Source organism: Vibrio sp. Vb1729 (assembly GCF_033338655.1).
Taxonomy (GTDB): domain Bacteria; phylum Pseudomonadota; class Gammaproteobacteria; order Enterobacterales; family Vibrionaceae; genus Vibrio; species Vibrio alginolyticus.
Genome location: NZ_JAWOTB010000009.1, coordinates 1 through 56,432, shown reverse-complemented (window position 1 = coordinate 56,432; position 56,432 = coordinate 1). Strand labels below are relative to the sequence as shown.

At 46.6% G+C, this 56,432-nt stretch carries 60 protein-coding genes (1 of these 60 running past the window's edge); 37 read left to right on the top strand and 23 right to left on the bottom strand.

Going from position 1 to position 56,432, the window contains the following annotated elements; translation table 11 throughout:
• Window positions 1-305, bottom strand: partial view of a chromosomal replication initiator protein DnaA gene (gene dnaA, locus R7E29_RS04395; RefSeq protein ID WP_005378835.1) — the 5' end (the start) only. It extends 1,102 nt beyond the left edge of the window; 305 of the gene's 1,407 nt are visible here — the first part of the coding sequence; its start codon is at window positions 303-305; its stop codon lies off the left edge, out of view.
• A 412-nt stretch (window positions 306-717) separates the two neighbouring features.
• On the opposite strand from dnaA, the gene R7E29_RS04390 reads away from it, so the two are divergent.
• From R7E29_RS04390 to glmU, 23 genes are all read left to right on the top strand, one after another.
• Window positions 718-1,464: an amino acid ABC transporter substrate-binding protein gene (locus R7E29_RS04390; RefSeq protein WP_005378831.1), complete on the top strand. Its 747-nt coding sequence runs from the start codon at window positions 718-720 to the stop codon at window positions 1,462-1,464.
• Window positions 1,465-1,578: 114 nt separating this feature from the next.
• Window positions 1,579-2,250, top strand: coding sequence for an amino acid ABC transporter permease (locus R7E29_RS04385; protein WP_005378829.1), 672 nt, complete (start codon window positions 1,579-1,581; stop codon window positions 2,248-2,250).
• Window positions 2,247-2,984, top strand: a complete 738-nt coding sequence (locus R7E29_RS04380) for an amino acid ABC transporter ATP-binding protein (protein ID WP_005378827.1) — start codon at window positions 2,247-2,249, stop codon at window positions 2,982-2,984. The genes R7E29_RS04385 and R7E29_RS04380 overlap by 4 nt, the downstream gene beginning before the upstream one ends.
• Before the next feature lie 242 nt (window positions 2,985-3,226).
• Window positions 3,227-3,361: a 50S ribosomal protein L34 gene (gene rpmH / locus R7E29_RS04375; RefSeq protein WP_005378825.1), complete on the top strand. Its 135-nt coding sequence runs from the start codon at window positions 3,227-3,229 to the stop codon at window positions 3,359-3,361.
• A 46-nt stretch (window positions 3,362-3,407) separates the two neighbouring features.
• The gene (gene rnpA, locus R7E29_RS04370; RefSeq protein ID WP_230856649.1) at window positions 3,408-3,731 is read left to right on the top strand and encodes a ribonuclease P protein component; all 324 of its coding nucleotides are present in this window, start codon (window positions 3,408-3,410) and stop codon (window positions 3,729-3,731) included.
• A complete protein-coding gene (gene yidD / locus R7E29_RS04365) occupies window positions 3,698-3,955 on the top strand; it encodes a membrane protein insertion efficiency factor YidD (protein ID WP_005378822.1) in 258 nt (85 codons plus the stop codon). Before rnpA ends, yidD begins: the two co-directional genes overlap by 34 nt.
• A 2-nt stretch (window positions 3,956-3,957) precedes the next feature.
• Window positions 3,958-5,580: a membrane protein insertase YidC gene (gene yidC / locus R7E29_RS04360; protein WP_005383834.1), complete on the top strand. Its 1,623-nt coding sequence runs from the start codon at window positions 3,958-3,960 to the stop codon at window positions 5,578-5,580.
• 130 nt (window positions 5,581-5,710) lie between these two features.
• Window positions 5,711-7,072 (top strand): tRNA uridine-5-carboxymethylaminomethyl(34) synthesis GTPase MnmE, encoded by a 1,362-nt coding sequence (gene mnmE / locus R7E29_RS04355; RefSeq protein WP_005383836.1) that lies wholly within the window; start codon window positions 5,711-5,713, stop codon window positions 7,070-7,072.
• Between the two features lie 100 nt (window positions 7,073-7,172).
• Complete coding sequence (gene mioC / locus R7E29_RS04350; RefSeq protein WP_053304046.1) at window positions 7,173-7,607, top strand: FMN-binding protein MioC; 435 nt, start codon at window positions 7,173-7,175, stop codon at window positions 7,605-7,607.
• A gap of 477 nt (window positions 7,608-8,084) precedes the next feature.
• A complete protein-coding gene (mnmG, locus tag R7E29_RS04345; RefSeq protein ID WP_005378901.1) occupies window positions 8,085-9,980 on the top strand; it encodes a tRNA uridine-5-carboxymethylaminomethyl(34) synthesis enzyme MnmG in 1,896 nt (631 codons plus the stop codon).
• A complete protein-coding gene (rsmG, locus tag R7E29_RS04340) occupies window positions 9,980-10,615 on the top strand; it encodes a 16S rRNA (guanine(527)-N(7))-methyltransferase RsmG (RefSeq protein ID WP_054577153.1) in 636 nt (211 codons plus the stop codon). Before mnmG ends, rsmG begins: the two co-directional genes overlap by 1 nt.
• Before the next feature lie 10 nt (window positions 10,616-10,625).
• The gene (locus R7E29_RS04335) at window positions 10,626-11,399 is read left to right on the top strand and encodes a ParA family protein (RefSeq protein ID WP_005383838.1); all 774 of its coding nucleotides are present in this window, start codon (window positions 10,626-10,628) and stop codon (window positions 11,397-11,399) included.
• Window positions 11,400-11,423: 24 nt separating this feature from the next.
• A complete protein-coding gene (locus R7E29_RS04330; protein WP_054577154.1) occupies window positions 11,424-12,305 on the top strand; it encodes a ParB/RepB/Spo0J family partition protein in 882 nt (293 codons plus the stop codon).
• A 189-nt stretch (window positions 12,306-12,494) separates the two neighbouring features.
• Window positions 12,495-12,884, top strand: coding sequence for a F0F1 ATP synthase subunit I (locus R7E29_RS04325; protein ID WP_005378921.1), 390 nt, complete (start codon window positions 12,495-12,497; stop codon window positions 12,882-12,884).
• A gap of 8 nt (window positions 12,885-12,892) precedes the next feature.
• A complete protein-coding gene (atpB, locus tag R7E29_RS04320; RefSeq protein WP_005378922.1) occupies window positions 12,893-13,705 on the top strand; it encodes a F0F1 ATP synthase subunit A in 813 nt (270 codons plus the stop codon).
• 57 nt (window positions 13,706-13,762) lie between these two features.
• On the top strand, window positions 13,763-14,017 hold the full coding sequence (atpE, locus tag R7E29_RS04315; RefSeq protein WP_002540812.1) for a F0F1 ATP synthase subunit C: 255 nt from the start codon (window positions 13,763-13,765) through the stop codon (window positions 14,015-14,017).
• A gap of 74 nt (window positions 14,018-14,091) precedes the next feature.
• On the top strand, window positions 14,092-14,562 hold the full coding sequence (gene atpF / locus R7E29_RS04310; RefSeq protein WP_005378929.1) for a F0F1 ATP synthase subunit B: 471 nt from the start codon (window positions 14,092-14,094) through the stop codon (window positions 14,560-14,562).
• Between the two features lie 14 nt (window positions 14,563-14,576).
• The gene (gene atpH, locus R7E29_RS04305) at window positions 14,577-15,110 is read left to right on the top strand and encodes a F0F1 ATP synthase subunit delta (protein WP_005378930.1); all 534 of its coding nucleotides are present in this window, start codon (window positions 14,577-14,579) and stop codon (window positions 15,108-15,110) included.
• Between the two features lie 13 nt (window positions 15,111-15,123).
• Window positions 15,124-16,665: a F0F1 ATP synthase subunit alpha gene (gene atpA / locus R7E29_RS04300; protein ID WP_005378931.1), complete on the top strand. Its 1,542-nt coding sequence runs from the start codon at window positions 15,124-15,126 to the stop codon at window positions 16,663-16,665.
• A gap of 44 nt (window positions 16,666-16,709) precedes the next feature.
• Window positions 16,710-17,576, top strand: a complete 867-nt coding sequence (gene atpG, locus R7E29_RS04295) for a F0F1 ATP synthase subunit gamma (protein WP_005378932.1) — start codon at window positions 16,710-16,712, stop codon at window positions 17,574-17,576.
• Between the two features lie 35 nt (window positions 17,577-17,611).
• Window positions 17,612-19,015, top strand: coding sequence for a F0F1 ATP synthase subunit beta (gene atpD / locus R7E29_RS04290; RefSeq protein WP_005383849.1), 1,404 nt, complete (start codon window positions 17,612-17,614; stop codon window positions 19,013-19,015).
• Between the two features lie 18 nt (window positions 19,016-19,033).
• Window positions 19,034-19,456: a F0F1 ATP synthase subunit epsilon gene (locus R7E29_RS04285; RefSeq protein WP_005378937.1), complete on the top strand. Its 423-nt coding sequence runs from the start codon at window positions 19,034-19,036 to the stop codon at window positions 19,454-19,456.
• A 149-nt stretch (window positions 19,457-19,605) separates the two neighbouring features.
• A complete protein-coding gene (glmU, locus tag R7E29_RS04280; protein WP_053304044.1) occupies window positions 19,606-20,967 on the top strand; it encodes a bifunctional UDP-N-acetylglucosamine diphosphorylase/glucosamine-1-phosphate N-acetyltransferase GlmU in 1,362 nt (453 codons plus the stop codon).
• 80 nt (window positions 20,968-21,047) lie between these two features.
• Here glmU and R7E29_RS04275 read toward each other — a convergent pair whose 3' ends face one another.
• On the bottom strand, window positions 21,048-21,788 hold the full coding sequence (locus R7E29_RS04275) for an amino acid ABC transporter permease (protein WP_053304043.1): 741 nt from the start codon (window positions 21,786-21,788) through the stop codon (window positions 21,048-21,050).
• 115 nt (window positions 21,789-21,903) lie between these two features.
• On the opposite strand from R7E29_RS04275, the gene R7E29_RS04270 reads away from it, so the two are divergent.
• Entirely contained in the window at window positions 21,904-22,680 is a 777-nt protein-coding gene (locus tag R7E29_RS04270; RefSeq protein WP_005378944.1) for a transporter substrate-binding domain-containing protein, read from the top strand.
• 44 nt (window positions 22,681-22,724) lie between these two features.
• On the opposite strand, the gene punC is transcribed toward R7E29_RS04270, so the two are convergent.
• A complete protein-coding gene (gene punC / locus R7E29_RS04265; protein ID WP_005378946.1) occupies window positions 22,725-23,930 on the bottom strand; it encodes a purine nucleoside transporter PunC in 1,206 nt (401 codons plus the stop codon).
• A gap of 152 nt (window positions 23,931-24,082) precedes the next feature.
• On the opposite strand from punC, the gene punR reads away from it, so the two are divergent.
• Window positions 24,083-24,985, top strand: coding sequence for a DNA-binding transcriptional activator PunR (gene punR / locus R7E29_RS04260; protein ID WP_005378948.1), 903 nt, complete (start codon window positions 24,083-24,085; stop codon window positions 24,983-24,985).
• A 54-nt stretch (window positions 24,986-25,039) separates the two neighbouring features.
• Here the strand turns inward: punR and ilvA are convergent, their stop codons facing one another.
• The 5 genes from ilvA to ilvG are packed head-to-tail and all read right to left on the bottom strand — an operon-like array spanning window position 25,040 to window position 31,338.
• Window positions 25,040-26,587, bottom strand: coding sequence for a threonine ammonia-lyase, biosynthetic (ilvA, locus tag R7E29_RS04255; RefSeq protein ID WP_053304042.1), 1,548 nt, complete (start codon window positions 26,585-26,587; stop codon window positions 25,040-25,042).
• Between the two features lie 2 nt (window positions 26,588-26,589).
• Complete coding sequence (gene ilvD / locus R7E29_RS04250) at window positions 26,590-28,431, bottom strand: dihydroxy-acid dehydratase (RefSeq protein ID WP_005383859.1); 1,842 nt, start codon at window positions 28,429-28,431, stop codon at window positions 26,590-26,592.
• Between the two features lie 13 nt (window positions 28,432-28,444).
• Window positions 28,445-29,383, bottom strand: coding sequence for a branched-chain-amino-acid transaminase (ilvE, locus tag R7E29_RS04245; protein ID WP_005378953.1), 939 nt, complete (start codon window positions 29,381-29,383; stop codon window positions 28,445-28,447).
• 12 nt (window positions 29,384-29,395) lie between these two features.
• Window positions 29,396-29,680 (bottom strand): acetolactate synthase 2 small subunit, encoded by a 285-nt coding sequence (gene ilvM, locus R7E29_RS04240; RefSeq protein WP_005378958.1) that lies wholly within the window; start codon window positions 29,678-29,680, stop codon window positions 29,396-29,398.
• Window positions 29,681-29,691: 11 nt separating this feature from the next.
• Window positions 29,692-31,338, bottom strand: a complete 1,647-nt coding sequence (ilvG, locus tag R7E29_RS04235) for an acetolactate synthase 2 catalytic subunit (protein WP_005378960.1) — start codon at window positions 31,336-31,338, stop codon at window positions 29,692-29,694.
• 464 nt (window positions 31,339-31,802) lie between these two features.
• Here ilvG and R7E29_RS04230 point away from each other — a divergent pair, with 464 nt between their 5' ends.
• Window positions 31,803-33,326 (top strand): YifB family Mg chelatase-like AAA ATPase, encoded by a 1,524-nt coding sequence (locus R7E29_RS04230; RefSeq protein ID WP_005383862.1) that lies wholly within the window; start codon window positions 31,803-31,805, stop codon window positions 33,324-33,326.
• Between the two features lie 58 nt (window positions 33,327-33,384).
• Here R7E29_RS04230 and R7E29_RS04225 read toward each other — a convergent pair whose 3' ends face one another.
• Entirely contained in the window at window positions 33,385-34,341 is a 957-nt protein-coding gene (locus R7E29_RS04225; RefSeq protein ID WP_005379034.1) for a DUF2860 domain-containing protein, read from the bottom strand.
• A 149-nt stretch (window positions 34,342-34,490) separates the two neighbouring features.
• Here R7E29_RS04225 and R7E29_RS04220 point away from each other — a divergent pair, with 149 nt between their 5' ends.
• On the top strand, window positions 34,491-35,369 hold the full coding sequence (locus R7E29_RS04220) for an acyltransferase (RefSeq protein ID WP_054577156.1): 879 nt from the start codon (window positions 34,491-34,493) through the stop codon (window positions 35,367-35,369).
• Between the two features lie 46 nt (window positions 35,370-35,415).
• Here the strand turns inward: R7E29_RS04220 and R7E29_RS04215 are convergent, their stop codons facing one another.
• The 5 genes from R7E29_RS04215 to R7E29_RS04195 all read right to left on the bottom strand — a co-directional run bounded on the left by R7E29_RS04215 (window position 35,416) and on the right by R7E29_RS04195 (window position 39,417).
• Entirely contained in the window at window positions 35,416-36,018 is a 603-nt protein-coding gene (locus R7E29_RS04215; RefSeq protein ID WP_005379036.1) for a thiol:disulfide interchange protein DsbA/DsbL, read from the bottom strand.
• 34 nt (window positions 36,019-36,052) lie between these two features.
• Complete coding sequence (locus R7E29_RS04210; RefSeq protein ID WP_054577159.1) at window positions 36,053-37,039, bottom strand: serine/threonine protein kinase; 987 nt, start codon at window positions 37,037-37,039, stop codon at window positions 36,053-36,055.
• A 48-nt stretch (window positions 37,040-37,087) separates the two neighbouring features.
• Window positions 37,088-38,509, bottom strand: coding sequence for a cytochrome c oxidase accessory protein CcoG (gene ccoG / locus R7E29_RS04205; RefSeq protein WP_005379038.1), 1,422 nt, complete (start codon window positions 38,507-38,509; stop codon window positions 37,088-37,090).
• Between the two features lie 307 nt (window positions 38,510-38,816).
• Entirely contained in the window at window positions 38,817-39,083 is a 267-nt protein-coding gene (locus R7E29_RS04200; protein WP_005379040.1) for a YihD family protein, read from the bottom strand.
• 166 nt (window positions 39,084-39,249) lie between these two features.
• Entirely contained in the window at window positions 39,250-39,417 is a 168-nt protein-coding gene (locus R7E29_RS04195; RefSeq protein ID WP_005379043.1) for a hypothetical protein, read from the bottom strand.
• Between the two features lie 296 nt (window positions 39,418-39,713).
• Between R7E29_RS04195 and R7E29_RS04190 the strand changes: the two genes are divergently transcribed.
• On the top strand, window positions 39,714-40,520 hold the full coding sequence (locus R7E29_RS04190; RefSeq protein WP_005379045.1) for a sporulation protein: 807 nt from the start codon (window positions 39,714-39,716) through the stop codon (window positions 40,518-40,520).
• Between the two features lie 70 nt (window positions 40,521-40,590).
• Window positions 40,591-41,244, top strand: a complete 654-nt coding sequence (trhA, locus tag R7E29_RS04185) for a PAQR family membrane homeostasis protein TrhA (protein WP_005379047.1) — start codon at window positions 40,591-40,593, stop codon at window positions 41,242-41,244.
• Between the two features lie 33 nt (window positions 41,245-41,277).
• Here the strand turns inward: trhA and R7E29_RS04180 are convergent, their stop codons facing one another.
• From R7E29_RS04180 to def, 6 genes are all read right to left on the bottom strand, one after another.
• A complete protein-coding gene (locus R7E29_RS04180; protein ID WP_054575337.1) occupies window positions 41,278-41,862 on the bottom strand; it encodes a DUF3157 family protein in 585 nt (194 codons plus the stop codon).
• Window positions 41,863-41,888: 26 nt separating this feature from the next.
• Window positions 41,889-43,334, bottom strand: a complete 1,446-nt coding sequence (locus R7E29_RS04175) for a TrkH family potassium uptake protein (protein WP_005386656.1) — start codon at window positions 43,332-43,334, stop codon at window positions 41,889-41,891.
• Between the two features lie 9 nt (window positions 43,335-43,343).
• The gene (gene trkA / locus R7E29_RS04170) at window positions 43,344-44,720 is read right to left on the bottom strand and encodes a Trk system potassium transporter TrkA (protein ID WP_005379062.1); all 1,377 of its coding nucleotides are present in this window, start codon (window positions 44,718-44,720) and stop codon (window positions 43,344-43,346) included.
• A gap of 63 nt (window positions 44,721-44,783) precedes the next feature.
• Window positions 44,784-46,067 carry a 16S rRNA (cytosine(967)-C(5))-methyltransferase RsmB gene (gene rsmB, locus R7E29_RS04165; RefSeq protein ID WP_025628789.1) on the bottom strand — a complete coding sequence of 428 codons (1,284 nt, stop codon included), beginning with the start codon at window positions 46,065-46,067 and terminating at the stop codon, window positions 44,784-44,786.
• A gap of 80 nt (window positions 46,068-46,147) precedes the next feature.
• The gene (gene fmt, locus R7E29_RS04160; protein WP_005379066.1) at window positions 46,148-47,095 is read right to left on the bottom strand and encodes a methionyl-tRNA formyltransferase; all 948 of its coding nucleotides are present in this window, start codon (window positions 47,093-47,095) and stop codon (window positions 46,148-46,150) included.
• A gap of 33 nt (window positions 47,096-47,128) precedes the next feature.
• Entirely contained in the window at window positions 47,129-47,647 is a 519-nt protein-coding gene (gene def, locus R7E29_RS04155; protein WP_005379068.1) for a peptide deformylase, read from the bottom strand.
• A gap of 138 nt (window positions 47,648-47,785) precedes the next feature.
• On the opposite strand from def, the gene R7E29_RS04150 reads away from it, so the two are divergent.
• From R7E29_RS04150 to R7E29_RS04135, 4 genes are all read left to right on the top strand, one after another.
• A complete protein-coding gene (locus tag R7E29_RS04150; protein WP_213906781.1) occupies window positions 47,786-48,880 on the top strand; it encodes a LysM peptidoglycan-binding domain-containing protein in 1,095 nt (364 codons plus the stop codon).
• Complete coding sequence (dprA, locus tag R7E29_RS04145; protein ID WP_213906780.1) at window positions 48,864-49,973, top strand: DNA-processing protein DprA; 1,110 nt, start codon at window positions 48,864-48,866, stop codon at window positions 49,971-49,973. The genes R7E29_RS04150 and dprA overlap by 17 nt, the downstream gene beginning before the upstream one ends.
• Window positions 49,974-49,975: 2 nt before the next feature.
• Window positions 49,976-50,455, top strand: a complete 480-nt coding sequence (locus R7E29_RS04140) for a DUF494 family protein (protein ID WP_005379074.1) — start codon at window positions 49,976-49,978, stop codon at window positions 50,453-50,455.
• Between the two features lie 76 nt (window positions 50,456-50,531).
• Window positions 50,532-51,101: a type I DNA topoisomerase gene (locus tag R7E29_RS04135; protein ID WP_213906779.1), complete on the top strand. Its 570-nt coding sequence runs from the start codon at window positions 50,532-50,534 to the stop codon at window positions 51,099-51,101.
• A gap of 66 nt (window positions 51,102-51,167) precedes the next feature.
• On the opposite strand, the gene R7E29_RS04130 is transcribed toward R7E29_RS04135, so the two are convergent.
• Both R7E29_RS04130 and purE read right to left on the bottom strand, forming a co-directional pair.
• Window positions 51,168-52,301, bottom strand: coding sequence for a 5-(carboxyamino)imidazole ribonucleotide synthase (locus R7E29_RS04130; protein ID WP_104975714.1), 1,134 nt, complete (start codon window positions 52,299-52,301; stop codon window positions 51,168-51,170).
• A gap of 4 nt (window positions 52,302-52,305) precedes the next feature.
• The gene (purE, locus tag R7E29_RS04125) at window positions 52,306-52,791 is read right to left on the bottom strand and encodes a 5-(carboxyamino)imidazole ribonucleotide mutase (protein ID WP_005379082.1); all 486 of its coding nucleotides are present in this window, start codon (window positions 52,789-52,791) and stop codon (window positions 52,306-52,308) included.
• 199 nt (window positions 52,792-52,990) lie between these two features.
• Between purE and R7E29_RS04120 the strand changes: the two genes are divergently transcribed.
• The 4 genes from R7E29_RS04120 to R7E29_RS04105 all read left to right on the top strand — a co-directional run bounded on the left by R7E29_RS04120 (window position 52,991) and on the right by R7E29_RS04105 (window position 55,715).
• Window positions 52,991-53,548, top strand: coding sequence for an L-threonylcarbamoyladenylate synthase (locus tag R7E29_RS04120; RefSeq protein WP_005379084.1), 558 nt, complete (start codon window positions 52,991-52,993; stop codon window positions 53,546-53,548).
• A 47-nt stretch (window positions 53,549-53,595) separates the two neighbouring features.
• The gene (gene hemF / locus R7E29_RS04115; RefSeq protein WP_047104448.1) at window positions 53,596-54,513 is read left to right on the top strand and encodes an oxygen-dependent coproporphyrinogen oxidase; all 918 of its coding nucleotides are present in this window, start codon (window positions 53,596-53,598) and stop codon (window positions 54,511-54,513) included.
• A 101-nt stretch (window positions 54,514-54,614) separates the two neighbouring features.
• Window positions 54,615-55,448 carry a shikimate dehydrogenase gene (aroE, locus tag R7E29_RS04110; protein ID WP_171345092.1) on the top strand — a complete coding sequence of 278 codons (834 nt, stop codon included), beginning with the start codon at window positions 54,615-54,617 and terminating at the stop codon, window positions 55,446-55,448.
• A 3-nt stretch (window positions 55,449-55,451) separates the two neighbouring features.
• Complete coding sequence (locus tag R7E29_RS04105; protein WP_005379090.1) at window positions 55,452-55,715, top strand: DUF1488 domain-containing protein; 264 nt, start codon at window positions 55,452-55,454, stop codon at window positions 55,713-55,715.
• 7 nt (window positions 55,716-55,722) lie between these two features.
• Here R7E29_RS04105 and R7E29_RS04100 read toward each other — a convergent pair whose 3' ends face one another.
• Window positions 55,723-56,271, bottom strand: a complete 549-nt coding sequence (locus R7E29_RS04100) for a gamma carbonic anhydrase family protein (protein WP_213904091.1) — start codon at window positions 56,269-56,271, stop codon at window positions 55,723-55,725.
• Between the last annotated feature and the right edge of the window lie 161 nt (window positions 56,272-56,432).

The following is a 56,432-nucleotide window of genomic DNA, read 5'->3' as shown; positions in this document are numbered from 1 at the left end:
GATGACTCGGCAGCCACATCTGCAGGCGTACGTGTCGGCGCTGGTTTTGGTGCAGAGACAGGTCGGCTCCCCACTTCAAAACGTAAGTTAGGAATATCGCCACCGCAGTATTCCTGCAGTAAGCGAGTAATATTGTTCAGATACTTATCACGCACCCAGTCCAACACAAAGCGGTTTGGCGCGAATAGAGTGAGAGTATTGTCATTGAGCTCCGCTTGTAGCGGACGAACCCACATGCTGAATTCTGTAGCTGGTAGCTCTTCTTGAAGCTGCTGCAAACATTGCAGCCAAAGCGAAGATGACACGGTGCCCCCACTGAGTAATTGAATTATCGGAAAAGACTGGCAATTTTACCTGTTGATAACCAAGATCGCCAGCGATTGATCGACGATCCAGTGAATAAGATCCAAGTTATTCACAATTATTTCTGCAAACTTGATGAGATCAACACACCTTGCCCCAAATTTGCCCACACAACGATCCACAATTGGGCAAAATTCACAAGATCGAGCGATTGGTGATAAGTCTGTGTATTATTTTATTCCCAATGCTGATTTTGTCGATCATTTCGCTAGGTTCAGTTCGCATTTTCGTCACATTTAACATTCTTCTTCTATTATCTAATAACTCACAGGTCTAGGTTATTGCTCTTGGTTATTTATTTAATTGAGCTAACTAACAGTAGTATTTCCAACCATAAAATTATGGAGATGTATTATGAAAAACTGGATTAAGGTTGCCGTTGCAGCCATTGCACTGTCGGCAGCAACCGTACAAGCCGCTACTGAAGTCAAAGTTGGTATGTCAGGTCGCTACTTCCCGTTTACTTTTGTAAAGCAAGACAAGCTACAAGGCTTTGAAGTCGACATGTGGGATGAAATCGGTAAACGTAACGATTACAAAATCGAATACGTAACAGCCAACTTCTCTGGTTTATTTGGTCTTTTAGAAACTGGTCGTATCGATACGATCTCCAACCAAATCACCATGACTGATGAGCGTAAAGCTAAATACCTATTTGCTGACCCTTACGTTGTAGATGGCGCACAAATTACCGTGCGTAAAGGCAACGACAGCATCAAAGGTGTTGACGATCTTGCGGGCAAAACCGTTGCGGTGAACCTAGGCTCTAACTTTGAGCAACTGCTGCGTCAATACGACAAAGACGGCAAGATCAACATTAAAACGTACGACACAGGTATCGAACATGACGTGGCGCTCGGTCGTGCAGACGCGTTTGTAATGGATCGTCTTTCTGCGTTAGAGCTGATTAAGAAAACTGGCCTTCCTCTGGAATTGGCAGGCGAACCGTTTGAGACCATTCAAAACGCATGGCCTTTCGTTGACAACGAGAAAGGTCGTAAGCTGCAAGAAGAAGTAAACAAAGCACTGGCTGAGATGCGCGCAGATGGTACAGTAGAGAAAATTTCCGTGAAGTGGTTTGGCGCTGACATCACGAAATAAGAACTCTTTGTACTTTAGGCCGCAAAGTGGTATCACTCTCGGACTAAAATAAACTTACGTAAAGGTGGAACTTGTTTTCCACCTTTTCTTTTCTCTAGCCTTTAGGTAAGCCTTATGGGATTTGACTTTAATTACATGTTGGAACTGCTGCCGATATTGCTGAAATATCTTGGCACAACCATGGAAATGGCGACATGGGGATTGGTGTTTTCGCTGATTTTATCCGTCATTTTAGCCAATATTCGCGTATTTAAACTGCCAGTTCTGGATCAATTAAGCCAACTGTACATCAGCTTCTTCCGTGGCACCCCACTGTTGGTTCAGCTTTTCCTGCTTTATTACGGCTTACCGCAAATTTTTCCATTGATGGTCGGTATCGACGCCTTTTCAGCAGCGGTTATCGGTTTAACGCTGCACTTTGCCGCTTATATGGCGGAAAGTATTCGTGCCGCCATTATTGGCATTGATCGCAGCCAAATGGAAGCGAGCTTATCGGTCGGTATGACGACATCCCAAGCAATGCGCCGAGTGATTTTACCTCAAGCAACGCGTGTCGCACTGCCTTCATTGATGAACTACTTCATCGATATGATCAAGTCAACGTCTCTCGCTTTCACGCTTGGTGTGGCCGAAATCATGGCGAAAGCACAGATGGAAGCCTCATCAAGTTTCCGTTTCTTTGAAGCTTTCCTTGCGGTTGCTCTTATTTACTGGGGCGTGGTGGTGATTCTGACTCGCGTACAAATCTGGGCAGAAGCAAAACTGAATAAGGCGTACGTACGATGATTAAGTTAGAAAATATTCACAAACGTTTTGGTGAGACTGAAGTGCTGAAAGGCATCGACCTCGATATTAAGCAAGGTGAGATCATCGTGATTATCGGCTCAAGTGGTACGGGTAAATCAACCTTGCTGCGTACGGTGAACTTTCTAGAACAAGCAGATGAAGGTCGTATCACGATAGATGACATCTCCGTTGATACTCAAAAACACACTAAAGCCGAAGTATTAGCGCTGCGTCGTCGAACTGGCTTTGTGTTCCAAAACTATGCCCTGTTTGCCCACATGAATGCGCGCCAGAACATTGCCGAAGGTCTAGTGACCGTTCGAGGTTGGAAAAAAGCCGATGCTCTCAAACGAGCGCAACAAATTCTGGATGACATCGGCCTTGGGGATAAAGGCGATAGTTATCCAGCGGCATTATCTGGCGGCCAACAACAACGTGTGGGTATCGGCCGAGCGATGGCGCTGCAACCAGAACTGCTGTTGTTTGACGAACCAACTTCTGCGCTGGATCCTGAATGGGTCGGTGAAGTTCTCTCATTAATGAAGAAGTTAGCTAATCAGCATCAAACCATGCTGGTGGTGACGCACGAGATGCAATTCGCGAAAGAAGTCGCTGATAGAGTGATCTTCATGGCGGAAGGCAATATCGTTGAGCAAGGTTCTCCACAGGATATCTTCGATAATCCACAAGATCCTCGTTTGAAAAAATTCCTTAACCAAGTAGGAATAGAGTAACGATCAAGCATCAGGATCGATTGATCCTTGAGATTTTACTCACACTACGTATAATCGCCCGGCCGGAATTTCGTACTCATTGAGTCATTGACACATTATGTGAGTGTGATTACAATTCCGCCTCTTTGTTGAGAGGCGTCGGTTGTTCTTCTCTATATAAAGAGCTTCTTTATATAAGAAAGCAAATACCCACGCCGGGTTTAACAAGAACCTAAAACTACTGATCAGTAAAGGTAATTATCATGAAACGCACTTTTCAACCTACAGTTCTAAAGCGCAAGCGTACTCACGGCTTCCGTGCTCGCATGGCAACTAAGAACGGTCGTAAAGTTATCAACGCACGTCGTGCAAAAGGCCGTGCGCGCCTATCAAAATAATCGCTAGTTTATTTTGAACACGTACGCGTTTAATCGGGAGTTACGTTTGTTAACTCCCGAGCATTATCAAAACGTCTTCCAGCAAGCTCATCGAGCTGGCTCGCCTCATTTCACCATCATTGCTCGCAATAACAAACTTTCTCACCCACGATTAGGTTTAGCGGTTCCCAAAAAGCAAATCAAAACGGCTGTCGGTCGTAACCGATTTAAGCGTTTGGCTCGTGAAAGCTTTCGTAACAATCAACATCAGCTTCCAAACAAAGATTTTGTTGTGATTGCAAAGAAAAGCGCGCAAGATTTAAGCAATGAGCAAATTTTTAAGTTGTTTGATAAGCTATGGCAACGCCTGTCTCGCCCTTCACGTGGATAGCCATTGGGCTCGTTTATCTGTATCGCTGGTTTATCAGCCCTTTGATTGGTCCTCGTTGCCGGTTCACACCAACCTGTTCCACTTACGCGCTAGAAGCTTTGAGAGCTCACGGTTTTGTAAAAGGATGTTGGTTATCAGGCAAACGTCTATTAAAATGCCACCCTTTGAATGAAGGGGGGTATGACCCCGTTCCACCAGTCCAAAAACAAGACAGAGATAACTAACGATGGATTCTCAACGTAATATCCTGCTCATCGGTTTGGCCCTGGTTTCTTTTTTGCTGTTTCAACAATGGCAAGTTGCAAAGAATCCAGAACCTCAAGCAGTTGAACAGGCTCAATCAAGCAGCACTCTACCTGCACCATCTTTTGCTGATGAACTTGACCCAGTTCCTGGTCAACAGCAAGCTTCTGCAAAAACTATCACAGTAACGACTGATGTTTTAACTCTGTCGATCGACACCGTTGGTGGCGATGTGGTACATGCCAACCTTAACGAATACTCTGCTGAGTTAGATTCATCAGATTCCTTTGTTCTGCTTAAAGACGCTCAAGGTCACCAATTTATCGCTCAAAGCGGTCTAGTGGGTCCTCAAGGTATCGACTTGAGCAGCACAAATCGCCCTCACTACAACGTAAGTGCAGACAGCTTCACAATGGCTGACGGTCAAGATGAACTTCGCGTTCCGATGACATTCACTGCAAACGGCATCGAATACACCAAAACTTACATCTTTAAACGCGGCAGCTACGCGCTTAATGTTGAATACGATGTAGTGAACAACTCAGGCAACAACGCAACATTTGGTATGTACGCTCACCTACGTCAAAACCTAATGGACGATGGTGGTAGCATCACAATGCCTACTTACCGTGGTGGCGCATACTCAACAGAAGATACGCGTTACAAGAAGTACAGCTTTGATGATATGCAGGATCGCAACCTGTCTCTTAACCTAGCCGATGGCCAAGGTTGGGCAGCAATGATTCAGCACTACTTTGCCGCAGCTTGGATCCCACGTAACGAACCAGGTACTAACCTATACACTCGTGTAATTGGCAACCTAGGCGACATCGGCGTTCGTATGCCAAACAAAACTATCGCAACAGGCGATCAGGCTAAGTTTGAAGCAACACTTTGGGTTGGTCCAAAACTGCAAGATGAAATGGCAGAAGTGGCACCTAACCTAGACCTAGTAGTGGACTACGGCTGGTTATGGTTCATTGCGAAGCCTCTTCATATGTTGCTTTCATTCATCCAGAGCTTTGTTGGTAACTGGGGTGTGGCAATCATCTGTCTGACCTTCATCGTTCGTGGTGCAATGTACCCACTAACAAAAGCGCAATACACGTCTATGGCGAAAATGCGCATGCTACAGCCTAAGCTGCAAGCAATGCGTGAGCGTATCGGTGATGACCGTCAGCGCATGAGCCAAGAAATGATGGAACTGTACAAGAAAGAGAAAGTGAACCCACTAGGTGGTTGTCTACCTCTTATCCTACAGATGCCTATTTTCATCGCACTATACTGGGCGCTAATGGAATCGGTAGAGCTACGTCACTCACCATTCTTCGGTTGGATTCATGACCTTTCAGCGCAGGACCCTTACTACATCCTGCCGCTATTGATGGGTGCGTCTATGTTCCTAATCCAGAAGATGAGCCCGACAACGGTAACGGATCCAATGCAGCAGAAGATCATGACCTTTATGCCGGTTATGTTTACCTTCTTCTTCTTGTTCTTCCCATCAGGTCTCGTTCTGTACTGGTTGGTGTCGAACATCGTAACGCTTATCCAGCAAACTCTGATCTACAAAGGATTAGAGAAAAAAGGCTTACACAGCAAGTAACCTTTTAGGAAATGATTGAGAAAGGCGGCCAAAAGGTCGCCTTTTTGTTTTTGGCTGATTACAATTCAGCTAATTAATTGTGATGGCTCCCTAGGTATCTTCCCTATAGCCCAGCTCAAAAGGCAAAATTATGACTACAGATACGATTGTCGCTCAAGCGACCGCGCCTGGTCGTGGCGGTGTCGGTATTATTCGAGTTTCTGGCCCTAAAGCCAACCAAGTGGCGTTAGAAGTCACTGGCAAAACACTAAAGCCCCGCTACGCAGAGTACCTGCCGTTTAAGTCAGAAGATGGCACTGTGCTTGATCAGGGCATCGCACTGTACTTCCCTAACCCACACTCATTTACCGGTGAAGACGTACTTGAGCTACAAGGCCATGGCGGCCCTGTCGTGATGGATATGCTGATAAAACGCATTCTAGGTATAGATGGTATTCGAGCTGCTCGCCCTGGTGAGTTCTCTGAACGCGCATTTCTGAACGATAAACTCGACCTCGCTCAAGCCGAGGCGATCGCAGACCTCATTGATGCCAGTTCTGAAGAAGCAGCAAAATCGGCACTGCAATCCTTACAGGGCGCATTTTCAGGCCGCATTAATACCTTAGTTGAGTCGCTGATTCATTTGCGTATCTATGTTGAAGCAGCCATCGACTTCCCTGAAGAAGAGATCGACTTTTTGGCCGACGGTAAAGTGGCTGGTGACCTACAAGCCATCATCGACAACCTAGATGCGGTGCGCAAAGAAGCTAACCAAGGCGCTATTATGCGTGAAGGGATGAAAGTCGTGATTGCGGGTCGTCCAAATGCGGGCAAATCAAGCCTACTGAACGCGCTATCGGGTAAAGAATCTGCAATCGTAACCGACATCGCAGGAACCACGCGTGATGTACTGCGTGAGCATATCCATATTGATGGCATGCCACTACACATCATTGATACAGCAGGTTTGCGTGATGCTTCCGATGAAGTAGAGAAAATCGGTATCGAACGCGCGTGGGATGAAATAGCCCAAGCAGACCGCGTATTGTTCATGGTGGATGGCACGACAACCGATGCCACCGATCCGAAAGATATCTGGCCAGATTTTGTGGATCGCCTACCAGACAACATTGGCATAACTGTGATCCGTAATAAAGCGGATCAAACGGGTGAAGATATGGGGATCTGCCACGTCAATAACCCTACTCTTATCCGTTTGTCAGCGAAGACTGGTGCAGGGGTTGAAGCTCTGCGCGATCATCTCAAGGAGTGTATGGGCTTCTCTGGCAACAGTGAAGGTGGGTTTATGGCTCGTCGTCGTCATCTCGATGCATTAGAACGTGCCGCACAGCACCTTCAAATAGGCCAGGAGCAGCTTGAAGGCTATATGGCAGGTGAAATATTGGCTGAAGAGCTACGCATCACCCAACAACATCTCAATGAGATTACCGGTGAGTTCAGTTCTGACGACTTACTGGGACGAATCTTCTCTTCATTCTGTATCGGGAAGTAAATAATCGAACGCGCGGTGCTGAGCTTAACTCACACCGCTTTTCTTTTTGTACGGCAAGCCATCCATGAGCTTTAGCCGTCGCATTCAATAAGGAAGAAGTATGATCCACATTATTACAGGCAGCACGTTAGGTGGCGCAGAATACGTAGGGGATCACCTGAGTGATCTACTCAACGAGAATGGATTTGAAACAACGATCCACAACCAGCCTTCCCTCAATGATATCGAAAATCAAGGTACGTGGTTGGTGATCACCTCTACACATGGAGCTGGTGAGTATCCTGATAATATCCAACCTTTTATCGCAGCATTACAAAATACACCGCCAAAAATGACTGATGTAAAATTTGCGGTGATTGCGATTGGTGACTCTAGCTACGATACGTTCTGTGCCGCTGGTCAACACGCTTATGATTTATTAGAGGATATTGGTGCAACCCCTCTCGCAGATTGCTTTAAAATCGATGTACTGAGCCATGATGTGCCAGAAGACGCCGCAGAGATGTGGTTAAAAGAGAATATCGAACGTTTTTAAACTCACGACTTTCCCTTCAACAGAGTCGAAATTCGGCTCTGTTTTCTCCCATGTGAATAACTCCCACCAAATTATTTTGTTTAACCGCTCAAAAACCAACCAAACAGACTGTGGATAACTACAATAAGATCCAGTGATTTTCCTTTAGTTATCCCAATAACAACTTTGATCAATTTCACCCCCTGTGTATAACCACCACTTTTGATCCCAGGTAATCCTCGATCTGATCCAATCATGATCACAAGATATGATCCAAAGAAGATCCATGATCTTGTTGATCATTTTTAGGTTATCCACAGAAACGGTCGATCCTAATAGTAGATCTAATAAAAGATCATATATATAGATCTTATATATATTTATCTTGAAGCTTAAAACGGATAAAACGAGAAAACGTTTTTCTCTCTGGCATAAAGCAGGTAAAATACTGCTCCTTTATCTGTCCATTAAATCCCTTTGAATACCTGAGGTCAGTTCATGCTTTATCACGAAAACTTTGACGTCATTGTTGTCGGTGGCGGACACGCAGGAACGGAAGCCGCGCTCGCATCTGCACGCACAGGACAAAAAACGCTTCTCCTTACCCATAACATCGATACATTAGGCCAGATGTCTTGTAATCCGGCGATCGGTGGTATTGGTAAAGGTCACTTAGTAAAAGAAGTAGATGCTATGGGCGGTTTGATGGCTGAAGCCATCGACCATGCAGGTATTCAGTTTCGTACACTAAATGCCTCCAAAGGTCCTGCAGTACGAGCAACTCGAGCTCAAGCCGATCGCGCTCTGTACAAAGCGTACGTTCGTAATGCATTAGAAAATGCGCCTAACTTAACGTTGTTCCAGCAATCAGTTGATGATCTGATTGTTGAACAAGATCGCGCAGTTGGTGTGGTAACTCAAATGGGACTTCGCTTCCATGCGAAAGCCGTTGTGCTAACCGTGGGTACCTTCCTTGGTGGTAAGATCCACATAGGTATGGAAAGCTCGTCTGGTGGTCGTGCCGGGGATCCACCATCGATCGCATTAGCGGATCGACTGCGTGAACTGCCGTTCCGTGTGGATCGTTTAAAAACAGGTACTCCACCGCGCATTGATGCTCGTACTGTTGATTTTTCAGTGCTAGAAGCTCAGCACGGTGATAACCCAACGCCTGTATTCTCGTTCATGGGCAAACGTGAACAGCATCCGCGTCAGATTCCATGTTTCATCACCCACACCAATGAACAAACTCACGATGTGATCCGCAGTAACTTGGATCGCAGTCCAATGTACGCAGGTGTGATTGAAGGTATTGGTCCTCGTTACTGTCCGTCTATTGAAGACAAAGTGATGCGTTTCGCTGACAAAAACAGCCACCAAATCTTCATTGAGCCAGAAGGCCTAACCACGCACGAGTTATACCCTAATGGTATCTCGACCAGCTTGCCATTTGATGTGCAAGTACAAATCGTGCGCTCAATGAAAGGGTTTGAAAATGCACACATCGTTCGCCCAGGTTATGCGATTGAATATGATTTCTTCGATCCACGTGATTTGAAGCAAACGTACGAGACGAAGTTCATCCATGGTTTGTTCTTTGCTGGCCAGATTAATGGTACGACTGGCTACGAAGAAGCCGCAGCGCAAGGCTTGATGGCGGGCCTAAACGCAAGCTTGTTTAGCCAAGACAAAGAAGGCTGGAGCCCACGTCGTGACCAAGCTTACATGGGCGTGTTGATTGATGACTTATCGACCATGGGTACCAAAGAGCCGTACCGCATGTTCACTTCTCGTGCGGAATACCGCCTGCTACTTCGTGAAGATAACGCCGATTTACGTTTAACGGAAAAAGCGCGCGAGCTAGGCTTGATTGATGATGTTCGTTGGGCTCGCTTTAACGAGAAAATCAACAATATGGAAACGGAGCGTCAGCGTTTGAAAGCAACGTGGATGAATCCGAAGTCAGAGGGTGTTGATGAGCTGAACAAGCTGCTGAAAACCCCAATGGCCCGTGAAGCGAGTGGTGAGGATCTTCTGCGTCGTCCAGAGATCACTTATTCGCAACTGACGCAACTTGAAGCGTTTGCTCCTGCTCTTGAAGATCAGCAAGCGGCTGAGCAAGTTGAAATTCAAGTGAAATACGATGGTTACATCAAGCGTCAGCAGGAAGAGATCGAAAAATCACTGCGTCACGAAAATACCAAGTTACCTGCTGATTTGGATTACCGCGATGTAAAAGGTTTATCAAACGAAGTCGTTGCTAAACTGAGCGAGGCCAAACCAGAGAGCATCGGTATTGCATCACGCATTTCTGGTATTACGCCTGCTGCAATTTCTATTCTACTTGTTCACTTGAAAAAGCATGGTTTGCTGAAGAAAGGTGAGGAAGAATAATGAGCGCATTGCGAACAAAGCTGGATTCACTGATCGCGAAAACCGATTTGGAAGTGTCAGAACAGCAACGAGAGCAGTTAGTTGGTTATGTCGAACTGCTCGATAAATGGAACAAAGCGTACAATTTAACATCGGTGCGTGATCCGCTTGATATGTTAGTGAAACATATTCTTGATAGTATCGTTGTAAGCGCACACCTGCCCGGTGAGCGCTTCATTGATGTTGGTACTGGTCCGGGGTTACCGGGCATCCCTTTGGCAATAATGAACCCTGAGAAAACCTTCTTTTTGCTCGACAGTCTTGGCAAACGCATCCGTTTTATCAAGCAAGTCGTGCACACATTAGGGCTGAAAAACGTGACACCAATTCAAAGTCGCGTCGAAGAATTCCAACCTGAAGAAAAATTTGATGGCGTTTTGAGTCGAGCTTTTGCTTCAATGACAGACATGGTGGAATGGTGCCACCATTTGCCGAAACAAGAGCACGGGGTGTTTCTAGCGCTGAAAGGACAGCACCCTAAAGATGAAATGGATCTGCTTCCTGAATGGTGCAGTGTGACAGAGATCATATCTTTGGCTGTTCCTGAGTTGGAAGGTGATCGTCATCTAGTAATCTTATCGCGCAAGGAAAATTAGCGAGGTAATCGTGGGTAAAATTGTAGCAATCGCCAACCAGAAAGGTGGGGTCGGCAAAACAACAACGTGCATTAACTTAGCGGCTTCGATGGCGGCAACAAAGCGCAAGGTTTTGGTGATCGATCTCGACCCGCAAGGCAATGCTACGATGGCCAGTGGCGTGGATAAGTATATGGTCGACGCCACCGCATACGATCTTTTGGTTGAAGATACACCGTTCGATCAAGTCGTTTGTACCCAAACAACAGGGAAGTATGATTTGATCGCGGCGAACGGAGACGTGACCGCGGCAGAAATCAAATTGATGGAAGTTTTCGCTCGTGAAGTGCGTCTAAAAAATGCATTGTCGTCAGTTCGCGATAACTATGATTTCATCTTTATTGATTGTCCTCCTTCTCTAAACCTTCTTACAATCAATGCGATGGCGGCAGCTGACTCTGTGCTGGTGCCGATGCAATGTGAATACTTTGCGTTAGAAGGTTTAACTGCTCTTATGGATACAATCAGCAAGTTAGCGGCTGTCGTGAATGAAAACCTCAAAATCGAAGGTTTATTGCGTACCATGTACGACCCACGCAACCGCTTATCGAATGAAGTATCCGATCAACTTAAAAAACACTTTGGGAATAAAGTTTACCGTACTGTCATTCCGCGTAATGTTCGTTTGGCTGAAGCGCCAAGTCACGGTAAGCCAGCAATGTACTACGATAAGTACTCCGCAGGTGCCAAAGCGTATCTTGCTCTAGCGGGCGAAATGCTCCGCCGCGAAGAAATCCCAGTTTAACTCTAACCTAAGGAATTCAATCCCATGTCTAAGCGTGGTCTCGGAAAAGGACTGGATGCGTTATTGTCGACCAGTTCGTTTGCTCGTGAAAAACAGCATATTGCATCGCATAGCCAAGATTTATCGGCAGACGGTGAGTTAACCGATTTAGCGATTGGTCAATTGCAGCCGGGCGTATACCAACCGCGTAAAGATATGGCGCCTGAAGCGCTAGAAGAACTAGCGGCTTCGATTCAATCACAAGGCATTATTCAACCAATCGTGGTTCGCCAGGTCGAAAATGGTCAGTTTGAGATCATCGCAGGTGAGCGCCGCTGGCGTGCTGCAAGGCAGGCGGGTTTAAAACGCGTGCCGTGTTTGGTGAAAAAAGTTGAAGATCGTGCCGCCATCGCCATGGCGTTGATTGAAAACATTCAACGTGAAGACTTGAATGTGATTGAGGAAGCCCAAGCGCTTGAACGTCTACAAGATGAATTCACGCTGACACATCAGCAAGTGGCCGATGTGATTGGTAAATCAAGAACGACGGTGAGTAACCTATTACGTCTGAATCAGTTGGAAGTTGATGTAAAAGGTCTGGTTGCAGATAAAAAATTGGAAATGGGTCATGCTCGAGCTCTGTTAGCGTTAGAAGGCGAACAGCAAGTCGAAGTAGCTCAACAAGTGGCTAAGAAGCAAATGACTGTTCGCCAAACCGAACAGTTAGTAAAAAAGTGCTTAGCCCCACAAAATGAGCAAAAAGGGCAACAAGAGGATACCGAAGCCGAGCAAATGTCGCATAAATTGAGTCAGCTGCTTGATGCAAAAGTTTCTCTTACCCGTTCTGCAAACGGAAAAGCGAAATTGACGATAAGTCTTGATGAGCCTCACAAATTGGACCAACTAATTGCCAAGCTTGAGGCCTAGATGAGATAATTGATTTAGGTCAATTAATCGAATTAATCGAATTTTGTGCGAAAGTTGTCGTTTTGTAAACAAAACTGTAAGTTTTTGATGCAATCGAATTGCTTTACGTTGAACTGAACGTATAATTTTCGCCAATTTCCCAGCACAGAGAGTTAAGTGCGAAGTGGATATTACTAGAGGTACGAATACATGGTAGCTGCGTTAGCTAGACCAGGACGAGAGCTCGCAAGGCAATTGTTAATGATCCAGTCTGGCGCGGTTATTTTTGTGGCAGCAGGAATGGCGGTAGCCATAAATCCTGACTGGGGATTTTCAGCGCTGATTGGCGGAGGCATTTTTGTTGTTGCCAATGCAGTATTCGCGCTGTGTGCTTTCATGTTTAGTGGAGCTCGCGCTGCCAAGCGCATCGCTGCTTCCTTCTATACGGGTGAAGTACTGAAAATTCTCATCACGGTTGCACTGTTCTATGTTGCCTACATGTATATGCAGGTGGAACTTGTTCCCCTCAAACTAACCTATTTGCTGGTACTAGGTATTAATATCTGTGCACCAGTGCTATTCATTAACAACAAAAAATAGGATGAGTTATGGCTGCGCCAGGTGAAGCGCTAACATCGTCCGGTTACATTGCCCACCACCTTTCTAACCTATCGCTATACAAGTTGGGTTTAGTAGGGTCGGAGACAAGTTTCTGGAACGTACATATCGATAGCCTGTTTTTTTCTTGGTTTACTGGTTTAATTTTCCTCGGAATTTTTTACAAAGTAGCAAAGAGAACAACAGCGGGTGTACCGGGTAAGCTTCAGTGTGCTGTAGAAATGATCGTTGAATTTGTCGCCGATAACGTCAAAGACACGTTCCATGGACGCAACCCACTGATCGCGCCTTTAGCACTGACTATCTTTTGTTGGGTATTTTTGATGAACGTGATGGACTTAGTTCCTATCGACTTCTTACCATACCCAGCAGAGCATTGGCTAGGTATTCCTTACCTTAAGGTTGTACCGTCTGCTGATGTGAATATCACCATGGCTATGGCTCTAGGCGTTTTTGCATTGATGATTTACTACAGCATCAAAGTAAAAGGTCTAGGTGGATTCGCAAAAGAACTTGCACTACATCCATTCAATCACCCACTGATGATTCCGTTTAACCTACTAATTGAAGTGGTATCGCTATTAGCGAAACCTCTATCACTTGGTATGCGTCTATTCGGTAACATGTTCGCGGGTGAGGTTGTATTCATTCTTTGTGCGGCAATGCTACCATGGTACTTACAATGGATGGGTTCACTACCGTGGGCAATCTTCCATATCTTGGTTATTACGATTCAAGCCTTCGTATTCATGATGTTGACAATTGTTTACCTGTCAATGGCACACGAAGATCCTGATCATTAATTTTTTTAAAGCTTTTTATTTGGGCACTAAGCCAACAACTATAAATTGGAGATAGTAATGGAAACTTTACTGAGCTTTTCTGCAATCGCCGTAGGTATTATCGTCGGTCTTGCTTCTCTTGGTACAGCGATTGGTTTCGCACTGCTAGGTGGTAAATTCCTAGAAGGTGCTGCACGTCAACCAGAAATGGCTCCTATGCTACAAGTTAAGATGTTCATCATCGCGGGTCTACTTGATGCGGTTCCAATGATCGGTATCGTAATCGCGCTACTATTCACTTTCGCAAACCCATTCGTTGGTCAACTAGGTTAATCACCTTTAACTCGGGACGGGCGATTATCGCTTGTCACTGATTAACACTAAGTCCAAATAGAGGGGTAGCTGTTGTGAACATAAACGCAACTCTGCTAGGTCAAGCAATATCGTTCGCACTATTTGTGTGGTTCTGCATGAAGTATGTATGGCCACCATTGATGCAAGCGATCGAAGAGCGTCAGAAGAAAATTGCTGATGGTCTTCAAGCAGCAGAACGTGCTGCGAAAGACTTGGATCTAGCACAAGCCAACGCTTCTGATCAATTGAAAGAAGCGAAGCGCACAGCAACTGAGATCATCGAACAAGCGAACAAACGTAAGTCTCAAATTCTTGATGAAGCTCGCGAGGAAGCTCAGGCAGAACGCCAGAAAATCCTAGCGCAAGCAGAAGCAGAACTTGAAGCTGAACGCAATCGTGCACGCGATGAGCTGCGCAAACAAGTTGCTACTCTGGCTGTAGCTGGTGCTGAGAAAATCCTTGAGCGTTCTATCGATAAAGATGCGCAAAAAGATATTCTCGACAACATTACTGCAAAACTTTAAGTCTGGGGGCGCATATGTCTGATTTGACTACTATCGCACGCCCCTATGCTAAAGCAGCCTTCGACTTTGCTTTAGAGAAAGACCAGTTGGACCAATGGGGCCAAATGTTATCTTTTGCTGCTGAAGTGGCCAAAAACGAACAAATGAACGAACTACTAACGGGTTCGGTTTCTGCTGACAAAATGGCAGAAATTTTTGTTGCAGTTTGCGGCGAACAAGTTGATGCGCACGGTCAAAACCTTTTGAAGGTAATGGCTGAGAATGGTCGTTTAGCGGCCCTTCCTGATGTTTGTAAAGAGTTTTTTACTCTGAAAAAAGAACATGAGAAAGAAATTGATGTTGAAGTAATTTCAGCAACAGAGCTTTCTGATGAACAACTTGCAAACATTGGCAGCAAACTTGAAAAGCGTCTTGAACGCAAAGTGAAGCTGAATTGCAGTGTAGATGAGACCCTACTTGGTGGGGTTATTATTCGAGCCGGAGACCTAGTCATCGATGACTCAGCGCGTGGTCGTTTGAACCGCCTGAGCGATGCATTGCAGTCTTAATGGGGATTGGAGCATGCAACTTAATTCCACGGAAATTAGCGATCTGATCAAACAACGTATCGAATCTTTCGAAGTTGTTAGTGAAGCTCGCAACGAGGGTACTATCGTATCGGTAAGCGATGGTATCATCCGCATCCACGGCCTAGCGGACGTGATGCAAGGTGAAATGATTGAATTACCGGGTGGCCGTTATGCACTGGCACTTAACCTTGAGCGTGACTCGGTTGGTGCGGTTGTAATGGGCCCATATGCTGACCTTAAGGAAGGCATGAAAGTTACAGGTACTGGCCGCATTCTTGAAGTGCCAGTTGGTCCAGAACTACTAGGCCGCGTAGTAAACACGCTGGGTGAGCCTATCGATGGTAAAGGTCCAATCGAAGCGAAAATGACTTCGCCTGTAGAAGTGATCGCACCAGGTGTAATCGACCGTAAATCGGTAGACCAACCTGTGCAAACTGGTTATAAGTCAGTTGACTCAATGATCCCAATCGGTCGTGGTCAGCGTGAGCTTATCATCGGTGACCGTCAGATTGGTAAAACAGCACTGGCGATCGACGCGATCATCAACCAGAAAGACTCTGGTATTTTCTCTATCTACGTAGCAATCGGTCAGAAAGCATCGACTATCGCTAACGTTGTTCGCAAACTAGAAGAGCACGGCGCACTACAAAATACTATCGTTGTAGTTGCATCAGCTTCTGAATCTGCAGCGCTTCAATACCTAGCGCCTTACGCAGGTTGTGCGATGGGTGAATACTTCCGCGATCGCGGTGAAGACGCACTGATTGTTTACGATGATCTATCTAAGCAAGCGGTAGCTTACCGTCAGATCTCTCTACTACTTAAACGTCCACCAGGCCGTGAGGCATTCCCAGGTGACGTATTCTACTTACACTCGCGTCTACTAGAGCGTGCAGCTCGTGTAAACGAAGAGTACGTAGAGCGTTTCACTAACGGTGAAGTGAAAGGTAAGACTGGTTCTTTGACTGCTCTTCCTATCATCGAAACTCAAGCAGGTGACGTTTCAGCATTCGTACCGACTAACGTAATCTCGATTACCGATGGTCAGATCTTCCTACAAACTGAGCTATTCAACGCTGGTGTTCGTCCTGCTGTTGACCCTGGTATCTCAGTATCTCGTGTAGGTGGTTCAGCTCAGACGAAAATCATCAAGAAACTATCAGGTGGTATCCGTACAGCACTAGCTGCATACCGTGAACTAGCGGCATTTGCTCAGTTCTCTTCTGACCTTGATGACGCAACGAAGAAACAGCTAGACCATGGTCAAAAAGTTACAGAACTAATGAAGCAGAAGCAGTACGCTCCAATGTCTGTATTTGACCAAGCTCTAACTATCTTCGCGGCAGAGCGCGGTTACCTTGATGATGTAGAACTTAACAAAGTTCTAGATTTCGAGGCGGCTCTACTATCGTACGCTCGCGGTCAATACGCTGAACTAGCAGCTGAGATCGACAAGTCTGGCGCTTACAACGATGAAATCGAAGCTCAGTTGAAGAAACTGACTGACGACTTCAAAGCAACCCAAACTTGGTAATTAGGTCGGTGGCAGTTTCTGCCACCAACTAACGGAGAGTAACGATGGCCGGCGCAAAAGAGATACGTAATAAAATCGGTAGTGTTAAAAGCACTCAGAAAATTACGAAAGCGATGGAAATGGTAGCAGCTTCAAAAATGCGTCGTTCTCAAGATGCAATGGAAGCTTCTCGTCCATACGCTGAAACAATGCGTAAAGTGATCGGTCATGTGGCTAACGCAAACCTAGAGTACCGTCATCCGTACCTAGAAGAGCGTGAAGCTAAACGTGTTGGTTACATCATCGTTTCGACAGACCGTGGTCTGTGTGGTGGTTTGAATATTAACGTGTTCAAAAAAGCCGTTACAGACATGCAAGCATGGAGAGAGAAAGGTGCTGAGATTGAGCTAGCCGTTGTTGGCTCAAAAGCAACAGCTTTCTTTAAACATGGTGGCGCAAAAGTTGCGGCACAGGTTTCTGGTCTTGGAGATAATCCAAGCCTACAAGACCTAATCGGCTCTGTTGGCGTAATGCTGAAGAAATACGATGAAGGTGAACTGGACCGTCTATATGTAGTATTCAACAAGTTTGTAAATACTATGGTTCAGCAACCAACGATCGATCAATTGCTACCTTTGCCTAAATCGGACAGCGAAGAGATGCAGCGTGAGCATTCATGGGACTACATCTATGAGCCTGAACCAAAACCTCTACTGGATACGCTATTAGTGCGTTACGTAGAGTCTCAGGTATACCAAGGTGTGGTTGAGAACCTTGCTTGTGAGCAAGCGGCTCGAATGATTGCGATGAAGGCTGCAACGGATAACGCAACCAGTTTGATTGACGATTTGGAACTTGTGTACAACAAAGCCCGTCAGGCTGCGATTACACAAGAACTATCAGAAATCGTTGGTGGTGCAGCTGCGGTTTAAGCTTAGGTAAAACGAAATAGTTTAGAGGATTAACGATGGCTACAGGTAAGATCGTACAGATCATCGGTGCGGTAGTCGACGTAGAGTTCCCACAGAGCAATGTACCTAGTGTATATGACGCTCTAAACGTAACGGACTCAAAAGAGCGTCTAGTTCTTGAAGTTCAACAACAGCTAGGCGGTGGCGTAGTTCGTTGTATCGTAATGGGTAGCTCTGATGGTTTACGTCGTGGAGTAGAAGTGGTTAACACTGGCGCTCCAATTTCAGTACCAGTAGGTACTAAAACTCTAGGTCGTATCATGAACGTCCTAGGTGACGCGATTGACGAGCGTGGTGAAGTGGGTGCGGAAGAGGTTTACTCTATCCACCGTAGTGCACCAAGCTACGAAGAGCAATCAAACGAAATTGCACTTCTAGAAACGGGCGTTAAAGTAATCGACCTAATTTGTCCATTCGCTAAGGGTGGTAAAATCGGTCTATTCGGTGGTGCAGGTGTAGGTAAGACCGTTAACATGATGGAACTTATCAACAACATCGCACTACAGCACTCAGGTCTATCAGTATTTGCTGGTGTTGGTGAGCGTACTCGTGAAGGTAACGATTTCTACTACGAGATGCAGGAAGCGGGCGTTGTAAACGTTGAGAAGCCTGAAGAATCAAAAGTAGCGATGGTTTACGGTCAGATGAACGAGCCACCAGGTAACCGTCTACGTGTTGCACTGACTGGTCTAACAATGGCAGAGCGTTTCCGTGACGAAGGTCGTGACGTACTACTGTTCATTGATAACATCTACCGTTACACACTTGCAGGTACAGAGGTATCAGCACTACTAGGTCGTATGCCTTCTGCGGTAGGTTACCAGCCAACTCTTGCAGAAGAGATGGGTGTACTTCAGGAGCGTATCACGTCAACGAAATCAGGTTCTATCACGTCTGTACAGGCGGTATACGTACCAGCGGATGACTTGACTGACCCGTCTCCAGCAACAACGTTCGCGCACTTGGATGCAACGGTTGTACTTAACCGTAACATCGCTGCAATGGGTCTATACCCTGCGATCGACCCGCTAGATTCAACATCTCGTATGCTTGATCCACTAGTCGTTGGTCAAGATCACTACGAAGTTGCTCGTGGTGTTCAGCAGACTCTTCAGCGCTACAAAGAGCTGAAAGATATCATTGCTATCCTAGGTATGGACGAGCTATCTGAAGAAGATAAGCAAGTTGTATCTCGTGCACGTAAGATTGAGCGTTTCCTAACTCAGCCTTACCACGTAGCAGAAGTATTTACAGGTGACCCTGGTATTTACGTACCTCTAAAAGAGACTCTACGTGGCTTTAAAGGTCTACTAGCTGGTGAATACGACGACATTCCTGAGCAGGCATTTATGTACTGCGGTAGCATCGACGATGCTATTGAGAATGCGAAGAAGCTATAAGGCTAACTAGGAGGCGATATGGCAGCAATAACCTTTCACCTAGACGTAGTAAGCGCTGAGAAGAAAATCTTCTCTGGTCGTGTTGAAACGTTTCAGGTGACCGGTAGCGAAGGTGAACTTGGTATTTTCCATGGTCACACACCGCTGCTGACCGCTATCAAGCCTGGTATGGTGCGTATTGTGAAACAGCACGGCCACGAAGAAATTATTTATGTTTCTGGTGGTATGGTAGAGATTCAGCCTGGTACAGCGACTGTACTAGCTGATACAGCTATCCGTGGTGAAGAGCTAGACGCAGCGAAGGCAGAAGAAGCCAAACGCCGCGCTGAGGAGCAAATCCAGAATCAGCATGGTGACATGGACTTCGCACAAGCGGCCAGTGAACTGGCTAAAGCCATTGCTCAGCTACGAGTTATCGAGCTGACAAAAAAGCGTCGCTAAGCTCAATTAGCAACGTTGCATGAAAAAAGGCGGCCAATTGGTCGCCTTTTTGATTAATTTTAGTTGGAAATTTACCTTACTCCATTAACTATTTTAAAAGAGCTGTTTAAAATAACGGCCAATTAACATAAAACGTCAATAGGTTATCAATGAAATTCAGTGCTGTGATTCTTGCAGCGGGTAAAGGTACCCGTATGCATTCGAACATGCCTAAGGTGCTACACACTTTGGCAGGTAAGCCAATGGCAAAACATGTGATTGATACATGTACAGGTCTAGGTGCACAAAATATCCACTTGGTCTTTGGCCACGGTGGTGATCAAATGCAAACCACTCTTGCAGAAGAGCCTGTAAATTGGGTGCTTCAAGCGGAGCAGTTAGGGACAGGTCATGCGGTTGATCAAGCGTCTCCGAAGTTTGAAGACGATGAAAAAGTACTGGTGCTTTACGGTGATGTTCCACTGATTTCAGCTGAAACGATTGAAAACCTATTAGATGCACAGCCAACAGGCGGTATTGCACTACTAACAGTGATTCTAGATAACCCGACAGGCTACGGTCGTATTATCCGTAAGAATGGTCCTGTTGTGGCGATCGTTGAGCAAAAAGATGCAACAGAAGAACAAAAACAAATTAAAGAGATCAATACTGGTGTGATGGTTGCGACTGGTGGGGATCTTAAGCGTTGGTTGTCTGGCTTAAACAACAACAACGCACAAGGCGAATACTACCTAACTGACGTTATTGCAGCTGCACACGATGAAGGTCGTGCCGTTGAGGCTGTACACCCAGTCAATGCCATTGAGGTGGAAGGGGTCAATGACCGCGCACAGCTTGCTCGTCTAGAGCGTGCTTTCCAGTCAATGCAAGCTCAGAAGCTGCTAGAGCAAGGTGTCATGCTACGCGATCCAGCACGCTTTGATTTGCGTGGTGAGTTACAGTGCGGTATGGACTGTGAAATCGACGTGAATGTTATCATCGAAGGTAAAGTTTCACTGGGTGATAACGTGGTTATCGGTGCGGGTTGTGTACTGAAAGATTGTGAAATCGACGACAACACCATCGTTCGCCCTTACAGTGTGATTGAAGGTGCAACGGTTGGTGAAGAATGTACGGTTGGTCCATTTACTCGCCTTCGTCCTGGTGCTGAAATGCGTAACGATTCCCATGTGGGTAACTTCGTTGAAGTGAAAAATGCGCGCATCGGAGAAGGTTCAAAAGCGAACCACCTAACTTACTTAGGTGATGCAGAGATCGGCCAACGTACTAACATCGGTGCAGGTACGATCACTTGTAACTACGATGGTGCGAACAAGTTTAAAACCATCATCGGTAATGATGTTTTTGTTGGTTCTGATAGCCAGCTGGTGGCGCCTGTCACTATCGCTGATGGCGCAACCATCGGTGCAGGCACGACACTAACAAAAGATGTTGAAGAAGGTGAGTTAGTAATTACTCGCGTCAAAGAGCGCAAAATTACTGGCTGGCAGCGTCCTGTAAAACAGAAATAAGCAATACCTGCACTCTATCGCTATATTGTCAAAGCCGCTCAACAAGTGCGGCTTTGTTGTTTCTAGCTCAGGCTTCATCGTTAGTAACTAGGAATAGCAATACGTTTTTCGAGCCAACGAACGGCTTGAGATACAAATAGGATGAGTAACAAGTACTCCAAAACGAGGAAGGTATAAATCTCTAGGGGTAAGTACTCATTCACCACCAGCTCATTAGCACGGCGAGTGAGATCGCTTAAACCAATCACACTGACTAAAGAACTCATCTTGAGGATGTAGACAAATTGATTGCCCAGTGGAGGGAGGATTTGTCGAAACGCTTGGGGAAGAATTACCAAGCGCATCTTTTGCCAATAGCTTAAGCCCAAAGACTCAGCTGCTTCATGCTGGCCACGGCTGATAGCTTGTATCCCACCGCGAAACACTTCCGCCATAAACGCACTCTCAGCGATAGTCAGTGCAATAACACCCGCCCAAAAGTGATTGAGTGAGACATCCAATAGCGTAGGCATGCCGTAATACACCCAAAGTAGTAAGACTAAAACTGGCACTGAACGGATCACCTCGACATAAATACGGTTTATCCACTTCAGATAGGCAGAGTCCGACAGAGCGGGTAACGCAACGATCAGGCCCAAGCTCATCGCAAATAACATACTGAGGAGTGATACCTGAATGGTGTCATTAAACCCAGCGATTAAAAACTTTAGATTGGTGAGCCCTTGATCCGTCGAAGGGTCAAGTACATACCAGCCCCATTGATAATCTGAACAACCAGTGAGTAATAGCAATGAAAATAGCCATAGAGTTCGAAACGTCACATTTACTCCCTGAATTAACTAAAAAACTTCCTTTGTTGCTGCTATGTTATCAGTAGAGCTCTAATAAAGGTTAATTATTAAACCGTATAAGGTCATTATTTTTAAGGGAATAAAAATGAGAAAGATTTTACTAGTGCTAGGAATGTGTTTGCTTGCTGCGACTCAAGTCGCTCACGCTGAAAGCCGTCTTCAATCCATTTTAGACAATGGCGTACTCCGAGTTGGAACGACGGGAGATTGGAATCCGATGACGATGAAAGACCCTGCGACAAACAGTTATCGTGGCTTCGATATCGATGTAACAACAGAACTTGCTAAAGATCTCGGTGTAAAAGTGGAGTATGTTCCCACGGATTGGAAGACGCTAGTTAATGGCATTACCGCCAACAAATACGATATTACTGGCAGCGCATCTCTGAACATGTCGCGCGCGAAAGTAGCTGGATACAGCCAGCCGTATTTCTACCTTGCCTTTGTACCTGTGGTGCAAAAGAAAGATCTCGCCAAATTCTCTGATTGGGCGGATTTTAATAAACCAGAAGTAAAAGTCGCGGCGACGTTAGGTACGGTACAAGAAAAAATGGTGAAAGAATTCTTCCCGTCTGCTCAACATATTGTTATTGAAGCGCCAGCGCGCGACTTCCAAGAACTACTAGCTCGCAGGGCCGATGTATCGGTGACGTCCAATGTGGAAGCAGCGACGTTGGTGGATAAGTTTAAACAGTTGGCGATAGTGCCAGTGACCGCACCGCGTAAACCAACCCCAATTGCTATGTTGTTGCCGCAAGACGATCAAGTATGGATTAATTATATCAATCACTGGGTAGAGTTGAAAAAGACTCAAGGCTTTTTTAAGCAGACTGCCAAGAAGTGGGGGTTGAAAAGCTTATAAACAGAAAGAGCCGCATTGCACGGCTCTTTTTATTATCTGAACGATTAAAGTTCGTCTTCACTCACGACTCGGGCGTTGTCAGGAGTCGTAAAGTGCTTGGATAATTCGCGATTCGACAGAATGTATCCCATCCACAGCCCACCCATACAGATGATGATTGCGATGCCAGTAACCATCTGAGCTTGGCTTGCCATTGCGGCTACCAATGCACTTGAGAAGCTACTTACACAGATTTGCAGGCTGTTTTGCAGACCTGCTGCTGTTGCAGGGCTCTGTTGTGCGCTGGCCAGTGCACGGTTTACCACGATTGGGTACAGCGCGCCGTTAGCGACGGCAATCAAACAGAATGGCGCAAGAATAGGCCAAATCGATGACAGCTCCCACTGTGAAGCAATGAAAATCATTAATGCCGCGACACTAAATAGGCCAATCAGTTGGCGCAGAACCTTTTCATCACCAAATTTTCGAACGCCTACTTTACCTAAGTAGCCACCAGCCATAAACGCGATGGTTTGTGGGATAAAGCTCAAACCAATATCTTTTGCTTCGTAGCCCAGTTGCGCCATGATTTCTGGCATCCCAGTTAGGTAAGCAAAGAATGCAGCTGAAGCCGTCGCAAACATAAACACGTTGCCAAGGTATTTTTTAGAACTCAGTAGCGCTTTGATGTCGGCAGACATACTGGTTTGTTTGATTTCTGCTTTCTCGTCTTTTTGTGCCATGGTCGCAAAGACCAAAAAGACACCAACCAGTGTTAGCGTAATAAAGATACTGTGCCAGCCGAAGTTATCTGCCAACACAACCCCTAATTGAGGTGCTAGTGCTGGTGATAGCGCGACGAGTGGCATGATTGTCGCAAAAATTTGTTGGCTACTGCTTGAGTAGCGCTTAATGACCATAGCCTGCCAGATCACGGCTGGTGCACACACACCGATAGCTTGGATAAAGCGCAGTGTGAGTAGTTGCCATACTTGATCACAGAAAGCCAAACCGAATGACGCGATAGTAAATAGCACCAACCCGGCTGCGAGTGTATTACGATGGCCAAATTTATCGGATGCCAATCCCCACATTAGCTGGCCAATCGCCATACCAACGAGGAATACCGTTAAAGAGAGCGCAATTTGCTCAGGGCCTGTTGCAAAGTCGATTTCCATCGCTTTGAATGCTGGCAGATACATATCGGTAGCAACGAAGCCAAGCATCGATAATGCTGCCAGATAAATGAGCTGTAGTTTTGAGATTTTCATGATTCAACCAGTCAAATTATTTAATCATTTTTTAATCAACATCAGTTGGCGCCAACCCTGATTTATTTACCTTATTATTCTATTTTTCGATTTTGAGAAAATAAAACGCTAAAATTGTTGGTTATCAATCAAATTTTTTGAAAGGTTAAATCATGTTCTCTAAAGCGTCTTTGGAAATGCTGGATACGGTTGCCCGTTTAGGCAGTTTCACCGCTGCGGCTGAGGTATTGCATAAAGTCCCCTCAGCCATCAGCTATGGAGTAAGGCAGGTCGAGCAAGATTTAGATGTGGTGCTGTTTCGACGTTTACCAAGGAAAGTCGAGCTAACTCCAGCGGGTGAACTTTTTATGGCCGAGGCGCGCTCTTTGCTGCGTCAAATGGAAGAGGTGAAAGCACAAACGCGGCGAGCGGCTCAAGGATGGAAAAGCACGTTAAAGCTGACCTTAGATAACGTGGTGAAGTTAGAAAAACTCAAACCTTTGGTGGAAGATTTCTATCGCGAGTTTGAATTTGCTGAATTGCAGATCAATATGGAGGTCTTCAATGGTTCTTGGGAAGCCATAGCACAAGGTCGAGCCGACATTGTCGTTGGCGCGACATCTGCGGTTCCCGTTGGGGGAGATTTTGAAGTCAAAGATATGGGCGTATTAGATTGGGCATTTGTAATGTCACCCGCTCATCCTTGCGTTCGACAACAAGTGCTTACTGAAGCGTTTGTGAGTCAATTTCCGGCGATCTGTCTTGATGATACTTCGAACGTGCTGCCAAAACGCCATACTGGCCATTATCCGCAACAGCGCCGATTATTATTGCCCAATTGGTATAGTGCGATTGAATGTTTAAAAAATGGGGTGGGCGTGGGTTACATGCCACGTCATATTGCAACACCCTTAATCAATGATGGTGTGCTGGTGGAGAAGGTCATGCCGGATGATAAACCGCTCAGTCACTGCTGCTTAGTATGGCGCAAAGATGATAATCATAAATTGATCCAGTGGATGGTGGACTATCTTGGGTCGCCTAATCAGCTACATAAAGATTGGTTACAGTCATAAAAAACACCTCGCATTAGCGAGGTGTTTTCATTGATATGTTTAAAATGTGGCGTTTTATGACAAGAAAAACTTATACGATGGGTTGTCTGTCTCGTCTTTGCATTGATAGCCAAGTTCACGTAAATGTGCAGAAAACTGAGCTAAATCGCTTTCATCTAACTCGAAACCACATAAAACACGTCCGTAGTCAGCGCCGTGGTTACGGTAGTTGAACAAACTGATATTCCAGTGTGTGCCGAGTGTGCTTAAGAACTTAAGTAGCGCCCCAGGGTACTCTGGGAATTCAAAGCTGTAGAGGCGCTCTTTAAGCGGCTTAGACGGCTTACCACCAATCATGTAGCGCACGTGCAGTTTCGCCATTTCATCATCAGACAGGTCAACCACTGGGTAGCCACCATCACGTAAGTCGTGAATGATATGTTCTAGCTCTTCCTGACCGCCTTGTAAACGCACACCGACAAAGATATTTGCCAATGCGTCATCGTTGTAGCGGTAGTTAAACTCTGTCACGGCACGGCCGCCAATGAGATTACAGAACTCAAAGAAAGCACCTTGACGCTCAGGGATGGTGACGGCAAGCAGACCTTCACGTTTTTCACCAAGCTCGCAGCGTTCAGAAACATAACGCAGACCGTGGAAGTTGGTGTTTGCGCCAGACAATACCGTACCTAGGTTTTTGTCTTTCAGCTTGTTCTGTTCAGCAAACTTCTTCAAACCCGCCAGAGCAAGCGCGCCAGAAGGCTCTGCAATCGCACGGGTGTCTTCAAAGATGTCTTTTACTGCTGCGCAGATTTCATCGCTAGAGACTGCAATATGGCCATCAATGTACTTTTGGCATAGACGGAAAGTCTCTTCGCCAATGCGTTTTACTGCAACGCCATCGGCAAACATGCTGACTTGGTCTAGTACTACTGGCTCACCAGCATCCAAAGCAGCTTTGAGGCATGACGAATCTTCTGGCTCAACTGCAATCACTTTGATTTCTGGCATGAGCTGCTTCACAAGTACCGCAACACCGGCAGCCAAACCGCCACCACCGACAGGGACGAAGATGTAATCAAGGTGACCATTTTGCTGCAGCATTTCCATGCCTATGGTGCCTTGACCTGCAATCACCAGTGGGTGATCGAAAGGAGGGACAAATGTGTACCCATGCAGATCAGAAAGGCGTTCCGCTTCCGCTTTTGCCTCATCAAAGTTGCTGCCGTGCAGCACTACATTGCCACCGAAGCCACGTACCGCATCGACTTTGATGTCTGGTGTGGTTTTGGGCATCACGATGGTGGTCTTGATGCCTAGCTTAGTACCAGAGAGCGCCATGCCTTGAGCGTGGTTACCTGCCGATGCTGCAATGACACCAGCGGCTTTTTGTGCTTCAGATAAACTCGCCACCATGTTGTATGCACCGCGCAATTTGAACGAGTGTACGGGTTGGCGATCTTCACGCTTGATCTGCACGTTATTCCCGATACGTGCAGATAAACGAGGCATTTCTTGCAGTGGCGTCACTGTTGCTACTTCATAAACAGGTGCGCGAAGGATTTGGCGCAGATAATCTGCGCCAGTTTGGTTCACTTGTTTTTCGGGTTGAGCTTCCATCATTGCTAGCCCTCTAGCTTCGACTTGTCTCGTACTGCACCCTTGTCAGCACTGGTTGCCATACTCGCGTACGCTTTGAGTGCAAATGAAACTTCACGTTGGCGGTCAACTGGTTTCCAGCCTAGTTCGTCTTGTTTTGCACGGCGCTCAGCAAGTTCTTGTTCAGACACTTGGAGTGAAATTGAACGGTTTGGAATATCAATTGCGATCATATCACCTTCTTTTACCAGACCAATTGCACCGCCGTTTGCTGCTTCAGGAGAGGCGTGGCCGATAGAAAGACCTGATGTGCCGCCAGAGAAACGGCCGTCAGTCAGAAGTGCACACTCTTTGCCAAGGCCCATCGATTTTAGATAAGTGGTTGGGTAAAGCATTTCTTGCATGCCCGGACCACCTTTAGGGCCTTCGTAACGGATAACAACCACGTCGCCTGCTTTTACTTTGCCACCCAAGATGCCTTCTACGGCGTCTTCTTGGCTTTCGAAAACTACGGCTGGGCCAGTGAATTTATGAATGCTCTCATCCACACCAGCAGTCTTAACGATACAACCATCTAATGCGATGTTGCCTGATAGAACGGCTAGACCACCTTCTTGGCTAAAGGCATGATCGATAGTACGAATACAACCTTCCGCACGGTCGTCATCAAGGCGATCCCAGCGGCAATCTTGTGAGAACGCTTGAGTAGTACGAATACCCGCGGGACCTGCGCGGTAGAACTTAAGTACTTCTTCGTCTTCAGTTTGGATGATGTCGTATTTCGCCAGCTGCTCTTTCATCGAAAGGCCAAGCACGGTGCGCGCATCATTGTGTAGAAGACCTGCACGATCTAACTCACCAAGAATTGCCATGACGCCACCAGCGCGGTGTACGTCTTCCATGTGATATTTCTGGGTAGATGGTGCCACTTTACATAGGTGTGGTACTTGGCGTGATAGGCGATCGATATCTTCCATATCGAAATCCACTTCACCTTCTTGCGCTGCAGCCAACAGGTGCAAAATGGTGTTGGTTGAGCCACCCATTGCAATATCCAGTGCCATCGCATTTTCGAACGCATCAAACGTAGCGATGTTGCGTGGCAGTGCTGATTCGTCATCTTGCTCGTAGTAACGACGAGTCAGTTCAACGATGCGACGACCTGCATTAAGGAACAGCTGTTCACGGTCTGCGTGCGTTGCCAGCATAGAACCGTTACCTGGTTGAGAAAGACCCAGTGCTTCCGTTAGACAGTTCATTGAGTTTGCAGTGAACATGCCTGAACACGATCCACACGTTGGACATGCGCTGCGTTCGATCTGCTCGCTTTGCTCATCAGACACTTTTGGATCCGCGCCTTGGATCATCGCATCTACAAGGTCTAGTTTGATGATCTGATCAGAAAGCTTGGTTTTACCCGCTTCCATTGGACCACCAGAAACAAAGATAACAGGGATGTTAAGACGCATAGATGCCATCAACATTCCTGGAGTGATTTTGTCACAGTTAGAGATACATACCATGGCATCGGCACAGTGCGCGTTGACCATGTATTCTACTGAGTCTGCGATCAGTTCGCGTGAAGGCAGTGAGTACAGCATGCCGCCGTGACCCATTGCGATACCATCATCAACCGCGATGGTGTTGAATTCTTTCGCAATACCGCCAGCTTTTTCGATTTCGCGTGCTACAAGCTGACCCATGTCTTTCAGGTGTACGTGACCCGGAACAAATTGAGTAAACGAGTTTACAACGGCGATGATTGGTTTACCGAAGTCTTCTTCTTTCACACCCGTTGCACGCCACAGTGCTCGTGCACCCGCCATGTTACGACCATGTGTGGTGGTAGCTGATCTATATTTTGGCATTTCCTAATCCTTCTTACTTCTGTTCTGGGTACACATAGTCTAACCAGCCCCACTTATCTTCCGTGGTGCCGTCAAATAGGCCAAAGTAGGCTGCTTGTAGTTCTTTAGTGATAGGGCCGCGCTTACCAGTGCCCACTTCAATCTTGTCGATGGTTGCCACTGGTACAATCTCAGCCGCAGTACCTGTCATGAAGACTTCATCGGCAAGGTAAAGGGCTTCACGAGCAATGTTCGCTTCACGTACTTCGTAGCCTTTATCGCGTGCAATTGTCATGATCGAGTCACGAGTGATGCCCGGTAGAATCGCGCTAGTTGCTGGTGGTGTGGTGATTACGCCATCTTTGATAACGAAGATGTTTTCACCAGCCCCTTCCGATAGGTAACCATCTACGCTTAGCGCAATACCTTCGTCGTAACCGTGACGACGCGCTTCACCACCAACCAGTAGTGAAGATAGGTAGTTACCGCCTGCTTTAGCCGCAGTTGGGATGGTGTTTGGCGCAGCGCGATTCCAGCTTGAAATCATCGCATCGACACCTTTTTCTAGCGCTTCTTCGCCTAAGTAAGAGCCCCAAGGAAATGCTGCAATGATTAGATCCATCTCAGTGCCAACTGGTGGACATACGCCTAAGCCAACATTACCGACAAAACCCAATGGACGAATGTAAGCGCTATCGAGTTTGTTTTGGCGCAGTGTTTCGCGGGTCGCTTCCATGATTTCTTCTACAGAGAAAGGGATCGGAAAGCGGTAAATCTTGGCAGAATCTTTTAGACGTTGTGCATGCTCACGGTGACGGAAGACAATTGGGCCTTTTGGTGTGTTGTAACAGCGCACGCCTTCAAACACGGATGTACCATAGTGCATTGCGTGAGTCAGAACGTGAACGTTCGCCTCTGCCCATGGAACCATCTCACCATTAAACCAAATGAAATCTGCAGTTTTCGTTGCCATTTGTTGCCTTCCTTATGCACTTACGTGTTGTTGTAAGTTGTGATTTGGCAGTTCATCGTTGCGGATTTTTAGCACCTCAACCTTACGAACGTCCCACAACTTCTCTATTTGATTGATCAAAAACGAGATTGGTCGATCGCTGTCGACGATGATCTCGACGCTGGCTACTTTGCTTTCGTGGTTTTGCGTAGCAGCGACTTGTTTGATCACGAAGCCTCGGTGACGAATCACACGTAGAACGCGCTCCAACAGTACCGGTTTGTCATCGGCTTTGATGTCGAGTAAATATCTGTCCATGCGATTGTCTCCTATGTATTTTCCAACATATCACTGTTTGATGCGCCAGGTGGCACCAATGGCCACACGTTTTCTTCTTCATCAATCAAAACGTGAAGCATGTAAGAAGTTTCACTCGCTAGCATCTCTTTGAGAGCAGGTTCGACTTCTTCTTTCTTGGTGATGGTTTTGCCCGGGATATCGAACGCTTTTGCTAACATCACGAAATCTGGGTTGTCATCAAGAATGGTTTCACTGTGGCGACCGTCAAAGAACAATGACTGCCATTGGCGAACCATGCCAAGACGTTGGTTATTAAGAAGGACAATCTTCACTGGAATCTGCCGACGCTTCAGCGTGCCCAATTCCTGAACGTTCATCATAAATGAACCGTCACCTGTAATAAGGATAGACTGATCATCAGGACGTGCGACTGCAGCACCCATCGCCGCTGGCAAGCCAAAGCCCATGGTGCCAAGGCCAGCAGAAGTGATAAAATTTTGTGGTTCGCGTGGCTGGATATGTTGCGCTGCCCACATCTGGTGCTGACCGACGTCGGTCGAGACAATTGAGCTATCTGGCATCATGTCAGACAGTTGTTTAAGCAATAGCGGTGCGTAGATTAACTCGCCCGGGTGGTCGTAACGCCACTTAAAGCCGCTGCGCAGACTTTCACTGTGATGAACCCACGGTGAAATATCTTGAGTCAGCTCTAGCTGAGGAAGAATGGTGTTGATGTCGCCACGTAATGGTGCGTTGGCGTGGCGCAGTTTATGAATCTCCGCAGCATCAATGTCGATATGAATCACTTTCGCATTTGGTGCAAACGTGTCGAGCTTACCCGTCACACGGTCATCAAAACGCGCGCCAACCACAATCAATAGATCGGCTTCTTGAACCACTAGGTTGGCGGCTTTGGTGCCGTGCATACCCAACATACCAAGATAGTGAGGATCATGGCGTTCAATGGTACCGAGACCTTTTAATGTGCTAACTGCAGGCATTGGGTTTAAGCGAAGAAATTCGCGTACTGCATCGGTTGCTTTCGCAAGTTGCACGCCACCACCAACATACAACACTGGGCGAGTAGATGCTGCCAGCACATCTTGCGCACGTTTGATATCTTCAGCGCTGACATCTTCGATTGCTGGTGCTATGTATGGAGGAAGAAGGTCTGTAGGTGCTTGAGCGAGTTGAACGTCTTTGGCGATATCGACAATGACTGGACCCGGACGACCGGTTTTTGCGACCTCAAAGGCTTCGGCAAGTGTCGGAGCTAGATCTTCAATTTCAGTCACGAGATAGCTGTGCTTAGTACAGGCTAGGGACATTCCGATCACATCCATTTCTTGGAATGCATCGGTACCGATATGAGAGCTAGCAACCTGGCCTGTGATGGCAACTAGAGGTACGGAGTCAAGGAAAGCGTCGGCAAGGCCGGTAACAAGGTTAGTGGCTCCTGGGCCGGAAGTTGCCATGCACACAGCAACGTCTTGAGTGGAACGAGCCATCCCGATAGCAGCCATAGCGGCCCCTTGCTCGTGACGGCATAGGATGTGTTCCACCCCACCGTCATACAAAGCATCATAGATTGGCATGATGGCCCCGCCGGGGTAGCCAAAAACGGTTTCGATGCCTTGCTGTCTTAAAGCGGCTACGACAAGTTGTGCACCAGTCATCGTAAACCTCCTTTGCTACGTTGTGGCTCGTAGCGATTGCCATATTTATTGCACTTCATGTGCACTCCCATTCTTCCCGTTAAACTGTCCGAGGGTTAGACAGATGACAACTTGTAGTTGTAAAAAAACCCCCGGACTTTTCAGTGCGGGGGTTTTTTGTAATTTGTGGTTACCTTTCGCCCACAATACCCCGCGCGGTGCCAATAATGACCACGATAATCAGGGCTAGCAGTGCGTTGATATGAGCGAAAAGGTTCATCTGTCTGTCGTTCTTTTTTCGTTAAAAAATGTTGTGTAATGTTCTACGAAATTGTTTGCGTCATTAGTGGTATCACACAATTCCGCTGCATGACAAGCAAAAAGTCATTCTTTTTTCACATTAACTCTCAATTGGGACGCGGTATATAACATAACCAACTAGATAAAACATTTGTTTACAGAGTGTTCAAAAAATTGAGGAACGTATGGGGCTGGCAATCATTCATAGTCGAGCAAGCGTCGGGGTGCAAGCGCCATCGGTTAGTGTAGAAGTTCATATCAGCAACGGCATGCCAGGGTTTACCTTAGTAGGCTTGCCAGAGACAACGGTAAAAGAGTCCAAAGATCGCGTACGCAGTGCGATCATTAATTCTAACTTTCAATTTCCTGCTAAGCGGATCACCGTGAACTTGGCTCCGGCAGATCTACCCAAGGAGGGAGGGCGTTTTGATCTTCCTATTGCATTGGGAATTTTGGCCGCTTCGGAGCAAATCGCGACAGATAAGCTCAAAAACTACGAATTTGTTGGTGAGTTAGCACTATCTGGTGGTCTGAGACCTGTAAAAGGTGTGCTGCCTGCTGCGCTGGAAGCCAGTAAGATTCAACGTCATTTGGTCGTCCCACATGTGAATGGCGATCAGGCGGCGCTAGTGGGGAAGGAACAACATAAATCGGCCCAATCATTATTGGAAGTATGTGCCGAGCTTTGTGGTCAACATCGACTGAATCTTTTTCAAACGCCTAAGCGAAAAACGATCGAAAAACATGGTCGAGACTTACAAGATATTATTGGCCAACAACAAGGTAAGCGAGCACTGGAGATTGCTGCCGCTGGAAACCACAACTTACTTTTCCTTGGCCCGCCAGGTACTGGAAAAACGATGTTGGCTTCGCGTTTGTGTGACTTATTACCGGAAATGAGTGACGAAGAAGCAATGGAAACCGCTTCGGTGGCATCGTTGACTCAGAGTGAAATTAATGAGCATAACTGGAAGTCGCGTCCGTTTCGTTCTCCGCATCATTCAAGTTCAATGGCGGCATTAGTCGGCGGTGGTTCGGTACCCAGACCAGGGGAGATCTCTTTAGCCCACAACGGGTTATTGTTTCTCGATGAAATGCCCGAATTTGATCGTAAAGTTTTAGACTCGTTACGCGAACCGCTCGAATCTGGCGAGATCATTATCTCTCGAGCGCAAGGTAAAACACGCTTTCCGGCTCGTTTCCAATTAGTTGGAGCATTGAACCCAAGCCCGACAGGATATTACGAAGGCAATCAAGCGCGCACCAATCCACAAGCTATTTTGCGCTACCTTGGTCGATTATCTGGACCACTGTTAGATCGCTTTGATATGTCTTTAGAAATCCCAGCTTTGCCCAAAGGGACATTAGCAGAAGGAGGTGATCGCGGTGAGCCGACTGCTATCGTAAAAGCGCGTGTGAGCCATGCGCGTAACAATATGCTAAACCGCAGTGGTAAGGTCAATGCACTGCTAGGTAGTCGAGAAATTGAGGCGTTTTGTCCCTTGCATAAGAGTGATGCTGAGTTTCTTGAAACCGCTTTGCATCGTTTAGGGCTCTCGATTCGTGCGTATCATCGTATTATCAAAGTGGCGCGAACAATCGCCGATCTGGATGGGGCGGAGCAAATTGAACGAACGCACTTGGCTGAAGCACTTGGGTATCGAGCGATGGACCGTTTGCTGAAACAGCTTACGGCGCAAGCGGTATAGAGACATGCAAAATGTCATCGCAACAAGTGTTGTGAGCGCCTTGTTGCGATGAAGGACGTTAGAAGGTGTAGTTGAGACCAAGCGACAATAGGTACTCTTTCTCCTCATAAAACGTGATATTCGAGTCAGTTTGGCTATAGCCGGCTAAAGAAATGAACGACCAGTCTTGCCAGTCAAATACGTTTTGATATTCGTAGGCCGCAAATAGGCTAATGGTGTCGTCATTTCGTGTTTTAGCAAAAGTTTGGCTAGCGGCTTGATAGTCTTTCCATGCATAACCCGCGGTGAGGGCCAATCGATGGCGGTTGATAAATTTAAACCAGCTAATGTCAAATCCGTACGAATCAAATGACTCCGCTTTACCGTCGGCATCTTGATTGATGTAGGTGAAAGCGGGTTGCAACATAGACGTTTGGTTGAGTGGAATGCGATAGTCGCCTTTGACATAGTAAAGGTTAGCATCGCGAGCAAGTGAGCGGTCTGTCACTTCCTCCTGCTCGATGTCTTTATCAGCATAAGCAAGATCAAGGTTGAAGTTCTTATCAATTAACCCTTTGATCTGAAAGCGATACGCATTGCCGTCAACATCCGTCTCTTTACGTGCGGTTCCTACTTGATAAGGGTTGCGCCAAGTTTCGCCTTTGAGTACCGTCGGCAGATAGGAAACATCGAGCACGGTGCCAGATTGTAGCTCGTGTTGATAGCCCAACTGAAAAGCGAGTGTACCTACCGCGACATCTGAGCGTGTGGTACCGGCGTAAACTTGGTGGTTGAGTCGGCTACCAAAGGTGTATGTCACACTCCCTAGCGGTGCAGCGATAACGGAACTGTCACTATCGGCACGCTTATCGAGAGAATCGATGGTGTTACTATTTTCTGTATTGAAATTGGATTCTGATGATATGAATCCGGCATTCAGCGAAATTTCACCGCCAAAACCCGCGGTTTCAGCGAGTTGAGCCTGAGCAGAACTGACGACAAAGGCCAAAGGCAAGAGAAGTAGCCTTGGTTTCATTCGTTATCTCCTTGTTGTCGAATGAGTGGTGCACATATTGGTTGCGGTAACAAATCTGACCATTCCCACGCATGTTCCAATGTGGCAAAGGCGCAGTATAATTACACGCTGTTTTATTCTTCACACATTATCACTGTTGTTTGACTATCATGTTGGCATATTTGTTATTTTTTTTTAACGCTTCTTTTGTGATTCTCAATTCTGCGGTTTGTTCACTCGCAATTTGTGTTATCGCTGTATTTAAAATATTGCTTCCTGGTGTAAAGCTAAAAGCACTAGCGACCGCTTATGCCAATAAGGTGATGTGGTTATGGGCTACCGTTAATGCGTGCATTCTGGCGGTATCTAACCGTGTTGAGTGGGATGTTCAGGGCGGTGAGGCGCTGAAAAAAGACGGGTGGTATCTGTTGATCAGTAATCATCTCAGTTGGACCGATATTGTGGTGCTTTGCTGTGTGTTTAAAGATCGCATTCCTATGCCGAAGTTTTTCCTCAAACAACAACTGTTGTATGTGCCTTTCATTGGGATGGCGTGTTGGGCGCTCGACATGCCATTTATGCGTCGTTATTCGCGAGAGTATCTGATCCGCAACCCACACAAACGAGGTCAAGATTTAGAGACGACACGTCGCTCGTGCGCTAAGTTCAAACACACTCCAACCACAGTGGTTAACTATGTCGAAGGAACCCGATTTACCGAAGAAAAGCAGCGTAAGAGTAAAGCAAACTATCAATATTTGCTGCAACCAAAATCGGGCGGGATTGCGTACACGTTAGCGGCGATGGGGGAACAGTTCGAGAACATTATCGATGTGACGTTGGCGTACCCAGAAAATACGCATAAACCGTTCAAGGATTTATTGATGGGTCGCATGAGCAAGGTGGTTGTGCGTGTGAATGTGTTACCCGTTGATGAACGAGTGCTCGGTGATTACTTTAACGATAAACCCTATAAGCGACAATTTCAGCAATGGTTGGGTGATGTGTGGCAAGAAAAAGATCGGTTACTACAAGAGATTTACAAATAAACAAAAGGGGAGCGACGTGCTCCCCTTTTGATTGATATCGATGTGCTTATTTTAGTGTCAGCAAGTAGTTCACCAGAGAGAAGTACTCATCCATCGTTTTGATGCTTTGTGCTTGAACTAGGTATTTGTTGTTAACGATAACCGCAGGAACGCCGGTTAGACCGCTGTTTTCAAATTGCTTGTCCATACGGCGAACCATGGAATCAACCGCGAAGCCTTTGAATGCAGAATCGAATTTTTTCGCGTCTACACCTTCATCAAGGAAGATTTGACGAAGTTCTTCATCATTACGTGGTGCTTTCTTTAGATTGTGGATGCGGTTAAACATCACTGGCACCATTTTGTCTTCCACTTTTAGTGCAACCATCGTTGCGTAGGCTTTGCTCATTGATGGGCCCATGTTGCCACCCATGAAAGAAACGTGGTTTTTTAATAGCTTAGTACCTTCTGGCAACTGCTTTTTCAGTTGCTGGATAACCGGTTCAAAGCTATTACAGTGCGGGCAGTAGAAAGAGAAAAACTCCGTCACAAGAGGTTTTTTTGATGCCTCAAGATCCAATACTTTGTAATGTTCACCTTCTTTGAATTGCGCTGCATGTGCCGACAGGCTTAGCATCAGCATAGAAAACAGTGCGAACAGTTTTTTCATCGAAATATCTCCATTTTTGAATTTGTGGCCTGACTTACCATTGAGGCATTAAAGACAGCGGTGCTTCTTCTAAAGCGGCGATCTGCTCTTTAAATGTAAGGACCTGACCTTCCCAGTATTTTGGCTCATTAAACCATGGAAAAGCGAGAGGAAACGCAGGGTCATGCCAACGTTTTGCTAGCCATGCCATATAGTGCACCATTCGTAGACCGCGAAGTGGCTCAATTAGTTTCAATTCTGCGGGGTTAAAGTCGCAAAACTCTTGATAAGCTTCTAAAACAATATCCAGCTGCATCAGTTTGTCTTGGCGTTCACCGTTCAATAGCATCCATAAGTCCTGCACAGCAGGGCCGTTACGAGCGTCATCCAAATCAACAAACATAGGGCCATCTCGCCACAAAATATTGCCTGGGTGGCAATCGCCATGCAAACGAATCATATTGAAACCTTCTTGCCAGTGGCTTTCAATTGATTTGATCAGCATATCCAAGTCATTGAAGAAGCTGTTCTCCAAGTGCATTGGAATCATATTGGCGTTTTGCAGAATCTCTCTTGGTTGATACAGGTATTCTTGTAAGCCAATAGTAGGACGATGTTGGAAGGCTTGGCGGCTGCCGACTTTATGGATTCGGCCAAGGAAACGCCCTACACCTTCGAGCTGATCTAAATTGTCAACCTCGTATTGGCGACCACCCACACTATCAAACAGCGCAAAAGCATAGCCTTGATAGTGATGCAGGGTTTCACCGTTGATGCGCACAGGTGGTGCGACGGGGATCTCATTGCCAATCAGCTCTAAAGTAAAGTCGTGCTCCTCTTGGATCTGTTCATTGCTCCAACGTTCAGGACGGTAAAACTTGACGACATAACGACGACGCTCTTCGTCAGTAAATTGATAAACACGGTTTTCGTAGCTATTGAGGGGAAGAAAGCCTGATTCTGCGCGAACGCCGATGCTTTCTAACGCGTACCACATAAAGTCTGGGGTAAGGGCGTCAAAGTTAAACATACTTTGGGACATATAAACAAAAAGGCTCATTACTGAGCCTTTTTCCATTAGTCATCGAAGTTATAGCTTCTTGATAAATCGGCTTTCCACTTCAATGGTGAATTCGTTGCTCTTATCGGTGAGTATAAACTGAATTGTCGTAATCGCAGAGTTTAGCTTGTCAGGATCGGCACCAAGACTCATTGGCAGGTTCAATACCTCACCTGGCTGGACCTGAATTGTCTGCTTACCATACCAGCTTACATCGGATAGCCCTTCAACATCCAACGAGTACTCTTGCACTTGCTGAGTTTTGTTGATCACCTTGAGGGTGTAGGTGTTTTCTACTTCGCCCGAGCTATTAACGCGGAACAGTTGGTTACGGTCGCGAATAACACTCATACCGGCTGGGTCTACCGCTGCAATTTGGGCAAAGAAAAGACCGACCATGACCAGTAGCACAGCTCCATAGCCCAGCAGCTTCGGACGCATGACTTTGGTACTCTTACCCGATAAGCGGTGCTCGGTGGTGTAACTAATTAGGCCCTTCTCGTAGCCCATGCGATCCATGGTGTTGTCACACGCATCAATACAGGCGCCACAGTTGATACATTCATACTGCAAGCCGTCACGAATATCGATACCTGTTGGGCACACCTGCACACACAAGTCACAATCAATACAATCACCCAAACCAAGTTGCTTTGGATCGGCTTTGCGCGGACGTGGGCCACGTTTTTCCCCACGTTTTGCATCGTAGCCAACGATGAAGGTGTCTTTATCAAACATGGCAGACTGGAAGCGCGCGTAAGGACACATGTGAATACACATGATGGAACGCATCCAACCAGCATTACCATAAGTACAAATGGCAAAGAACATTACCCAAAAGACGGGCCAGAAGTTGGCGTTAAAGGTGAAAAAGTCGATAACCAATTGCTTCATTGGCACGAAGTAGCCAACAAAAGTAAAACCAGTGGCGAGTGCAATGGCAAACCAAGCTATATGTTTGACGGCTTTACGCATCGCTAAATTCGCCGTCAGCTTATTGGAGTCTTGTTTACGGCGTTTATTGGCACTACCTTCGAGCTTCTCTTCAAACCAGATATACATGAAGGTCCAGACGGTTTGTGGGCAGAGATAGCCACACCAAACCCGACCTAAGAAGGTGGTAATAAAGAACAACCCAAACGCCGCGATCACAAACAGCAAGGCGAGTAGGGTAAGATCTTGTGGGTACAGTGTGGTACCGAAAAAGTTGAACTGCTGGTTGCCAATATCAAGCAAGATCGCTTGACGTTCACCGTAAGGAATCCACGGTATCAAAGCGAAGAGAAGTAGTAAGAACCAACCACCGTAACGACGCAGTTTCTGGTAAGTCCCTTTGCTTTCGCGTACATAGATGCGATTACTTGGGTTGAACCGATCCCCGTTTCCTTTATGGGTTTTGGGATTATAGGTTTTAGGAGTCACATCTTTGATATCGATCTTGTCCTGACTCATGCACTCATCCTTCTTAGGCTTTTATAATGTACGGCGTCATTTCTATTGATGTCGCTCGATGACATTGCTGCTCGTTCCGTCATAAAGATGACCGAACATAATTATTTTAGTAAATACTGATGAACGGCGATTATACAATCAATAACAATTCCGTTTCTTTAACGCAGTCAATGTTTAACAACAAAAATCAGTACAGTTAACCTGATAATTGGCTGAACAGTTATAACCAATTGTGGGACTAAAAACTTTGGTTATAAAAAGCGACTCACAGAGAGAGTCGCTTAAAGAATACTGGCTGTTGAGCTAGTTATTTGATGATGCCACGAGCGCGTAGGATCGCCGTTTTAAAATCGTCCTCTTGGTCTTTTTTGAGTCCAGGGATCATTTCATCTTTGCTGCTATTACGCATTTTAAGGTGGTAGATCAGTACATCGTCGGTCAGATCTTCTAGCTTTCCTTTATAGCCTGCTTCTTTTGCCAGCTTAACGATGAACTGCAAGAGGTTCAGCTCTTGATCTTTATGCCATTCAGGCTCTAGTAGCTCAAGCAGCTCTTCAATGCGATGACACTTCATTTCTTTCTCCACAGAATTTATAGGTGTAATTAGCAGTAAAGGTACCAAATTGCTTTGCTAAGACCAAATAGGAAAAACGATCTCTTTCACCGTGGTTTGTTCTAAGTCTTTGAAGTTTTATGAGTTGCGTGCAAAGAAAAAAGCGCAGCTGGCGCCGCGCTTTTGATTAAGCTGCTTTGATAACTTTGGCCGGAACACTCGACATCATTGCTGTCTTCTCAACCAATGTCATTGCTGGCGCAACTTGCTTTGCCTTTGGTGCAGTAGTAAAGCCACTGCGGCGGCGCATTGCACTAGTATTAGTGTGTGCGAACCTGACTGTTGTTGGGCGCATTAATTTACCTAACTGTCAGGCATATCCATTGCCGATGTAATGGCCTGAATCATTATGAGCTAGGCTCCAACAAGATTGAAGAATCACTCTTCTGGCTCTCGCCAATCCAGTTAATGAGTCAGGAATACCGATATGCATGCATATCAAGTGTAAGATTAGCATCCTTGTAATAATTGGTCGATAGTTGAGCAATTGAATTGTTTAGATTTTGTCATTTTGTCGCGATGTTCGAGGCAATTTTTGTTTGATCCCTCGATCAGCAGTAGTAGTATGAGATCTCGATGAAGGAGGTGCCTATGTCATTTTTGAAGAAGACACTTGCCAGTTTTGGGATTGGGAGCGCGAAGGTCGACTCAATCTTAAACCAAGACGTGCTATACCCAGGTCAAAGTGTGGATGTGTCTATCCATGTATATGGTGGTGCGACTGAACAAGCGATCGACAACATTGATTTAAAACTCTGTTGCCGCTACATCGCCGAAGCCCCTGATGACCGTGGTGCGCGAGAAGGACACAGCATGCGCCGAGTACCTCAAACTCATGTGCTTGCTAAGTGGAGTCTCCCTTACGCATTTACCATCCATTCCGGCGAAGAGCGTACCTTCGATGTTAAGCTCGATGTGCCTTGGAACACGCCTGTCACCATTGGTGATGCCAAAGTATGGTTAGAAACTGGTTTAGACGTTGCTGCTGCTTTGGATCCGACTGATAAAGACATCCTCACCGTTCGACCTGATCCACTGATGGATGCGGTACTATCTGCATTTGAAGCGCAAGGTTTACGAATTCGCCAGGTGGAATGCGAGGAAGTGAAAGGATTCGATCTACCATTTGTGCAAGAGTTTGAACTGGTGCCAACCGACGGACCTTACCACGGCGTGTGGCGCGAATTAGAATTTGTTGCCCACCGCAGTGAGCAAGAGCTCAAGTTGTGGTTTGAAGTTGACCGCACACGCAAGGGGCAAGGTGGCATGCTCGCGAGCTTACTGGGCAGTGGCAAACTCAAGCGAGAGCTGACCATTCCTGCCACGACTAAGCCAGATCAAGTTGGCGAACTTGTCCTCAATTATCTCGATCAAACTACTGCCGTTCATGAGTCTTAATTTAAGCTTACACGTGTAAGCCTAATGTGCCATACTAGAGCAAATTTCAAACTCTAGTATAGGCACATTGATGTCCGAGCTGCAGAAACCTCAATACAGTCAACGTGAAGAACTGGCCAATACCATCACCCACGGTATAGGGATGATTTTTGGTATTGTTGGCTTGATACTGCTGTTAGTTAAAGCCATAGACCATCAAGCTGACACTTTAACGCTTACCAGTATGGCGATTTATGGTGCGAGTATTATCGTGCTATTTTTGGCCTCGACGCTCTATCATGCGATCCCTCATCCCAAAGCGAAACGTTGGCTAAAAACCTTCGACCATTGTGCTATTTATCTTTTGATAGCAGGCAGCTATACCCCTTTCTTGTTAGTCAGCTTAAGAACACCTCTAGCATTTGGGTTGATGATCGTTATTTGGAGCATTGCGTTGATCGGCATCATCATGAAAGTTGCGTTCGTCTATCGATTTAAAAAGCTTTCTTTGATGACGTATTTGGTGATGGGATGGTTATCGTTGATTGTGATTTATCAATTAGCTATTAACTTGGATGTCGGCGGACTTACACTGCTTGCTGCTGGTGGAATTGTGTATTCACTAGGGGTAATTTTCTACGTCGCGAAGCGCATTCCCTTTAACCATGCGATTTGGCACGGCTTTGTTTTGGCTGGCTGCGTGTGCCATTTCTTTGCGATTTATTACTTTGTTGAGCCTATCTAACCGATAGGCTCAACAAAGAATATTAAACACGTATTAGCGAGTTTTTACCTCTAGCACTTTGGCAGAAAACTGATATTGCTGTGATTGCGGTACAGCCAATTTAATGCTCTTACCTTGTTCCGCTTGCTGTGGTCGCAGGTAGGTATCCGCCATGCGCTTGATGGATTGCCAAACTGTTACGTTTTCTTTTGCCAGTTGCTGACCAGACATATCAAACACTTGCACCTCAACTTCCACTTGAATGACAGATTGAGAGCTTTGGTTGGTGATTGATGTAGGTAAAACAAGCTCACCGCTTTGATAGCTTGCTGAACCAATCAATACATCCACACCTGAATCTGATAGCTGCATGGTTGGCTTTTTGGCGTTTACCACCACGGTCGTGCCAACGGTTTTCGTTACCACTGGAATTGTCGCAATCGCAGGAGCTGCGATTGTTTCAACTACGCTTGCTGTTGTTTGTGTCTCCGTCGCTTGCTGCGCCGGTTTTTTCATGACGTATTCCCAGGTAAAGTCATCGTTCAACTTCACTTCTCGACCATCGGCTAAAGTGATGACCTCGGCGGCGTATGTGGATGAGGCGGCAAGTAGGGTCGCCAGAGTAATCCATGTTTTCATTGTTATACCTTTTAATTAGAGTCTGCTTAGCGGCGCCAAAACGCAGGAAAGAACAGTACAAGAATAGTCAGAATTTCCAAGCGGCCCATTAACATCCCAAAGCTTAAGAGCCATTTGGCAGTATCGGGCAGAGGCGCGAAGTTGCCTGTCGGGCCAATCACACTACCCATACCAGGGCCAACATTGGCAACGGCGGTGATTGAGCCAGAAATACTGGTCACAGGGTCGAGGCCAAGAGCACTTAAACAACCCGCGATAAAGATAATGGTGATAAAAAACATCAAGCCAAATGCCACCACTGAGCGAACAATATCATCATTCACCGGTCGCTGGTTATAACGCTGTACAAACACCCCTGAAGGGTGAATCAACTTCATCATTTGTTTGTTTAGCAGCGTCATTGCAATTTGGAAGCGGAAGATTTTGATCCCGCCAGACGTTGATCCTGAGCATGCTCCCGCCATCATTAAGAATGCGAAAAGTGTAGTGGGTAATGCGCCCCATGCGGTGAAGTCTTCTAAGCCAAAGCCAGTTGTGGTGACGACAGAGACAATATTAAACATCGACACTCGCAGGGCATCCAAAATGGTGTACCCATCTCGAATCACTAGCCAAGCTGAAATCACTAAGCTAGAGAATACGAACAGGTACGCAAATCCTCTAACTTGAGCGTCGTTAACCAACACATCAATACGGCGTTTACGTAATGCGGCGATAAAGAGCAAAAACGGCAAACCACCTAAGAACATAAAGGTAGTGGCCACCCAATGTGCGCCATTAGAGAAGTGGTTCATTGACCCATCAGATGTAGAGTATCCACCCGTCGATAGCGTAGTAAAGGCATGGTTGATTGCTTCGAACAGGTTCATGCCGGTGACCAAGTAGCCCAAAATACATAAGCCTGTTAGCATCAAATAAACCGCTACGATGTTTTTGGCGACCGTTTTCGCTCTTGGACTACTTTTATCCGACCAATCTGATGATTCGGTTTGGAATAGCTTCATACCACCGACATTCAGCATAGGTAACACTGCTACCGCCATCACGATAAAACCAATGCCACCAAGCCACTGTAAAATAGAGCGCCACAGCAAGATGCTCGGCGCCATGTTGTCTAGGCCACTGAGCACCGTTGAGCCCGTCGTGGTGATACCCGACATCGTTTCGAAGTAGGCGTCGGTGAAGCTGATGTGGTTGATAAACACAAATGGCAAGGCGGCAAACGCACTCGCGATGGTCCAAACCAAACTGGTGATGAGGAACATATCGCGTACGCTGAGTTTGAACTTGGCGGTGCGACCTATCGTTAGGCAGATGAAGGCGGCAAGGTGCGTGATCACAACGGCTTGGGCGAAATCGAGGAACCCCCCCGTACCGGTAAAGAAAGCGACCAAAGTCGGCACGTACATAAACAGGGCCAGTTTGGATAAAACCAGCCCGATAACAAACAGTACGGGACGTAAGTTGACCATAGGAAAATCCTAGAGGAAAAATGGACTCGGTTGGAATAGCGCTTCGACGTCTGATACGTATTTTTTGTTGACCAGGAACATCACCACATGATCATCCTGCTCGATGACCGTACGGTCGTGGGCAATAAGAACTTCTTCGCCACGAACGATAGCACCAATGGTGGTCCCAGGTGGAAGCTTTATATCTCCAATCGCACGTCCAACCACTTTAGATGTACTTTCATCACCGTGAGCGACGGCTTCAATCGCTTCCGCAGCGCCGCGGCGAAGTGAGGATACGTTTACGATATCAGCGCGACGAACGTGCGTTAGCAAGGCTGAAATAGTGGCTTGCTGAGGTGAGATTGCTACATCAATTACGCCGCCTTGTACCAGGTCTACATAAGCGCCACGTTGGATCAGCACCATCACTTTTTTAGCGCCCATGCGTTTTGCCAACATTGCAGACATGATGTTGGTTTCATCTTCGTTGGTCAGCGCGATGAAGACGTCGACTTGGTCGATGTTCTCTTCCGAGAGAAGCTCTTGGTCTGCCGCATCACCGCAGAACACGATGGTGTTTTCTAGTTGCTCAGAGAGCTTTTCTGCACGCTGGTAGTTACGCTCAATCAGCTTCACGCTGTAAGTTTGCTCTAGGCGTTTTGCCAAGCTTGCGCCGATGTTACCCCCGCCAACAATCATGATGCGGCGGTACGGTTTTTCTAGGCGCTGAAGCTCACTCATCACTGAGCGAATATGATTACTTGCTGCAACGAAGAACACTTCATCGTCGGCTTCAATAATCGTGGTGCCTTGTGGGCGAATCGGGCGACCCTGGCGGAAAATAGCTGCCACACGGGTATCGATGTGCGGCATGTGCTCACGCAAAGCAGATAGCGCATTACCCACCAACGGGCCACCATAGTAGGCTTTCACCGCCACTAGGCTGACTTTCTGTTCAGCAAAGCTCACCACTTGCAGCGCGCCTGGGTATTGGATCAGACGTTCGATGTAGCTCGTAACGAGTTCTTCTGGTGCGATAAGGTGATCAACAGGAATAGCGCCAGATTTAAACAGGGCTTCTTTTTCTGCCAAGTATTCTGGAGAGCGAATACGCGCAACGCGGTTTGGGGTATTGAATAGAGTGAACGCGACCTGACAGGCGGCCATGTTGGTTTCATCAGTGTTGGTTACTGCGACGAGCATATCGGCGTCTTGCGCGCCAGCTTCGTGTAGCACGTCTGGATGGCTCGCATGGCCATTGACCACACGTAGGTCGTATTTGTCCTGCAATTCACGCAGTCGGTCGGCATTATTGTCGACGATGGTGATGTCGTTGTTTTCACCCACTAGGTTTTCTGCCAGTGTGCCGCCAACCTGACCTGCACCAAGAATAATGATCTTCATACTCTTTTCTCGTATCTGAAAAAGGCGATTGAAATCACTTCAATCGCCCTATTTAGCATGCTGTTACGCGTGTGTTTTAGTTAGTACTGCGTAGTAGAAACCATCCATATCTTCTTCGCCTGGTAGAATTTGACGACCAGGCTGGTCGGGATCAGAATCCAGCAGTTGCGCATCCGCGGTACGTGCTAAAAACGCTTTTACTTGCTCCACGTTTTCTTGCGGTGTGATTGAACAAGTCGCGTAAACCATGGTGCCGCCGGGCTTCAGTTGCGTCCACATGGCATCAAAAATTTCACTTTGCAGCTCTGCTAATGCGGCGATGTCGTCTGCACGACGTAGCCATTTGATGTCTGGATGACGACGAATCACGCCAGTCGCAGAACATGGGGCATCCAGCAAAATGCGATCAAATTGCTCGCCTTGCCACCATTCTTGTGGATTACGCGCATCACCGCAAACCACTTTTGCCTGAAGGTTGAGACGCTTCAGGTTTTCATGCACACGTTTCAAGCGTGTGTCGTCGCAGTCAATCGCGACCACTTCACTGCCTGACGTGCGCTCTAGAATGTGCGCCGTCTTGCCACCTGGCGCTGCACAGCAATCTAAAATCAGTTCGCCGTCTTGTGGTTTTAGATAGTTGATCGAGAGCTGCGCCGCCGCATCTTGGACCGAAACCCAACCTTTTTCAAAACCAGGTAGCTTCATCACGTCACATGGTGCGGCCAATTTTATGGCGTCCATTGCTTCTGTGTGTGGCGTGCTATCAATGTTTTCATTTTTGAGCAGCGCAAGGTATTCATCACGAGTGTGGTGTTGATGGTTCACACGCAGCCACATTGGTGCTTTTTGGTTGTTCGCTTCAACAATGCTTTCCCATTGCTGTGGGTAGGCCTCTTGCAGCAGTTTTAGTAACCAGCTTGGGTGACCGTACTTGCCAGCGTTGTTGCTGACGGCCATTTGGTCGAGTTCTTCTTGGTTGCGCTGGTAGTTACGCAATACAGCGTTAATCAAACCACGCAGACGAGGACCTTTCAGCTCTTTAGTGCCTTCAACCGTTTCACCAACTGCTGCGTGCGCAGGAATACGCATGAAGCTCAGTTGGTAAATACCAACCAGAATTAGGTGATGGAATACACGTTGTTTGCCTTTGAGGGGCTTATCCATCAACTGGTTTGCGATCATTTCTAGGCGAGGGAGGTAACGTAGCGCACCGTAACAGATCTCTTGTAACAGAGCGTGGTCACGAGGTCGTACCGTTTGTTGAGCCGCTGGAAGAGCGCTTGAAAGTGAGTGGCCCTTGTCGACGACAAGATACAGGACGTTAGCAGCCGCAGCGCGAACATTCATGATGAGTACCTTAAAGTAAAGGAGGGCATCTCTGCCCTCTAAAAGTTCGTATTATTGGGGATGATAACCCCTAATATGGCTTAAACCAGCAGAGTGCCCACTTCAAACCAAGCCGCACGCGAATTCAGAATATCCTGAACTGACATGGCTTTTTTGCCAGGAACTTGCAGTTGCTCTAGCACCAGTACGCCGTTGCCTGTCGCAACATAAATACCGGTTTTATCTGCTTGCACGATGGTGCCGGCTGGCTTGTCACTGGTTTGCTCTGCGACACGGCTTTGCCATACTTTGATGCTGTTTTCTGCCGCCTCAAAGTGGCTCATTGGCCATGGGTTAAATGCACGAACGCAGCGCTCAATGTGCGCCGCATCGTCGTTCCAGTTGATGCGTGCTTCTTCTTTGCTGAGCTTTTTCGCATAGTTCGCGAGCTCATCGTCTTGCTTCACTGGCACTGCTTTACCCGCAGCAATGTCTACTAGGCAGTCAATCAGGGCTTCTGGACCAAGCTCAGCCAATTTTTCGTACATTGAAGCGCTGGTATCTGTCGCTTCGATTGGCAGAGTTGCAATCTTCAGCATATCACCAGTGTCGAGACCGATATCCATCTGCATGATGGTCACGCCAGTTTCTGCATCGCCCGCCCAAATAGAGCGTTGGATTGGAGCCGCACCACGCCAACGAGGTAGGATAGAACCATGTACGTTGATACAACCCAGTTTAGGGGTATCAAGAACCGCTTGTGGCAGCAGCATACCGTACGCCACGACAACCATGAGGTCGGCGTTCAGATCGGCAAGTTCTTGTTTCGCTTCGTCGGACTTAAAGCTTTCAGGTTGGTAAACCGGGATATTGTGTTCTAGCGCCAGTTGTTTTACCGGTGGCGCAGCCAATTTTTTGCCACGACCCGCTGGACGATCTGGGTTTGTGTAAACCGCGATGACTTCATGCTCCGAAGACAACAACGCCGCCAAGTGACGGGCGGCGAAATCCGGAGTACCTGCAAAGACAATTCGTAAAGACTGACTCAAGGTAGACTTCCTTCTAATTGGTATGGTTCGAGATTAAGCGTTTTGCTGCTTCTCGTTAAAGCGTTTGATTTTCGCTAGCTTGTCCTGAATGCGTTTGCGTTTCAGTGGCGATAGGTAATCCACGAACAGCTTACCTTGTAAGTGATCAAGCTCGTGTTGAACACAAATCGCTAGCAGGTCGTCGGCTTCAAAGGTGAACTCTTTGCCATCACGATCCAGTGCCTTAACGGTAACTTCTGCAGCGCGAGGCACAAGTGCGCGTGCACCTGGTACCGACAGACAGCCTTCTTCGATGCCATCTTCGCCACGCTTTTCCAGAATCTCAGGGTTGATTAGCACCATCGGCTCATCGCGAGTTTCTGAAATATCAATCACTACGATACGTTTGTGGATATCAACCTGCGTTGCAGCAAGGCCAATACCTTCTTCGTCGTACATGGTTTCAATCATGTCATCGACGATTTTTTGAATCTCAGGGGTCACCGCTTCAACAGGCTTTGCGACTGTGCGCAGGCGATCATCCGGGAATGTTAATACTTGTAATACAGACATATTCACTCGAAATATTGAACTGTGCCGAAACAGCACAAACCTTGTTGGCTCAATTCTAGACATTTTATAGCCTAAATGACAGCATCCTTGCACCAATTTCCATTCTGGTTCCTGCTTAATAGACCAAGGACGAGGGTCATGAATCGAATTTTCCGCAACGTTGCCAGTGTTACGTTGCCGTTACTTTTCTCTTTCAACGCTGTAGCAAATGTGGATGCGAACCCACTGACTGTTAAAGATGATGCGCCACAAACGTATGTAGTCGTGAAGGGCGATACGCTATGGGATATTTCGGCCATGTACTTAGATAGCCCGTGGTTGTGGCCTCGTTTATGGCAAGTAAACCCGGAAATCGATAACCCTCATTTAATTTATCCCGGAGACAAGCTGTCTTTGGTGTGGATTAACGGTCAGCCCGTGTTGAGCCTAAAACCGGTTAAGAAGCTGAGCCCGAAAGCTCGCATCACAGAAAAGAAAGCCGTACCAACCGTTGCGGAAGGTTTGGTGATGCCTTACCTTCAATCGGATCGGTTGCTAGATAAAGATTCGTTGAACAGAGCAGCAAAAGTGATGGGTAGCAGCAAAGGCAGTAAGTATCTGACTGCAGAAGATGTGCTGTATATCAATGGCAATCAGACCGCGACAGGTTGGGCTATTTACCGACCAGTAGCTACCTTTTCGCGTGACGATGTGTCCGAAGAGATTACCGCGCTGCGTTTGATTGCCAAAGGCGAGCTCGTTGAAGCTTCGAGTGATTATTCAGGTTTGAAGCTTACATCGCAAATGCAAGAAATCCTACGTAACGATATCGCGTTGCCAAATCAATCGGTTGAGAATACTGACTTCACGACTACGTTCTATCCGCTGCCGTCGCCACAAGGCAATTCTGCAAAGTTGCTAGGTAATATCGAAGGCATTCGCTTTAGTTCAACTAACCAAGTCGTGGTGATTGATAAAGGCACGTCAGACAATCTGAAGCAAGGCAGTGTGTTTGATTTAAAAGAAGACGCGCACCCAGTTTACAAAGACGGCGATGAGTTCAAGAAAGAGTTTGGCGTGCTTGATAAGAAAATTACTTTGCCTCAAAGCAAAGTTGGTGAGTTGCTGGTCATTCGTCCTTATGAGTACTTTAGCTTGGCACTGATCACTAACAGTACTAAACCCATTAACCAAGATATTTCGGTGGTGTCACCGTTGGCGGACGAATTAACCATCGATGAATCGACGAAATAACGATGATCTCGCTGCCTGGTTAAAACTGAGTTGTTTACCAGGCATTGGCGGCGTCAAAATGAATAAGCTACTGGCAAGAGACACGCCACGTAACATCGTAAACTTCTCTCCTGAACAGCTACAACAACTTGGGTTAACAACTAAGCAAATTCAAGCTTGGGCTTCAACAGATAAAGAAGTCGATGCTTGTTTAAGCTGGCTTGAGGCTTCTACAAATCATCATATCCTGACACTGACTGACCCGCGTTATCCACCTCAACTCAAACAAATCGTTGCACCGCCACCTCTACTTTTTGTTCAAGGAAACCCTACTTGTCTCTCTCAGCCACAAATCGCGATGGTTGGCAGCCGAAATGCGAGTATTGATGGATTACAGCATGCACGTCAGTTTGCTGCAGAGTTTGTTCAGCACGATTTTATTGTCACCAGTGGTCTCGCTTTAGGCATTGATGGTCATGCGCATGATGGTGCGTTGCAAGCGGGTGGTAAGACGATTGCGGTGCTAGGATCTGGCTTAGCAAATATTTATCCGGCACGTCATCGTGGTTTAGCGCAACGTGTTATTGAACATGGGGCTTTGGTGTCTGAGTTTCGGCCTAATGCCAAGCCGCGCCCAGAAAACTTCCCGCGTCGTAATCGTATTATTAGTGGATTATCGCTTGGTGTACTGGTCGTCGAGGCGGCGAAAAAGAGCGGCTCGTTAATTACAGCTCGTTACGCGCTTGAGCAAGGTCGAGAAGTATTTGCGCTGCCAGCGTCAATCAATGCCCCCAATGCCTGCGGTGGAAACCAGTTGATACGTCATGGCGCTTGCCTCGTAGAAAAGACGAAAGATGTCTTAGATGAAATACAGTCCTTGCTTGATTGGTCTATTCATCAGAGTACCGATTTATTTTCTACGTTAAATGATGAAGAAGAATTGCCATTTCCTCAGCTGTTAGCTAACGTAGGAAGTGAAGCTACACCGGTTGATATTCTTGCAAACAGGACCAATATACCTGTCCAAGAAGTCATGATGCAGCTCTTAGAGTTAGAACTCTCTGGGCATGTCGTTGCGGTTTCAGGTGGCTATATTCGAAAGGGGAGGGGCTAGCTATGATGATGGATATACTGATGTATCTATTCGAAACCTACATCCATAGCGATGCAGAGTTACAGGTCGAACAAGACGAGTTGGAAGAAGAGTTGCTTCGTGCAGGCTTCCAACAAAAAGATATCTACAAAGCCCTTGTCTGGTTAGAAGAGCTTGCCGCATTGCAGCAAAGTGACACCTCTTCTGCAATCTCGACTTGCATGGCTTCGTCATCAACTCGTATCTACACAGCGAAAGAGATGCAGCGTTTAGATTTGGAATGCCGAGGATTTCTATTGTTTCTCGAGCAAATCAATGTGTTAACCACAGAAACTCGCGAAATGGTGATTGACCGAGTGATGGGATTAGAAACGAGTGAGTTTGAGCTTGAAGATCTCAAATGGATCATTCTGATGGTGCTGTTCAATGTGCCTGGTAACGAAAACGCTTACACGCTAATGGAAGAGCTGTTGTACACCAAGGAACAAGGGATTCTTCACTAACCATCTGGGCAAGTTCGAGTTTAGCTAGAATAAACGCGAGCTTGTCTTTTTGTGTGTTTTTCACGAAACGGTAAGTATGAGTAGTAAAATCGACAACACCCTTTTCTCTGCCCATGAACACGCTTTGGAGCACGAGCCGTGTCCAAAATGTGGTGGTGAGCTGACTCTCAAGCACGGAAAACATGGCCCATTTCTCGGCTGTAACCATTACCCAAGCTGTGATTACATTAAACCGCTACACAGCAATGATGGTCACATCGTGAAAGAGTTGGGTGTGCCTTGTCCAGATTGTGGTAACGAGTTGGTATTACGCCAAGGGCGTTATGGGATGTTTGTTGGTTGCAGTAACTATCCGGCGTGCCATCATATTGAGTCGATTAATCAACCAGAGCCAGAAAAACAGTCGCAAGAGCACCAAGCGTGTCCTGAATGCGGTAAAGGTCATTTAGTTGAACGTAAGACGCGTTTTGGTAAAACCTTCTACGCATGTGACAACTACCCTAAATGCAAATTTGCTGTGAACCTTGCTCCGGTCAAGGGGCGATGCGAAGAGTGTGGTTTTACTCTGTTGGTGGAGAAGAAACTTGCCAGTGGTGTGAAATTGCAATGTGCCAACCGTAAGTGCCAGCACACCCAGCAAGGGTAAATACATCAAAGGAATTAAAAAGGGTCGCATCGTGCGACCCTTTTTTTATTTTTTTGCTGCCAAACGTTAGTGTTGAGGCTGTTTAGCGAACGCTTGCACGGCTGGGAAAGCTATTGGGTCTAAGATGTCTGCCAGAGCGCACAACCTACGGTGCAATTCTCCTGGGTAGTCGCCACACACGTTGATGTGTCCCATCTTGCGACCTGCACGTTTCTCTTTGCCATACCAATGAAGGTGGCAACCATCCATTGATAACAATGCTTCTGGTAGTGTGTCTTCACCAAGAATATTGATCATTGAGGTTTCACGAACCAATTTCGTACTACCTAATGGCAAGCCGCACACTGCGCGCAGATGGTTTTCAAACTGACACGTTTCTGCACCTTGCTGTGTCCAGTGACCAGAGTTGTGCACGCGTGGAGCAATCTCATTCACTAAAAGTGCCCCATCGACATCAAAGAACTCAAGCGCTAATACGCCAACGTAATCTAGGCTATCTGCGACTGCCGTGAACATTTGCTTTGCTTGTTCCTGTAACCCTGGCGCATCAATCGCAGTAGAAAGGCTCAATACACCGTTGGTGTGGACGTTCTCTGCCAGAGGATACACTTCCACACTGCCATCTTTGCTTCGAGCACCAACCAGTGATACTTCGCGGTTAAAAGGAACAAACTCTTCAGCAACAATCGCTTGAGTTGGTGTTGCCGCGATGCACTCTGCCATCTCAGTCCAAATGTCGTCGACTTGAGAAGCTTCTTTTAAGCGCCATTGGCCTTTACCATCGTAACCACCTAATGCACTTTTCAGAACCATTGGCATACCAACGTGTTCAATTGCGCGCTCAAAGTCTTCACGAGTTTCAATGACGTAGTATTTCGCGTTGCGCACGCCAGCATCATCAAGCAGTGCTTTTTCAATACGGCGATCACCACCTGCTTTGATGGCTTGCGTACTTGGTAGGAACTTGCCGCTCGCTTCGCAAACCTTGAGCACGTCATGTGGAATATGCTCGAACTCGGCAGTAATCACGTCAACTTGCGTAATCGCATTTTCCAAGCCATGGCCAAGTACCTGTTGAGTTAAAGGGTGAACGACATCACCGCTGCTGACATCGTAAGCTGAAATTTGAATATTCAGTGGCGCACCAGCCAGAGACATCATACGAGCCAACTGACCCGCACCAAGAACCAGTACATGCATCTGATTAATCCTCTGCAGGGTTTGGATTTGCGAGAACTGTTTCCGTTTGCTCATTACGGAATGCTTCTACCTTCGCCATGATGTTTTCATCATGAGTGCCTAGGATTTGCGCTGCTAGGATACCGGCGTTTGCTGCGCCCGCTTCGCCAATCGCCAATGTACCAACCGCAATTCCCTTTGGCATCTGTACAATAGAAAGCAGTGAATCCATACCTTTCAGTGCACGAGACTGAACGGGAACCCCAAGCACAGGCAAACTAGTAAACGCCGCCGCCATACCTGGTAGGTGGGCTGCACCACCTGCGCCTGCGATGATAACTTTGATGCCGCGTTCTTTTGCGCCACTGGCGTAGTCAGCCAGTAATTGAGGAGTTCGGTGTGCTGACACGACTTTTGTTTCGTAAGGCACGCCAAATTGGTCTAGCATGTCCGCTGCTAGTTTCATGGTTGGCCAATCGGATTTAGAACCCATGATGATACCGACTTTCATCTCAAACTCCTTTAAGCTGCAAAAATTAGGTGAGCTATAAATTTGTGCGCATTATACGGGGATTTTTATCTCAAGCAAACGTTTGCGTCTTGTTGTTGGCGCTATTGATACATTTTATAAAAAAATTGCTTTAGTGTCTGAGAATGAATATTTGTACACTTAGTGAAAACAACACAGTCAAACAAATAGGAAGTAATCGGTGGATAACTTTGAACAAGTGCTCAACGCACTCAAGCAAGGCGAAGTGATTGCCTATCCAACAGAAGGGGTTTTTGGTGTCGGATGTGATCCAGATAACCCAGAAGCAATTCAAAAGCTATTAGAGCTCAAGCAGCGTCCGGTAGAAAAAGGGCTGATTCTCATCGCGGCAAGTTATGATCAGCTCTTGCCTTATATTGATGAATCTCAGTTGACTGAAGAACAATTACAGACTGTTCATGCCACTTGGCCAGGCCCATACACTTGGATCATGCCAGCGAGCGATAAAGTATCCAACTGGGTTTCAGGGCAGTTTGATTCAATTGCGGTTCGTGTGACTGATCATCCTTTGGTGCAAAAAATGTGTAATGCATTCGGAAAGCCGTTAACCTCTACCAGCGCGAATCTTTCCGGCTTACCACCGTGTATGACCACGGAAGAAGTCGAAGAGCAGTTGGGTGATAAGCTGGTCGCCATTCTTCGTGGCGAGACCAGCGGTCGTGATAAACCCAGCGAGATTCGTGACGCCAAAACTTCACAAATATTAAGACAGGGTTAACCCTGCTAGCCAGCCATCATTAGGTTTCACGTAATAGGTAATAACGTATGTCAGCGATCGATAAGCACGCCGTAAAGCAGTTCTTGATGTCACTTCAGGATTCCATTTGTCAGCAGTTAGAACAAGAAGATGGAAAGGCCGTCTTTGTCGAAGATGCATGGCAACGTGAAAAAGGAGAGCGTCTGGGTGGCGGTGGTCGCTCACGTGTTTTGCGTGATGGCCTTGTTTTCGAGCAGGGAGGCGTGAATTTCTCGCATGTGGAAGGGAAAGAAATGCCAGCATCTGCGACAGCGCATCGCCCAGAGCTAGCGGGTCGTCGTTTTGAAGCGATGGGTGTTTCTTTGGTTATTCACCCTAAAAACCCTTACGTACCGACTTCACACGCCAATGTCCGCTTCTTTATTGCAGAAAAAGATGGCGAAGACCCAATTTGGTGGTTTGGTGGTGGTTTTGACCTAACGCCGTTCTACCCATTTGAAGAAGATTGCCAATCATGGCACGACACTGCAAAACAGCTTTGTGCACCATTTGGTGACGATGTTTACCAAGAGCATAAGGCATGGTGTGACAAATATTTCTTCCTACCACATCGTAATGAAACTCGCGGTGTTGGCGGTTTGTTCTTTGATGATCTAAACCAGTGGGAATTTGATAAGTGTTTTGCTTACATCAAAGCAGTCGGTGAAGGCTATTGCCAGGCTTATTTGCCGATCGTTTCTCGTCGTAAAGAGATCGAGTATGGTGAGCGTGAGCGTGAATTCCAACTATATCGTCGCGGCCGTTACGTAGAGTTCAACTTAGTGTATGACCGTGGCACCTTATTTGGTTTACAAAGTGGTGGGCGTACTGAGTCGATTCTGATGTCAATGCCGCCGCTCGCTCGCTGGGAGTACTGCTACGAGCCAGAAGCGGGATCGCCAGAAGCCGAACTTTACGAGCGATACCTAACGCCCCGAGAGTGGTAAGCACGGAATCTCCTTTTCTATATAGATAGATAGTGATAGGGTCATCTGTAATCAGGTGGCCCTGTTTTCTCTATATCTAAGTAAGGAACAAAGGTAAGGAAATGACCCAGCAAATCGATCGCTATGCCGTGTTTGGTAATCCTATCGGACACAGTAAGTCGCCATTCATTCACACCTTGTTTGCTCGTCAAACTAATCAATCTTTGGTGTACACCGCAGAAAGTGCACCTGTTGATGGTTTTATTGACGCGGCGAAGGTGTTTTTTGCTGAAGGTGGCAAGGGGTGCAACATCACTATGCCATTTAAAGAAGATGCTTATCAATTTGCTAGTCGATTGACAGAACGGGCTCAGTTAGCAGGCGCGGTAAATACCCTCAAGAAGTTAGACGATGGTGAAATCATCGGTGACAACACTGATGGTGCAGGTTTAGTGCAAGATCTGCTTCAGCATCAGGTTGTATTGGAAGGCGCGCGAATCCTAATTATTGGCGCTGGTGGTGCAGCTCGTGGTGTTATTAAGCCACTACTTGATCAAAAGCCGACCTCTTTAACCATTACCAACCGTACCTTTAGTAAAGCACAGGAGCTTGCAGAGCTGTTTGTCTCTCACGGTCCTATCCGCGCCAAAGAGATGGCAAGTATTGATGAAGAGTATGATGTCATCATTAACTCCACATCCGCTTCTCTAAGTGGTGAACTGCCGACTATTTCATCCTCCATCTTTGCCGCTAACAGTACAAGCTATGACATGATTTATGGCAAAGGGGTGACGAGCTTTAACTTATGGGCAAAAGATAATGGCGCCGCTCATGCGTATGATGGTCTTGGAATGTTAGTTGGGCAAGCTGCGGAAAGCTTTATGCTCTGGCGTGGCTTACGTCCTGGTGCCAAACAAATTCTCAGAGAACTAAGAAAGAACCTTGAAGGTCAATAAGCGATGAATCAATCCATCTTATTCCCAGATATTCAATCATGGGATGAAGTATCACAATCGGTAAACTTTTCGGCGCAACAATCAGGCGCACTAATAGAGTGCTTTGTGACGAAACAAAAGTTAGAAAAGCTCAGTGGTTCACTGATTGAAACTGAGCAAGCGGCAATTAAAGTGTTTACTGATTACCGATTCGACCTAGAAGAAATGGCTGAAGAGCTAATAGAAGATGAAGCCTTCAACGAAGAAGGCCATATCATCATCGGTTAACAGGGCTTTAGTTCAAGTCTTTTACTTCATTTAAGTAGTCGCTTTTGTTCTGCACATAGTTGTTGGCAGACTTTTGCAAGAAAGCTCGTTCTTTTTCTGATAGAGGGCGAGCTTGTTTTACTGGGCTTCCAACATATAAGTAGCCACTTTCTAATACTTTCCCAGGTGGCACTAAACTGCCTGCTCCGATCATCACCTCTGACTCAATTACAACAGCATCTAAAACAATAGCTCCCATACCAACCAAAACACGATCGTGGATCTCACAACCGTGCAGCATCACTTTGTGGCCAATCGTAACGTCATTACCAATAATCAATGGGTAGCCGTTTGGGTTTTCGGCGTTCTTATGGGTGACATGCAAAACACTGCCATCTTGAATATTCGTTCGATCACCAATGTGAATGTGGTTTACATCACCTCGCGCTGCTACCAGTGGCCAAATGCTAGAATCATCGCCAATTCGGATATCACCGACTAAAACAGAGGTTGGGTCAACGTAAACACGCTCACCAAGTTCAGGCTTTATACCTTTGTAGCTTCTCATTGAGCTCATCTTTTTTCCTTATTCAGGGCGATTACAGGGTGTATGGAGGTAGAATAGTAGTGAAAACTCGCCTTTTAGAATAAAAAACACCCAAACGATAAAAAAATCAAAAAAAACGAGAAAAAGGGCTTGCCAATGTGATCGCAATCTCTATAATGCCACCTCGCTGA

What these genes read in the sequence shown, in the direction of transcription:
- R7E29_RS04390 (WP_005378831.1), top strand. Translation starts at nt 718, where the DNA reads ATGAAAAACTGGATTAAGGTTGCCGTTGCAGCCATTGCACTGTCGGCA.
- R7E29_RS04385 (WP_005378829.1), top strand. Translation starts at nt 1,579, where the DNA reads ATGGGATTTGACTTTAATTACATGTTGGAACTGCTGCCGATATTGCTG.
- R7E29_RS04380 (WP_005378827.1), top strand. Translation starts at nt 2,247, where the DNA reads ATGATTAAGTTAGAAAATATTCACAAACGTTTTGGTGAGACTGAAGTG.
- rpmH (WP_005378825.1), top strand. Translation starts at nt 3,227, where the DNA reads ATGAAACGCACTTTTCAACCTACAGTTCTAAAGCGCAAGCGTACTCAC.
- yidD (WP_005378822.1), top strand. Translation starts at nt 3,698, where the DNA reads ATGGCAACGCCTGTCTCGCCCTTCACGTGGATAGCCATTGGGCTCGTT.
- yidC (WP_005383834.1), top strand. Translation starts at nt 3,958, where the DNA reads ATGGATTCTCAACGTAATATCCTGCTCATCGGTTTGGCCCTGGTTTCT.
- mnmE (WP_005383836.1), top strand. Translation starts at nt 5,711, where the DNA reads ATGACTACAGATACGATTGTCGCTCAAGCGACCGCGCCTGGTCGTGGC.
- mioC (WP_053304046.1), top strand. Translation starts at nt 7,173, where the DNA reads ATGATCCACATTATTACAGGCAGCACGTTAGGTGGCGCAGAATACGTA.
- mnmG (WP_005378901.1), top strand. Translation starts at nt 8,085, where the DNA reads ATGCTTTATCACGAAAACTTTGACGTCATTGTTGTCGGTGGCGGACAC.
- rsmG (WP_054577153.1), top strand. Translation starts at nt 9,980, where the DNA reads ATGAGCGCATTGCGAACAAAGCTGGATTCACTGATCGCGAAAACCGAT.
- R7E29_RS04330 (WP_054577154.1), top strand. Translation starts at nt 11,424, where the DNA reads ATGTCTAAGCGTGGTCTCGGAAAAGGACTGGATGCGTTATTGTCGACC.
- R7E29_RS04325 (WP_005378921.1), top strand. Translation starts at nt 12,495, where the DNA reads ATGGTAGCTGCGTTAGCTAGACCAGGACGAGAGCTCGCAAGGCAATTG.
- atpB (WP_005378922.1), top strand. Translation starts at nt 12,893, where the DNA reads ATGGCTGCGCCAGGTGAAGCGCTAACATCGTCCGGTTACATTGCCCAC.
- atpE (WP_002540812.1), top strand. Translation starts at nt 13,763, where the DNA reads ATGGAAACTTTACTGAGCTTTTCTGCAATCGCCGTAGGTATTATCGTC.
- atpH (WP_005378930.1), top strand. Translation starts at nt 14,577, where the DNA reads ATGTCTGATTTGACTACTATCGCACGCCCCTATGCTAAAGCAGCCTTC.
- atpA (WP_005378931.1), top strand. Translation starts at nt 15,124, where the DNA reads ATGCAACTTAATTCCACGGAAATTAGCGATCTGATCAAACAACGTATC.
- atpG (WP_005378932.1), top strand. Translation starts at nt 16,710, where the DNA reads ATGGCCGGCGCAAAAGAGATACGTAATAAAATCGGTAGTGTTAAAAGC.
- atpD (WP_005383849.1), top strand. Translation starts at nt 17,612, where the DNA reads ATGGCTACAGGTAAGATCGTACAGATCATCGGTGCGGTAGTCGACGTA.
- R7E29_RS04285 (WP_005378937.1), top strand. Translation starts at nt 19,034, where the DNA reads ATGGCAGCAATAACCTTTCACCTAGACGTAGTAAGCGCTGAGAAGAAA.
- glmU (WP_053304044.1), top strand. Translation starts at nt 19,606, where the DNA reads ATGAAATTCAGTGCTGTGATTCTTGCAGCGGGTAAAGGTACCCGTATG.
- R7E29_RS04270 (WP_005378944.1), top strand. Translation starts at nt 21,904, where the DNA reads ATGAGAAAGATTTTACTAGTGCTAGGAATGTGTTTGCTTGCTGCGACT.
- punC (WP_005378946.1), bottom strand. Translation starts at nt 23,930, where the DNA reads ATGAAAATCTCAAAACTACAGCTCATTTATCTGGCAGCATTATCGATG.
- punR (WP_005378948.1), top strand. Translation starts at nt 24,083, where the DNA reads ATGTTCTCTAAAGCGTCTTTGGAAATGCTGGATACGGTTGCCCGTTTA.
- ilvA (WP_053304042.1), bottom strand. Translation starts at nt 26,587, where the DNA reads ATGATGGAAGCTCAACCCGAAAAACAAGTGAACCAAACTGGCGCAGAT.
- ilvD (WP_005383859.1), bottom strand. Translation starts at nt 28,431, where the DNA reads ATGCCAAAATATAGATCAGCTACCACCACACATGGTCGTAACATGGCG.
- ilvE (WP_005378953.1), bottom strand. Translation starts at nt 29,383, where the DNA reads ATGGCAACGAAAACTGCAGATTTCATTTGGTTTAATGGTGAGATGGTT.
- ilvM (WP_005378958.1), bottom strand. Translation starts at nt 29,680, where the DNA reads ATGGACAGATATTTACTCGACATCAAAGCCGATGACAAACCGGTACTG.
- ilvG (WP_005378960.1), bottom strand. Translation starts at nt 31,338, where the DNA reads ATGACTGGTGCACAACTTGTCGTAGCCGCTTTAAGACAGCAAGGCATC.
- R7E29_RS04230 (WP_005383862.1), top strand. Translation starts at nt 31,803, where the DNA reads ATGGGGCTGGCAATCATTCATAGTCGAGCAAGCGTCGGGGTGCAAGCG.
- R7E29_RS04225 (WP_005379034.1), bottom strand. Translation starts at nt 34,341, where the DNA reads ATGAAACCAAGGCTACTTCTCTTGCCTTTGGCCTTTGTCGTCAGTTCT.
- R7E29_RS04220 (WP_054577156.1), top strand. Translation starts at nt 34,491, where the DNA reads ATGTTGGCATATTTGTTATTTTTTTTTAACGCTTCTTTTGTGATTCTC.
- R7E29_RS04215 (WP_005379036.1), bottom strand. Translation starts at nt 36,018, where the DNA reads ATGAAAAAACTGTTCGCACTGTTTTCTATGCTGATGCTAAGCCTGTCG.
- R7E29_RS04210 (WP_054577159.1), bottom strand. Translation starts at nt 37,039, where the DNA reads ATGTCCCAAAGTATGTTTAACTTTGACGCCCTTACCCCAGACTTTATG.
- ccoG (WP_005379038.1), bottom strand. Translation starts at nt 38,509, where the DNA reads ATGAGTCAGGACAAGATCGATATCAAAGATGTGACTCCTAAAACCTAT.
- R7E29_RS04200 (WP_005379040.1), bottom strand. Translation starts at nt 39,083, where the DNA reads ATGAAGTGTCATCGCATTGAAGAGCTGCTTGAGCTACTAGAGCCTGAA.
- R7E29_RS04195 (WP_005379043.1), bottom strand. Translation starts at nt 39,417, where the DNA reads ATGCGCCCAACAACAGTCAGGTTCGCACACACTAATACTAGTGCAATG.
- R7E29_RS04190 (WP_005379045.1), top strand. Translation starts at nt 39,714, where the DNA reads ATGTCATTTTTGAAGAAGACACTTGCCAGTTTTGGGATTGGGAGCGCG.
- trhA (WP_005379047.1), top strand. Translation starts at nt 40,591, where the DNA reads ATGTCCGAGCTGCAGAAACCTCAATACAGTCAACGTGAAGAACTGGCC.
- R7E29_RS04180 (WP_054575337.1), bottom strand. Translation starts at nt 41,862, where the DNA reads ATGAAAACATGGATTACTCTGGCGACCCTACTTGCCGCCTCATCCACA.
- R7E29_RS04175 (WP_005386656.1), bottom strand. Translation starts at nt 43,334, where the DNA reads ATGGTCAACTTACGTCCCGTACTGTTTGTTATCGGGCTGGTTTTATCC.
- trkA (WP_005379062.1), bottom strand. Translation starts at nt 44,720, where the DNA reads ATGAAGATCATTATTCTTGGTGCAGGTCAGGTTGGCGGCACACTGGCA.
- rsmB (WP_025628789.1), bottom strand. Translation starts at nt 46,067, where the DNA reads ATGAATGTTCGCGCTGCGGCTGCTAACGTCCTGTATCTTGTCGTCGAC.
- def (WP_005379068.1), bottom strand. Translation starts at nt 47,647, where the DNA reads ATGTCTGTATTACAAGTATTAACATTCCCGGATGATCGCCTGCGCACA.
- R7E29_RS04150 (WP_213906781.1), top strand. Translation starts at nt 47,786, where the DNA reads ATGAATCGAATTTTCCGCAACGTTGCCAGTGTTACGTTGCCGTTACTT.
- dprA (WP_213906780.1), top strand. Translation starts at nt 48,864, where the DNA reads ATGAATCGACGAAATAACGATGATCTCGCTGCCTGGTTAAAACTGAGT.
- R7E29_RS04140 (WP_005379074.1), top strand. Translation starts at nt 49,976, where the DNA reads ATGATGATGGATATACTGATGTATCTATTCGAAACCTACATCCATAGC.
- R7E29_RS04135 (WP_213906779.1), top strand. Translation starts at nt 50,532, where the DNA reads ATGAGTAGTAAAATCGACAACACCCTTTTCTCTGCCCATGAACACGCT.
- R7E29_RS04130 (WP_104975714.1), bottom strand. Translation starts at nt 52,301, where the DNA reads ATGCATGTACTGGTTCTTGGTGCGGGTCAGTTGGCTCGTATGATGTCT.
- purE (WP_005379082.1), bottom strand. Translation starts at nt 52,791, where the DNA reads ATGAAAGTCGGTATCATCATGGGTTCTAAATCCGATTGGCCAACCATG.
- hemF (WP_047104448.1), top strand. Translation starts at nt 53,596, where the DNA reads ATGTCAGCGATCGATAAGCACGCCGTAAAGCAGTTCTTGATGTCACTT.
- aroE (WP_171345092.1), top strand. Translation starts at nt 54,615, where the DNA reads ATGACCCAGCAAATCGATCGCTATGCCGTGTTTGGTAATCCTATCGGA.
- R7E29_RS04105 (WP_005379090.1), top strand. Translation starts at nt 55,452, where the DNA reads ATGAATCAATCCATCTTATTCCCAGATATTCAATCATGGGATGAAGTA.
- R7E29_RS04100 (WP_213904091.1), bottom strand. Translation starts at nt 56,271, where the DNA reads ATGAGCTCAATGAGAAGCTACAAAGGTATAAAGCCTGAACTTGGTGAG.